58 protein-coding genes, 1 tRNA gene and 1 riboswitch are annotated in these 57,671 nt (G+C 38.0%); of the genes, 38 read left to right on the top strand and 21 right to left on the bottom strand.

The window, feature by feature from the left end; genetic code table 11:
• Nucleotides 1-103 precede the first annotated feature (103 nt).
• The 5 genes from tenA to HNQ98_RS03895 all read right to left on the bottom strand — a co-directional run bounded on the left by tenA (nucleotide 104) and on the right by HNQ98_RS03895 (nucleotide 3,884).
• The gene (gene tenA / locus HNQ98_RS03915) at nucleotides 104-769 is read right to left on the bottom strand and encodes a thiaminase II (protein ID WP_014973873.1); all 666 of its coding nucleotides are present in this window, start codon (nucleotides 767-769) and stop codon (nucleotides 104-106) included.
• A gap of 11 nt (nucleotides 770-780) precedes the next feature.
• Complete coding sequence (locus HNQ98_RS03910; protein ID WP_014973874.1) at nucleotides 781-1,443, bottom strand: energy-coupling factor transporter transmembrane component T family protein; 663 nt, start codon at nucleotides 1,441-1,443, stop codon at nucleotides 781-783.
• Nucleotides 1,440-2,849, bottom strand: a complete 1,410-nt coding sequence (locus tag HNQ98_RS03905; protein ID WP_014973875.1) for an ABC transporter ATP-binding protein — start codon at nucleotides 2,847-2,849, stop codon at nucleotides 1,440-1,442. The genes HNQ98_RS03910 and HNQ98_RS03905 overlap by 4 nt, the downstream gene beginning before the upstream one ends.
• Nucleotides 2,842-3,423 (bottom strand): ECF transporter S component, encoded by a 582-nt coding sequence (locus HNQ98_RS03900; protein ID WP_184284953.1) that lies wholly within the window; start codon nucleotides 3,421-3,423, stop codon nucleotides 2,842-2,844. The genes HNQ98_RS03905 and HNQ98_RS03900 overlap by 8 nt, the downstream gene beginning before the upstream one ends.
• Nucleotides 3,424-3,563: 140 nt before the next feature.
• Nucleotides 3,564-3,653, bottom strand: a riboswitch (TPP riboswitch).
• A gap of 159 nt (nucleotides 3,654-3,812) precedes the next feature.
• Nucleotides 3,813-3,884, bottom strand: a tRNA-Gln gene (locus HNQ98_RS03895).
• A gap of 111 nt (nucleotides 3,885-3,995) precedes the next feature.
• On the opposite strand from HNQ98_RS03895, the gene HNQ98_RS03890 reads away from it, so the two are divergent.
• The 3 genes from HNQ98_RS03890 (at nucleotide 3,996) to HNQ98_RS03880 (ending at nucleotide 6,500) form a co-directional block, all read left to right on the top strand.
• Nucleotides 3,996-4,514: a phosphatidylglycerophosphatase A family protein gene (locus tag HNQ98_RS03890; protein ID WP_014973877.1), complete on the top strand. Its 519-nt coding sequence runs from the start codon at nucleotides 3,996-3,998 to the stop codon at nucleotides 4,512-4,514.
• Between the two features lie 130 nt (nucleotides 4,515-4,644).
• Nucleotides 4,645-5,790 (top strand): N-acetylglucosamine-6-phosphate deacetylase, encoded by a 1,146-nt coding sequence (gene nagA / locus HNQ98_RS03885; protein WP_014973878.1) that lies wholly within the window; start codon nucleotides 4,645-4,647, stop codon nucleotides 5,788-5,790.
• Complete coding sequence (locus tag HNQ98_RS03880; protein ID WP_014973879.1) at nucleotides 5,790-6,500, top strand: GntR family transcriptional regulator; 711 nt, start codon at nucleotides 5,790-5,792, stop codon at nucleotides 6,498-6,500. The genes nagA and HNQ98_RS03880 overlap by 1 nt, the downstream gene beginning before the upstream one ends.
• Nucleotides 6,501-6,554: 54 nt before the next feature.
• Here HNQ98_RS03880 and HNQ98_RS03875 read toward each other — a convergent pair whose 3' ends face one another.
• The 6 genes from HNQ98_RS03875 to HNQ98_RS03850 form a co-directional block, all read right to left on the bottom strand.
• Nucleotides 6,555-7,250: a methionine ABC transporter permease gene (locus HNQ98_RS03875; protein WP_014973880.1), complete on the bottom strand. Its 696-nt coding sequence runs from the start codon at nucleotides 7,248-7,250 to the stop codon at nucleotides 6,555-6,557.
• Nucleotides 7,251-7,252: 2 nt separating this feature from the next.
• Complete coding sequence (locus HNQ98_RS03870) at nucleotides 7,253-8,332, bottom strand: methionine ABC transporter ATP-binding protein (protein ID WP_014973881.1); 1,080 nt, start codon at nucleotides 8,330-8,332, stop codon at nucleotides 7,253-7,255.
• Nucleotides 8,329-9,660 (bottom strand): M20/M25/M40 family metallo-hydrolase, encoded by a 1,332-nt coding sequence (locus tag HNQ98_RS03865; RefSeq protein WP_014973882.1) that lies wholly within the window; start codon nucleotides 9,658-9,660, stop codon nucleotides 8,329-8,331. The genes HNQ98_RS03870 and HNQ98_RS03865 overlap by 4 nt, the downstream gene beginning before the upstream one ends.
• Nucleotides 9,661-9,746: 86 nt before the next feature.
• Nucleotides 9,747-10,589, bottom strand: a complete 843-nt coding sequence (locus HNQ98_RS03860; protein ID WP_014973883.1) for a MetQ/NlpA family ABC transporter substrate-binding protein — start codon at nucleotides 10,587-10,589, stop codon at nucleotides 9,747-9,749.
• Between the two features lie 42 nt (nucleotides 10,590-10,631).
• Nucleotides 10,632-11,480: a MetQ/NlpA family ABC transporter substrate-binding protein gene (locus tag HNQ98_RS03855; protein WP_014973884.1), complete on the bottom strand. Its 849-nt coding sequence runs from the start codon at nucleotides 11,478-11,480 to the stop codon at nucleotides 10,632-10,634.
• Nucleotides 11,481-11,927: 447 nt separating this feature from the next.
• The gene (locus HNQ98_RS03850) at nucleotides 11,928-12,596 is read right to left on the bottom strand and encodes a YoaK family protein (RefSeq protein WP_019040237.1); all 669 of its coding nucleotides are present in this window, start codon (nucleotides 12,594-12,596) and stop codon (nucleotides 11,928-11,930) included.
• 445 nt (nucleotides 12,597-13,041) lie between these two features.
• Here HNQ98_RS03850 and HNQ98_RS03845 point away from each other — a divergent pair, with 445 nt between their 5' ends.
• Together HNQ98_RS03845 and HNQ98_RS03840 are read left to right on the top strand one after the other, a co-directional pair.
• Nucleotides 13,042-15,732 carry a calcium-translocating P-type ATPase, PMCA-type gene (locus HNQ98_RS03845; RefSeq protein ID WP_135198033.1) on the top strand — a complete coding sequence of 897 codons (2,691 nt, stop codon included), beginning with the start codon at nucleotides 13,042-13,044 and terminating at the stop codon, nucleotides 15,730-15,732.
• Entirely contained in the window at nucleotides 15,719-16,162 is a 444-nt protein-coding gene (locus HNQ98_RS03840; protein WP_014973887.1) for a hypothetical protein, read from the top strand. Before HNQ98_RS03845 ends, HNQ98_RS03840 begins: the two co-directional genes overlap by 14 nt.
• A gap of 54 nt (nucleotides 16,163-16,216) precedes the next feature.
• Here the strand turns inward: HNQ98_RS03840 and HNQ98_RS03835 are convergent, their stop codons facing one another.
• Nucleotides 16,217-16,624 (bottom strand): Fur family transcriptional regulator, encoded by a 408-nt coding sequence (locus HNQ98_RS03835; protein ID WP_014973888.1) that lies wholly within the window; start codon nucleotides 16,622-16,624, stop codon nucleotides 16,217-16,219.
• Nucleotides 16,625-16,741: 117 nt separating this feature from the next.
• On the opposite strand from HNQ98_RS03835, the gene HNQ98_RS03830 reads away from it, so the two are divergent.
• Genes HNQ98_RS03830 through HNQ98_RS03815 form a run of 4 tightly spaced genes read left to right on the top strand, consistent with a single transcriptional unit; the run spans nucleotide 16,742 to nucleotide 19,687 of the window.
• Nucleotides 16,742-17,416 (top strand): VIT1/CCC1 transporter family protein, encoded by a 675-nt coding sequence (locus HNQ98_RS03830; protein WP_014973889.1) that lies wholly within the window; start codon nucleotides 16,742-16,744, stop codon nucleotides 17,414-17,416.
• A 38-nt stretch (nucleotides 17,417-17,454) separates the two neighbouring features.
• A complete protein-coding gene (locus HNQ98_RS03825) occupies nucleotides 17,455-18,162 on the top strand; it encodes a VIT1/CCC1 transporter family protein (RefSeq protein ID WP_014973890.1) in 708 nt (235 codons plus the stop codon).
• A gap of 45 nt (nucleotides 18,163-18,207) precedes the next feature.
• On the top strand, nucleotides 18,208-19,080 hold the full coding sequence (locus HNQ98_RS03820; protein ID WP_014973891.1) for a YihY/virulence factor BrkB family protein: 873 nt from the start codon (nucleotides 18,208-18,210) through the stop codon (nucleotides 19,078-19,080).
• 13 nt (nucleotides 19,081-19,093) lie between these two features.
• Complete coding sequence (locus HNQ98_RS03815) at nucleotides 19,094-19,687, top strand: DUF1054 family protein (RefSeq protein WP_014973892.1); 594 nt, start codon at nucleotides 19,094-19,096, stop codon at nucleotides 19,685-19,687.
• Nucleotides 19,688-19,723: 36 nt separating this feature from the next.
• Here the strand turns inward: HNQ98_RS03815 and HNQ98_RS03810 are convergent, their stop codons facing one another.
• Nucleotides 19,724-20,545, bottom strand: coding sequence for a hypothetical protein (locus tag HNQ98_RS03810; RefSeq protein ID WP_014973893.1), 822 nt, complete (start codon nucleotides 20,543-20,545; stop codon nucleotides 19,724-19,726).
• A gap of 348 nt (nucleotides 20,546-20,893) precedes the next feature.
• On the opposite strand from HNQ98_RS03810, the gene metK reads away from it, so the two are divergent.
• Nucleotides 20,894-22,051, top strand: coding sequence for a methionine adenosyltransferase (gene metK / locus HNQ98_RS03805; protein WP_014973894.1), 1,158 nt, complete (start codon nucleotides 20,894-20,896; stop codon nucleotides 22,049-22,051).
• Between the two features lie 32 nt (nucleotides 22,052-22,083).
• The gene (locus HNQ98_RS03800; protein WP_014973895.1) at nucleotides 22,084-23,022 is read left to right on the top strand and encodes an ADP-ribosylglycohydrolase family protein; all 939 of its coding nucleotides are present in this window, start codon (nucleotides 22,084-22,086) and stop codon (nucleotides 23,020-23,022) included.
• Between the two features lie 49 nt (nucleotides 23,023-23,071).
• Here the strand turns inward: HNQ98_RS03800 and HNQ98_RS03795 are convergent, their stop codons facing one another.
• From HNQ98_RS03795 to rpoY, 4 genes are all read right to left on the bottom strand, one after another.
• Nucleotides 23,072-24,001 (bottom strand): diacylglycerol/lipid kinase family protein, encoded by a 930-nt coding sequence (locus tag HNQ98_RS03795; protein WP_014973896.1) that lies wholly within the window; start codon nucleotides 23,999-24,001, stop codon nucleotides 23,072-23,074.
• A 75-nt stretch (nucleotides 24,002-24,076) separates the two neighbouring features.
• Nucleotides 24,077-25,594, bottom strand: coding sequence for a phosphoenolpyruvate carboxylase (gene ppcA / locus HNQ98_RS03790; protein WP_014973897.1), 1,518 nt, complete (start codon nucleotides 25,592-25,594; stop codon nucleotides 24,077-24,079).
• Between the two features lie 201 nt (nucleotides 25,595-25,795).
• A complete protein-coding gene (rnjA, locus tag HNQ98_RS03785; protein WP_014973898.1) occupies nucleotides 25,796-27,478 on the bottom strand; it encodes a ribonuclease J1 in 1,683 nt (560 codons plus the stop codon).
• 2 nt (nucleotides 27,479-27,480) lie between these two features.
• The gene (rpoY, locus tag HNQ98_RS03780) at nucleotides 27,481-27,693 is read right to left on the bottom strand and encodes a DNA-directed RNA polymerase subunit epsilon (RefSeq protein ID WP_014973899.1); all 213 of its coding nucleotides are present in this window, start codon (nucleotides 27,691-27,693) and stop codon (nucleotides 27,481-27,483) included.
• Between the two features lie 149 nt (nucleotides 27,694-27,842).
• On the opposite strand from rpoY, the gene HNQ98_RS03775 reads away from it, so the two are divergent.
• The 15 genes from HNQ98_RS03775 to HNQ98_RS03705 all read left to right on the top strand — a co-directional run bounded on the left by HNQ98_RS03775 (nucleotide 27,843) and on the right by HNQ98_RS03705 (nucleotide 38,715).
• Nucleotides 27,843-28,388: an LOG family protein gene (locus tag HNQ98_RS03775; protein ID WP_014973900.1), complete on the top strand. Its 546-nt coding sequence runs from the start codon at nucleotides 27,843-27,845 to the stop codon at nucleotides 28,386-28,388.
• Nucleotides 28,389-28,446: 58 nt separating this feature from the next.
• Nucleotides 28,447-28,905 carry a MarR family winged helix-turn-helix transcriptional regulator gene (locus HNQ98_RS03770; RefSeq protein WP_014973901.1) on the top strand — a complete coding sequence of 153 codons (459 nt, stop codon included), beginning with the start codon at nucleotides 28,447-28,449 and terminating at the stop codon, nucleotides 28,903-28,905.
• 104 nt (nucleotides 28,906-29,009) lie between these two features.
• Nucleotides 29,010-29,570 (top strand): elongation factor P, encoded by a 561-nt coding sequence (gene efp, locus HNQ98_RS03765; protein WP_014973902.1) that lies wholly within the window; start codon nucleotides 29,010-29,012, stop codon nucleotides 29,568-29,570.
• A 164-nt stretch (nucleotides 29,571-29,734) separates the two neighbouring features.
• Nucleotides 29,735-30,196: an Asp23/Gls24 family envelope stress response protein gene (locus tag HNQ98_RS03760; RefSeq protein ID WP_014973903.1), complete on the top strand. Its 462-nt coding sequence runs from the start codon at nucleotides 29,735-29,737 to the stop codon at nucleotides 30,194-30,196.
• Complete coding sequence (gene nusB, locus HNQ98_RS03755) at nucleotides 30,196-30,612, top strand: transcription antitermination factor NusB (RefSeq protein ID WP_014973904.1); 417 nt, start codon at nucleotides 30,196-30,198, stop codon at nucleotides 30,610-30,612. The genes HNQ98_RS03760 and nusB overlap by 1 nt, the downstream gene beginning before the upstream one ends.
• Nucleotides 30,613-30,806: 194 nt before the next feature.
• Complete coding sequence (locus HNQ98_RS03750) at nucleotides 30,807-31,604, top strand: TatD family hydrolase (protein WP_014973905.1); 798 nt, start codon at nucleotides 30,807-30,809, stop codon at nucleotides 31,602-31,604.
• Nucleotides 31,597-32,163: a ribonuclease M5 gene (gene rnmV / locus HNQ98_RS03745; RefSeq protein WP_014973906.1), complete on the top strand. Its 567-nt coding sequence runs from the start codon at nucleotides 31,597-31,599 to the stop codon at nucleotides 32,161-32,163. The genes HNQ98_RS03750 and rnmV overlap by 8 nt, the downstream gene beginning before the upstream one ends.
• Complete coding sequence (gene rsmA, locus HNQ98_RS03740) at nucleotides 32,164-33,051, top strand: 16S rRNA (adenine(1518)-N(6)/adenine(1519)-N(6))-dimethyltransferase RsmA (protein ID WP_014973907.1); 888 nt, start codon at nucleotides 32,164-32,166, stop codon at nucleotides 33,049-33,051.
• Nucleotides 33,052-33,154: 103 nt separating this feature from the next.
• Nucleotides 33,155-33,388 carry a Veg family protein gene (locus HNQ98_RS03735; RefSeq protein ID WP_014973908.1) on the top strand — a complete coding sequence of 78 codons (234 nt, stop codon included), beginning with the start codon at nucleotides 33,155-33,157 and terminating at the stop codon, nucleotides 33,386-33,388.
• 49 nt (nucleotides 33,389-33,437) lie between these two features.
• Nucleotides 33,438-34,292: a metal ABC transporter solute-binding protein, Zn/Mn family gene (locus tag HNQ98_RS03730; RefSeq protein WP_014973909.1), complete on the top strand. Its 855-nt coding sequence runs from the start codon at nucleotides 33,438-33,440 to the stop codon at nucleotides 34,290-34,292.
• Nucleotides 34,289-34,990, top strand: a complete 702-nt coding sequence (locus HNQ98_RS03725; RefSeq protein ID WP_014973910.1) for an ATP-binding cassette domain-containing protein — start codon at nucleotides 34,289-34,291, stop codon at nucleotides 34,988-34,990. The genes HNQ98_RS03730 and HNQ98_RS03725 overlap by 4 nt, the downstream gene beginning before the upstream one ends.
• Nucleotides 34,983-35,774 carry a metal ABC transporter permease gene (locus HNQ98_RS03720; RefSeq protein ID WP_014973911.1) on the top strand — a complete coding sequence of 264 codons (792 nt, stop codon included), beginning with the start codon at nucleotides 34,983-34,985 and terminating at the stop codon, nucleotides 35,772-35,774. Before HNQ98_RS03725 ends, HNQ98_RS03720 begins: the two co-directional genes overlap by 8 nt.
• A 101-nt stretch (nucleotides 35,775-35,875) precedes the next feature.
• The gene (gene purR / locus HNQ98_RS03715) at nucleotides 35,876-36,709 is read left to right on the top strand and encodes a pur operon repressor (RefSeq protein ID WP_014973912.1); all 834 of its coding nucleotides are present in this window, start codon (nucleotides 35,876-35,878) and stop codon (nucleotides 36,707-36,709) included.
• 6 nt (nucleotides 36,710-36,715) lie between these two features.
• Complete coding sequence (gene glmU / locus HNQ98_RS03710; RefSeq protein ID WP_014973913.1) at nucleotides 36,716-38,092, top strand: bifunctional UDP-N-acetylglucosamine diphosphorylase/glucosamine-1-phosphate N-acetyltransferase GlmU; 1,377 nt, start codon at nucleotides 36,716-36,718, stop codon at nucleotides 38,090-38,092.
• Between the two features lie 131 nt (nucleotides 38,093-38,223).
• Nucleotides 38,224-38,715, top strand: coding sequence for a hypothetical protein (locus HNQ98_RS03705; RefSeq protein WP_014973914.1), 492 nt, complete (start codon nucleotides 38,224-38,226; stop codon nucleotides 38,713-38,715).
• Between the two features lie 9 nt (nucleotides 38,716-38,724).
• On the opposite strand, the gene HNQ98_RS03700 is transcribed toward HNQ98_RS03705, so the two are convergent.
• Nucleotides 38,725-38,982: a hypothetical protein gene (locus HNQ98_RS03700; RefSeq protein ID WP_014973915.1), complete on the bottom strand. Its 258-nt coding sequence runs from the start codon at nucleotides 38,980-38,982 to the stop codon at nucleotides 38,725-38,727.
• A 387-nt stretch (nucleotides 38,983-39,369) separates the two neighbouring features.
• Here HNQ98_RS03700 and HNQ98_RS03695 point away from each other — a divergent pair, with 387 nt between their 5' ends.
• From HNQ98_RS03695 to holA, 3 genes are read left to right on the top strand one after another with little or no spacing between them, the layout of a single operon-like run.
• Entirely contained in the window at nucleotides 39,370-40,005 is a 636-nt protein-coding gene (locus HNQ98_RS03695; RefSeq protein WP_014973916.1) for a helix-hairpin-helix domain-containing protein, read from the top strand.
• Nucleotides 40,005-42,290: a DNA internalization-related competence protein ComEC/Rec2 gene (locus tag HNQ98_RS03690; protein ID WP_014973917.1), complete on the top strand. Its 2,286-nt coding sequence runs from the start codon at nucleotides 40,005-40,007 to the stop codon at nucleotides 42,288-42,290. Before HNQ98_RS03695 ends, HNQ98_RS03690 begins: the two co-directional genes overlap by 1 nt.
• Nucleotides 42,259-43,260, top strand: coding sequence for a DNA polymerase III subunit delta (gene holA, locus HNQ98_RS03685; RefSeq protein WP_014973918.1), 1,002 nt, complete (start codon nucleotides 42,259-42,261; stop codon nucleotides 43,258-43,260). Before HNQ98_RS03690 ends, holA begins: the two co-directional genes overlap by 32 nt.
• 119 nt (nucleotides 43,261-43,379) lie before the next feature.
• On the opposite strand, the gene rpsT is transcribed toward holA, so the two are convergent.
• Nucleotides 43,380-43,631, bottom strand: a complete 252-nt coding sequence (gene rpsT / locus HNQ98_RS03680; RefSeq protein ID WP_014973919.1) for a 30S ribosomal protein S20 — start codon at nucleotides 43,629-43,631, stop codon at nucleotides 43,380-43,382.
• Nucleotides 43,632-43,680: 49 nt separating this feature from the next.
• Nucleotides 43,681-43,950, bottom strand: a complete 270-nt coding sequence (gene rpsO / locus HNQ98_RS03675; RefSeq protein WP_013103687.1) for a 30S ribosomal protein S15 — start codon at nucleotides 43,948-43,950, stop codon at nucleotides 43,681-43,683.
• A gap of 230 nt (nucleotides 43,951-44,180) precedes the next feature.
• Between rpsO and gatC the strand changes: the two genes are divergently transcribed.
• The 9 genes from gatC to alsS all read left to right on the top strand — a co-directional run bounded on the left by gatC (nucleotide 44,181) and on the right by alsS (nucleotide 57,253).
• Nucleotides 44,181-44,489, top strand: a complete 309-nt coding sequence (gene gatC / locus HNQ98_RS03670) for an Asp-tRNA(Asn)/Glu-tRNA(Gln) amidotransferase subunit GatC (RefSeq protein ID WP_014973920.1) — start codon at nucleotides 44,181-44,183, stop codon at nucleotides 44,487-44,489.
• Nucleotides 44,490-44,491: 2 nt separating this feature from the next.
• On the top strand, nucleotides 44,492-45,958 hold the full coding sequence (gene gatA, locus HNQ98_RS03665) for an Asp-tRNA(Asn)/Glu-tRNA(Gln) amidotransferase subunit GatA (RefSeq protein ID WP_014973921.1): 1,467 nt from the start codon (nucleotides 44,492-44,494) through the stop codon (nucleotides 45,956-45,958).
• A 17-nt stretch (nucleotides 45,959-45,975) separates the two neighbouring features.
• On the top strand, nucleotides 45,976-47,415 hold the full coding sequence (gene gatB / locus HNQ98_RS03660; RefSeq protein ID WP_014973922.1) for an Asp-tRNA(Asn)/Glu-tRNA(Gln) amidotransferase subunit GatB: 1,440 nt from the start codon (nucleotides 45,976-45,978) through the stop codon (nucleotides 47,413-47,415).
• Between the two features lie 173 nt (nucleotides 47,416-47,588).
• Nucleotides 47,589-48,578: a diacylglycerol kinase family lipid kinase gene (locus tag HNQ98_RS03655; protein ID WP_014973923.1), complete on the top strand. Its 990-nt coding sequence runs from the start codon at nucleotides 47,589-47,591 to the stop codon at nucleotides 48,576-48,578.
• 77 nt (nucleotides 48,579-48,655) lie between these two features.
• Nucleotides 48,656-50,050: a 23S rRNA (uracil(1939)-C(5))-methyltransferase RlmD gene (gene rlmD / locus HNQ98_RS03650; RefSeq protein WP_014973924.1), complete on the top strand. Its 1,395-nt coding sequence runs from the start codon at nucleotides 48,656-48,658 to the stop codon at nucleotides 50,048-50,050.
• A 195-nt stretch (nucleotides 50,051-50,245) separates the two neighbouring features.
• A complete protein-coding gene (gene pyrG / locus HNQ98_RS03645) occupies nucleotides 50,246-51,865 on the top strand; it encodes a CTP synthase (RefSeq protein ID WP_014973925.1) in 1,620 nt (539 codons plus the stop codon).
• A gap of 109 nt (nucleotides 51,866-51,974) precedes the next feature.
• Nucleotides 51,975-53,786 (top strand): excinuclease ABC subunit UvrC, encoded by a 1,812-nt coding sequence (uvrC, locus tag HNQ98_RS03640; RefSeq protein WP_014973926.1) that lies wholly within the window; start codon nucleotides 51,975-51,977, stop codon nucleotides 53,784-53,786.
• Between the two features lie 188 nt (nucleotides 53,787-53,974).
• Nucleotides 53,975-55,294, top strand: a complete 1,320-nt coding sequence (gene obgE, locus HNQ98_RS03635; protein WP_014973927.1) for a GTPase ObgE — start codon at nucleotides 53,975-53,977, stop codon at nucleotides 55,292-55,294.
• 273 nt (nucleotides 55,295-55,567) lie between these two features.
• A complete protein-coding gene (alsS, locus tag HNQ98_RS03630; protein WP_014973928.1) occupies nucleotides 55,568-57,253 on the top strand; it encodes an acetolactate synthase AlsS in 1,686 nt (561 codons plus the stop codon).
• 186 nt (nucleotides 57,254-57,439) lie between these two features.
• Here alsS and HNQ98_RS09185 read toward each other — a convergent pair.
• Nucleotides 57,440-57,671, bottom strand: a 232-nt coding sequence (locus tag HNQ98_RS09185) for a hypothetical protein (protein WP_221429580.1), incomplete at its 5' end; no start/stop codon positions are given.

Here is a 57,671-nt window from a genome sequence, read left to right as displayed (position 1 = left end):
GTACACCAGAATGACTTCTTTATCAAGAATGATTCTAATTTAAATACAAGCACAACAAAAAAACCGTTACTAATATTTATTTAGTAACAGTTTTTTTGTTTAATTAAATGTTAAATTGCCATTTTTCTTGGACCCAAGCAGCTTCCCAGAAGCGCCATTCCATTTCCAAGCTTAACAAGAATGTTTGTGCAACATGTTCTTGTTGTTGTGGGGTTAGTTTAGCAACTTCGCGATCTAATGCTTCAAAGCGCCAAATAGTATAACTTTTACTATCATCATTTGGGGCATAGAGTTCAATCCATTCTTTTAGTGGATTTTGCTCATTGTTAGCACCAGCTGCGACCAATTCACGACCCATTACTTCATAACTCCAAGCGCAAGGTAACAATGCAGCTAATGTATCAGCGTAGGTACCTCGATAAGCAGATTCATACATATGATTCACATAAAGAAGTGTTTCAGGACCACGACGCCAATTTTCGACTTGGTGTCCAGTAATGCCTAACATCACCTCATGTGCCTTTGATTCATTACCAATAAATTGGGCAACATCAAGTAGTTTTGCAATATCTTCATGATTATCAGTTTGTGTGACTGCTAAGGCAGTAATCGTGAGATAATCTTTTAAATAATGTTCGTCTTGTTCGACATAATAATTTAACACATCATCAGGCACATTACCTTCAGCAATAGCTTTCAGAAAAGGATGTACCATAATGGCGTCCATTGTAGGTTGCGCGCGTGTTAGTAGGTCTTGTGAAAATGACATTAAAGTTCTCCTTAGTACCAGTTCGGGATTAAAAGTAGTTGAAAAGCAATCAAGATGATAATTAATATTAACCAATCGCGTTTGGCAATTGAGACAACTTGTAGATGCGTGCGCGGTGCACCTTCAGTGAAACCGTGACTAACCATACCTTCAGCTAGATTTTGTGACCAGCGAATTGCTGATAAAATCGCTTTAAAATACAATTGTGCTTGCCAAATGTGCAAAGTTTGACCACGCATTTGCGAAGCAACACGGATAGTTTTAATTTGTTGGTTAACTGCTGGCATAAAGTTAAGGACACCAACTAGCGCATAGACAAATGTGGCGCTTAACTTAGCTTTTTGTTCGAGCGTTGCTAAGAAGACATCACGTTCCTCAGTTAACTTGAGGGTAAATAGACCACCTAACCAAAGATAAGCAAACACACGTGTTAGCATAACCCAAGCCATATGTACATGGTCACCAGTACCAAAGTACATCAGTGAGAACCATGAACCAAAACCAGGTAGCAAAGGTAAGATGAATAACCATAGCCATTGTTTCCAGCTTAATTTCAAGAACAGATAAAGAAATGCACTCACACCAATGATAATCAGATTGATGGTGACACTTTTGATAAAAGTTAGCTCCAAGGCAATCACCATGACGATGGCGAATTTCATTAATGGATTCATACTTCACCTCCAACATAACTTAATTGTTCATTTTCAAAATGCAAATGAAAATCAAACCAATCTGTGACAGCTTGTAATTGGTGACTAATCACTAATACAGTTTGATGTTGACGGGTGGTAAAGTCGGCAATGATGTTTAACAAACATTGCTGTGAGTCATTATCTAATCCTGCCAATGGTTCGTCAAATAATAGGGTAGGTGTACCAACAATGAGCATCAATAAGACTTGCAGTTTCTTCTGTTGTCCACCAGATAGTTGATAGACAACATGTTGACGTAGGTCAACTAAATTGAGCTGTGTTAATATCTCTGTTATTGTTTCATCTGTCCAAATCTCAGGATGATTACTAAATTGTTGTGCCTGAATTAATTCTTCAGCCATTGTCATAGCAACAAATTGTTGTTCTGCATTTTGAAAAACTAAGGCAATATCACGGACATGTTGTGCAATTTTCCGCTTAGCAATATCTTGTTGATTGTAGGTAATTAAACCACTATATGGATATAGCTTAACTAAAGTGGAAAAAAGTGTCGATTTACCAACACCATTTGGGCCAGTAATTAAAATACGTTTTTCTTTTGGAATAGCCAACGATGTGTTGCGTAACAATTGACGGGTACCATTTTTTAAGGCAACTTTTTTGAGTTCAATGATGTGTTCCTGTTCATTCGGTAATGCAGTTTTAATTTGAGTTTGAATTGGTACTTCATGTAATATTTTGGTCCGCTCAGCCTCGTCTGCTTGATGGAGATGACCATGGTTCATGACGAAGACATCATCAATCATGTCAGTGTAACCACTCCAATCATGATCAGTTATTAGAATTGTTTTCCCTTGTTGTTGATAATGCTTAATGGCTTGAATGAGTTGTAAACGGGCAACAGGGTCAACATTGGCAAACGGTTCATCTAAAAGCAAATACTCACTGTCCATTGCCAAAGCAGCGGCTAGGGCAATTTTTTGTTTTTCACCACCAGATAATGTTGACAAGTCATGATGCGTGAAATCAGTCATACCAACGGTTTCTAATACTTTTTCAATGCGATCTGTCATGTCTGTTGGCGTGACTTGTAAATTTTCTAAACTAAAGCGTAATTCTTCAAATGGTGTTTGCATCACAAATTGACGGGTAGGATTTTGAAATAAATAGCCAAGACGTGCGACACGTTGAAAAGGAACAATATCATTGATATCATAGCCATCAAGAGTCAGTTTACCATCTAAAGTACCTCCACTAAAGGTCGGATAAAGACCAGAAAGAAGTTTTAACAAGGTCGATTTACCACTACCACTAGGACCAACTAATAGATTAAAACTGTTAGGTTTTAATTTGAGGGAGACGTGAGAAAGCACCTTACCAGTAGGATAAGAAAAGTGAACGTCTTCAACAATTAAATTAGTCACGACGTAGGACACCAGCTTTCTCAATCAATTTTTGAATAGCAACAACAAGGACACCACCAAAGAAAAGAAGAGAAATAAAGCGTGTGATGAATAGTGCAACGAGTAGACCAAAGCTATATGATGTGTAACCATCTCTAAATAGTGACCAGACAAAAGTCACGATAGTTCCTGTTACAGCTGAAGCGAAAATCGCTTGCCAGCGCCAATTCTTGTAGCCTAAAATGGCAAATCCTGCTTCACTACCAACACCTTGTACTAATCCTGAGAGTAGTGTTGCCACACCCCATTGACCGCCAAGTAACATTTCAACTGCTGCAGCAAAAACTTCGCCAAGCACACCAGCACCGGCTTGTTTGATTAAGATACTGGCTAATGGTGCGGCCATCATCCAACCACCCAGCAAAAGGTTATTTGCAAAAGGTTCTAGGCCCATAGGGGTAAGGGCCGCTGAAAGGATATTATAAACTGGACCAAGGACCCAGAAAATAAAACCGATAAATACGGCAACGAACGCTAGTAACAAGACATCGCGTAATGCCCAGCGTGTTGATTTTGACTTTAAAATAGTTTGCATAATTAATATGCCTCCAGAATTTTTTTGTAGCTTTTATCACGTTTCTGGTCCAAATAGAATTGAGTCACAGTTTTTGCTTATGAATTAGTGGAAACAAAAAACTCTCGAGTCATTAATGAGCCGAGAGTTTGCTTATCTTTCTACTAAAAAAGCAATTCTCCCTTCGCTGGTGCTAGCCAGATCAGGTTCAATGGGTATCTCTCAGCCAAAGGGCACCCCAGATTGTTGAATATTAAACTACATACTAAATTTAACATAATTGTGTGCTTTACGCAAACAAAATCGAGAATAACTAACATGAGAATATTAAACGAATATTTAAAAAATAACAGGTGATTATTTGATAAAAATTAGCTACAAAAAAAGCGATCAATCAGATCGCTAAGTTATTGCCCCTGCTGGATTCGAACCAGCGCGTAGTGGCACCAGAAGCCACCGCCTTACCGCTTGGCCAAGGGGCAATTACTCTAACTATTTTACATACTTTTACTTTGTATTGCAAGTACAATTTTTATCTTTGTCAGAAAATGTTTTTTCGTTTATACTATTAAAAAAGCCTAAGGGGGAACACCATGCAGTACGCAACATACGAGAATACCGTTGAAAAACTCAAAAAACATGACATTACCTTACATGATATTGCGGTCATCGCCTATGATAGTGAAGCTTCTTATGTACCTAATCTGACAATAGTCCAAGTTGAAGAGGCACTTGTTAGCATATTGCATAAGCGGGTTGTTCAGCATCAAATATGGGTTGCTTTAGAATTAGATCGTCTAGCTGAAGCACACTTATTGGAATCACCTTTGCAAGATTTAATCGATAACGATGATGCTTTGTTTGGGGTTGATGAAACACTTGGTACAGCTATTGCTATGTCGTTTGACACGATTGGCGTCACTAATTATGGTTACATTGATAAAATAAAAGTCGGATTGGTTGGCGAACTAGACCGTAAAGGGAAGACAACATCTGCTGTGACAACCTTTGCTGATGACATTGTTGGCGCTTTAGCGGCTGCAGCTGCTTCTAAGGTGGCGCATAAATATGCGACCAATATTGTGGCTTCTGATAAACACTTGGCGAAATAATATTTCGCTTTTTTTATTTTAAATATATTTATTTGCAAAATCGGTCTATACCAATTATAATAAAGTTAATAAATCAGGAGGAATGTGTCGTGGATGCGTATCATTTGTAGCCATTGGCATACGTGAAATAATGGCAAAATTACTCAAAAATATTAATCTTTATACGGGTTACAAGCATATGCCGGATGCATTTATGCGGTTTACAGATAGTATTCAAGAAGTTGGTTATATGGTCGACTTTGTGGCACAAAATGATGATGAAATCGTCAAAGAGGGAACCGGTAAGTTAATTGTGCCAGGTTTTATTGACGTTCATAAGCATGGTGGCTATGGGTTAGATACAATGGATGGTGATGCTGATGCGCTCGATGAAATGGTCAATAAAATGGTCACAGAAGGTATTACATCACTATTTCCAACGACTATGACACAATCACCGCAACGTATTGAACGTGCCTTATCAACTATTAATCAAGTAGCAAAAACAAATCCAGTTATTCAGGGGATTCATCTTGAAGGTCCATTTATTAATAAAACATTTATGGGTGCGCAACCTGAAGCATACATTATCAATCCAGACACCGCACTATTAAAAAAGTGGTACGAATTATCAGGTGAACGTATTCGTTTGGTTACTTATGCCCCTGAAAATGGTGGATTACCTGATTTTGAAACATTCATGTTGGCACACCAAATTGTGCCTTCGATTGGTCATTCTAATGCCACACGTGACCAATTACGCCATTCACGCGCCACGCACATGACACATTTGTATAATGCGCAACGCCCGCTACACCATCGAGAACCAGGTGTGACGGGGCATGGTATGATTGAAGAATCAATTACTGGTGAACTAATTGCGGATGGTTTCCATGTCGTACCAGAAATGTTAGAAATTGCCTTTAGATTAAAGGGTGCGCACAGATTAGATTTAGTGACAGATTCAATGCGTGCTGAAGGACTGGGAAACGGTATTTCTGAATTGGGTGGACAAAAAGTTACGGTTAAAGATAAGCAGGCGCGCTTGGATAATGGTCATTTAGCCGGATCAGTTTTGTCATACGATGATGCCTTTAGTAATATTCAGAAATTTACATCTGCAAGTATTCAAGATGCAGTACAAATGAGTTCAGTTAATCAGGCACAGGAATTTGGTTTAACTCAGAAAGGCCATCTGGCAGCTGGGAAAGATGCTGATTTTAATATTTTTGACGAGGAAAGGATGCACTTAGTGGCAACATATTCATATGGTCGCCGCTTTGCACGAGAAAGTTAATGGGAAAACCAATAATACCACGCTATATTCAAATTCATAATCAAATCAAGTCGCGTGTTGAGGCGGGTGAATGGCGAGCACAGGAGCGTTTACCAGCTGAGCGTGAGTTAGCAGATGAGTTTGATGTATCACGTATGACCTTACGTCAAGCTATTCAAACATTGGTTGATGAGGGTCTGTTAGAACGAAAAATAGGGTCTGGTACCTACGTGGCTGAACAAAAAGTATCCGAGCGTGTGCTGGGTATCACAAGTTTTACTGAGTTAATGGCAAGCACAGGGCGTGTGGCCAAGACAAAGACGGTAAGCTACAAAATTACGTCACCATCAGCATCAGAAATGATGCATCTGAAACTCTTTGAAAATGATGAAGTTTTAGTGATGGAACGGTTGCGAATGGGCGATGATGAACCAATTTTGTTAGAGCGAACGACATTACCAGTTAAATTAATTGAAGATTTTTCAAAAAATGAATTGACTGAATCGCTCTATGCGACGCTTGAAGGAGCAAACATTGTTCCAGGTCGGGCAACACAAACAATTTCTGCTGGTTTAGCTAACGAACGTTTATCTGAACTTTTGCAAATTAAACGCGGGGATGCCATTTTGACTGTCCGTCAAGTGTCATTTGCCGAAAATACTGAGTTACCGTTTGAATATGTGCGTTCGTACTATGTTGGCGAACGTTTTGAATTTACGTTGACACGATAAAATAGATGACAAAAAACGATGGTGTGATTAACCATCGTTTTTTGTCATCTATGATTATTTGTGACTGAACTTTTTGGCTAGGATGTCACCAACAACTTGTACAATTAATACAAATACCAAAACAAGTAGCGTTGCTAACCAAGTGGTATCATTCGCATATCGTTGGTAACCATAAGATAAGGCCATAGTACCAAGACCACCAGCACCAATGGCACCTGCCATGGCTGTTAAACCAATCAAACTAATCAGAGTAACAGTTGACACACGGATAATTTCAGAACGGCCTTCACGCAAATAGACACCGAAGACAATGTCCCAAAAGGATGAACCAATGGCTTGAGCAGCCTCGACAATACCACTATCAACTTCTGCCAAAGCCACTTGGATTTGACGAGCATAGAATGGGAAGACACCTAATGATAACGGTACGAGGGCTGCAGTGCTACCAATTTGTGTACCAACAATTAGTTTTGTTAGAGGGGCAATGGCGGCTAGTAAAATAATAAAAGGGACCGCACGGAACGTAGAAACAACTTTATCAAGAATCCAAAAAACTGTTCGATTCGGAGAAATACCGTTAGATGATGTAATAATCAGACCCATACCAAAAATTAGTCCCAATATACCACCAAAAAGTGCTGATCCAAAAGTCATATAAAATGTTTGGCCGATGGCAGTTAGCCAACCAGTATCACCAGTCCAGCCTTGGTAAACAACATTTGGAAATGTATCTGCAAACCATTTACTCATAATTATTTGCCTCCTTTAATAACTTCAATGACAACATGATGGTCGGCCAACGTTGCGATGGCTGACTTAACTTGCTCAGCAGTACCAGCTAGAATGATTAATAATGAGCCTACAGGTGTGTCCTGTAAAATTTCAATATTACCGTACAAAATGTTAGCTGTTACTTGGAAATCTCGGAATAAACCAGTAATTAAAGGCTCATCGGTTGTGTCACCGACATAAGATAATCGTACAAACAATTCATTGGGCTTCAAATTTGTGACCAATGGTTGTGCACTAATCGTTGCGATGGCTTTATCAATATTTGTGGCAGTTTCAATAAATTCTTTGGTTAGTTGTTCATTAGGTTGTGCGAAAATATCAAGCAATGAGCCGCGTTCAATAATCTCACCATCTTGCATGACGGCAACTTTATTGGCGATTTCTTTAACAGCTTGCATTTCGTGTGTAATCAAAACAATTGTTAATCCAAATTCTTTATTCAATTTTTTAAGCAAGGCTAAAATTTGATTAGTTGTTTTTGGATCTAAAGCAGATGTTGCTTCATCGGAAATTAAAATTTCAGGGTCATTTGCTAAAGCACGTGCAATAGCAACACGCTGCTTTTGTCCACCAGAAAGTTGTGAAGGATATTGTTCGGCACGATCTGATAAATCAACAAGTGCTAGTAAATCACGGACTTTTTCAGCTTTTTCTTTTGCTGGTAATTCACTGTTTTGTAGTGCAAAAGCGACGTTTTCTGTGACAGTACGTTCATTGAGCAAATTAAAATGCTGGAAAATCATGCCAATTTTACGACGACGATTACGTAAGTCGTTATTGGTAATGCGTGTTTTTTTAGCACCTTCACTATCAGCTTGGAAAAAAGTTTCATCATTGACAATAACAGAACCACTGGTTGGTTCTTGTAAGAGGTTAATGACACGAACAAGGGTTGATTTACCAGCACCTGAATAGCCCACAATACCGTAAACATCACCACGTTCGACGTGTACTGAGACATTTTTAACGGCTTCAATGGTGCGTTTCTTTTGATGGAAAGTCACATTAATATTATCAAGTGCAATAATGGGATTACTCATAATTCATAACTCCTAATCAGTTCTTTAATCACGTCTATATGTTGATTATAGTCAGTTAGACGAATATTTTCATTTGGGGCATGGTCTAAGGCATGGCTATAGCCAATACCTAAACTAGCGATAGGGGCTTGTAGGGCCTCATGGATATAAAACATAGGACCAGTTCCGGGAGAAGTTGGTATCACTATTGGTTGGGCTTTGTAATAATGGGCAGTGATATCAATAACACGTAAAATTTCAGAATCAGACATGTCACTACGATAACCAGGTTGCCCCAGCGTCTTGGTTACTACTATATCTGACAAACCTTGTTCTTGCAAATGATCTTTGATTCGCTGTAAAGTAACATCTGGATCCATATTAGGCACCAGACGAGCTTCGGCTTTAGCCGTGGCTGTAGCTGGTAAAACAGTTTTAACGCCAGCACTATTATAACCCGACTGAATACCTTCAATGTTGATTGTTGGTTTGAAATAAAGGGTTTCTTTTAAATCATCACCGTTACGATCAGTGTATAGTGGGACTTTAATACCATGTTGCGTAATTAGTGAGTCGCGTGTTAGTGGTAACGCTGCAACGAGTTGTTTCTCTCTCGCGTTTGGTATGGCAATGTCATCATAGAAGTGAGGAACAGCGATGTTACCATGATGATCAAATAAGGACGCAATAGCTTGTGATAAACGCAGTGATGCTGAATCAACAATAGCAGATAACGACGAATGTAAATCATTATTTGCTGTTTTAGCGGTCATGTCAAAGGTAACAATGCCTTTATTACCGCCGAAAATCTCAATTTCCTCATTCACATTTTTACCGCCTGACTCCCAAATAACCAAGTCAGCACTTAAATGATGATGATGTTTAGCCAGGTAGTCGTCTAGATGGCGTGATGAAGTTTCTTCAGATCCTTCGACAATAAAGGTAATGTTTATCGGTAATTGATTATTATGTTCAGTTAAATATTCCGCAATAGCTGACAACCTTGCCGTTAAATTACCTTTATCATCATCAACACCCCGGCCATACAACTTACCATTTTTTTCTGTTAGGGTCCAAGCATCTGTTGCCCACAAATCTAGTGGTTCAGCAGGTTGTACATCATAATGATTATAAATCACAAGCTGCTTAGCATTTGGTACCTTGCTCTGGAAAGTTGCTAGGACGAATGGTGCAAAATAAGTATCGTCATAGATGACATCAGCACCTAATCCACGAAAAGCATCGGCTATGAGATGTGCTGCTTCGGGTAAATAGGCTTCTTTCGCAGAGACACTTGGTATAGCAATCAATTCACGTAATAATTCAATATACTGTTTTCGTATTTCCATGGCTGACTTCCTTTTTAAAAATAATAATTGTTGCAGTATGTACATGACAGATTATACTATCATGTGTTGATATAAAAATTAGAAACTTACTTTTTATAGTCCCATACAGTAATTTGTGATGAACCATAAAGTTTTTTAACAAGATCTTTTGTTTCTTTTGTCTGGAAAGCTTTTACAACATCTTTATAAATGGCTTTATCTTTGTCTTTCTTATTGGCGGCAATAAAGTTGAAGTACTTTTCCGTGTCTTTATTCAGGCCTTCAATATAAATGGCTGAATCAAGGTCTAACTTAGCAGATTTAGCAAAGTTTGTATTGATAACTGCCGCACCGACTTTGGGATCCTTTAGTGATGAAGGTGTTTGTGAAGCGTCTACTGGTGTGACTTTTAAGTTTTTAGGATTAGAGGTGATATCTTTTGGTGTAGCTGTGTTGGTATCTTTAATTTTAAGTAAGCCTGCATCAGCTAAAAGATGAATGCCACGATCTTCGTTGGTAGTATCATTGGCAACTGTAATTTGATCACCGGATTTAATTTCTGATATCTTTTTATGCTGGTTTGAATAAATACGTAATGGGGTAGTCCAAGTATCACCAATTGATACAATATCTGTTTTGTATTGTTTGTTCCAGTTTTCTAAGAATGGGTAGTTTTGGAAAGCGTTTAAATCAATATCGCCATCTGCTAGTGCCTTGTTAGGTTGCAAATAATCTGTGAATTTTTTCGTTTTTAGTGTAATGCCATACTTATCTTTAGCTGTTTTAGTAACAGAATCCCAGATTTCATCTTCGCTTTTACTACCAGACATCACACCAACTGTAACAGTTTTATTATCTGCTGACTTTGATGTACCAAAACTCACATAAGCAACAGCGGCGACCACAACGACTGCAACACCAGCAATAATCCAATTTGTTCTTTTACTCATAAATTTTCTCCTTTTTTACATATAAATATGTCATTTAGTAACTTACTTACTAAAATCAGTATCCCAAGCAGCTAACTCAACACCCTTGTATTCTTTTTGGATGGTATCTTTAGTTGCTTTTGTTTGATAGGCTTTGACGACATTTTTCAATATAGCTTTATCTTTATCTTTTTTGTTAGCAGCAATGATATTGACCCATTGATGTGAATCTTTGTTAATTGGTTCGACATAGATGGCTTTCTTATAGTCTAAGCCAGCTGTATCAGCGTATGTACCATTAACAACAGCACCTTCTACATCTGATAATGAGCGTGCTGTTTGGTCAGCAGCTAGTTCTTTAATTTTCAGTTGCTTAGGGTTTTTAGTAATATCTTTGGCGGTAGCTGTCTGTAAGCCAGACTTTAAATCAATTAATCCTGCTGCCTTTAAGACATACAATGAACGACTTTCGTTTGAAGTGTCATTCGGTACTGCAATTGTGTCACCTTTTTTGTATTCTGACAATTTTTTGTGGGTATTTGAATACAAACGAATGGGTGAGATAACTGTGTCACCGATAGCAACAATGTCGTCACCAGTGGATTTGTTTGATGCATTTAAGAAAGAGTAATGTTGAAAAGCGTTCAAATCAATATCACCATCAGCTAGTGCTTTGTTTGGTTGAGTATAATCTGAAAATTCCTTGAACTTCAAGGTGATACCATACTTATCTTTGGCTGTATTAGCAACAGTTTTCCAAATTTCGGCATCTTGTTTTGAACCTGACATAATGCCTACTTTAACAACTTTATCATCTGATTTGGATGAATTGCGACCTAAAGTAGCATATGCAATGCCACCAATGACGATAACAGCAATACCGCCGATAAGCCATTTACTTGTTTTACTCATTACTATAATCTCCTATACATGTGTCTGTTGTTTAGATTTTAGAAATACGATTAAACAGTAACCAATGCTTTGGTGAGGGACGTGTCATAATTAATAGAAAACAAAAAAACCGCCCTGTATTTAACATACAGAAGCGGCTAAAAAGCGCGTTACCATTCTGAGTTTTAGCCTGTTATTACTAACGAGCTGCTCACTAACCATCGGGTGTCGGGATATGATCCTAACCGAATGGTGTGCCCAGTAACGAGGGCCAAACCGTTGTCAGCTAAATGGTAAACCAATTCGCTAACACCAATCACAGGTCATTTTCGCAGTTGCACGCACACTAATTTTCATCGACCATTAGTTTTCTAAGCTTTGTTTAACTACTACTTTTCTGTTCAACTTGTTTATTTCTAAAATCGTTATCTTTAATCATACTAATCAGCACGTTATTTGTCAACACTTTTATTTTGAATGATCATGGATAATAAAGAAGATAGTAATCAGAACTACACTAGAAACCACCAAGGTTAGTTCTTTAAAGTAGTTTGTTAGAAAAGCGGATATCAGTGCGCCAAATAAAAAAGCGAGGATAATTAATGAAAATAAGCCAGCATTTTGGCGTGCTTTGGGTTCTCTAGTATAGAAAAAAGTAACCAAATTAGCACCAACACTACGTAAATTACCAGTTGACATCACGCTAGTGAATGGGAGACCTTGAACTTTTGGAAAGGCGTCTAATTGAATAGCTAAGAAAAAAGATAATAATGTAATAAAAGCAGTTCCAGATAGGTGGCTACTTAATAATACCACAATAATAATGCCTATTGATTCGACCAGCAGGCTATGTTGTTGTGTGGATAACAGTCCAGGTTTAAAGTTGTGTTTCAAAACACTGTTAAAAGCCGCACCTAATAGAAAGAATACAATCGGTATGATAAAATCCAAAGCATCGAGAAATTGTCCTCTAGCTAAAAAAATGCCAGCTTGAATAATATTACCGGTCTGCAAGCTAGCGAAACGGTCGGCGTGGTATTGAAAGGTATAAGCATCGACAAATCCTGCATTAGTAGCTAGTAATAAAGCTATAGGTAGTCGCTCGTGAATGGGGTGTACAGTACAAATTTCTGACATATTAAAGCACGTAAGCACTTAGTATATGACAATGGTATTAGTCATGAATAGTGCGGTTCCTTCCAAAATTTTTTTACTTTTTTATTTTACGCTAATTCGAGTCTATTTTGGTAATTATAATTAACGATAGCCATTTTGGGGTTTGGTACTCGTATTTTTTATGTAAAAAATCATCTATATTACTGCTTGCGCGGGTGCAAGTGCTTTGGTACAATGAAGTTATGATAATTCCTGAGGGAGTAACTGGCGGTTTTTTCCGCGATAATACCGTCAAAGCAAGTAAGGCTAAAGGCCTTACTTATATCGAACGACAGTTCCGGTACTATCTTAAATAGTGAGACTCATGTAAATGGCTGGTGCGTAATCGTTTCAGCCCATTTATGTGAGCTTTTTTATTTGAAGTGAGACACAGGAGTAAAGCCGCAACAGGCGTAGGAGGAATTTTATGGCAGACAAGCCATTATACAATCAAGATAATGCGACAGTATTGTCAGATTTACAGACAGAGGCACAGTCTGGATTAACAAGTTCGGAAGCAGCAAATCGTTTAGAAAAGAATGGGCCTAACCAACTAAACGAAGCAAAATCAACTTCATTGTTTGAAAAATTTATCAATCAATTTAAAGATTTTATGATTATTATTTTATTGGTTGCTGCTTTAGTAGCGGCATTTACCGGTGAATTAGTTGATGCTGTTTTTATTTTAGCTATTGTTATTATTAATGCCGTATTTGGTGTTTTTCAAGAAGCTAAGGCTGAAAATGCTATTAATGCGCTGAAGGAAATGTCAACACCAAATGCTAACGTTGTTCGTGATGGCAAAGACATGTCGGTAAAGTCAACAGAGTTAGTTGCTGGTGACATTGTAAGCTTGGAGGCTGGAGATATTGTTCCAGCTGACCTACGTTTTATTAAAACAGTTTCCTTACAAATTGAAGAAGCTTCCTTAACTGGTGAATCCGTTCCGGTAGATAAGGTATCTGACGTGTTGTCCGATACAGATTTACCATTAGGTGATCGGACTAATCTTGGTTTCATGAATACAAACGTGACTTATGGTCGTGGTATTGGTGTGGTAACAGGCACTGGTATGCACACAGAAATTGGTCATATCGCTGGTATGCTTGAAAAAGCCGATGATACAAAGACACCACTACAAGAAGATTTGATGAAATTAGGTCGTGTCCTTACTTATTTGATCTTAGGTATTGCCGCTGTGACATTTGTTGTCGGTATTCTTCGTGGTAAAGAGACAATTATTGATATGTTGTTAACATCAATATCTCTTGCTGTTGCCGCTATTCCTGAAGGTTTGCCAGCTATTGTGACAATCACATTGGCACTTGGTACAACACGCATGGCTGCCCGTAATGCGTTAATTCGTAAGTTGCCAGCTGTTGAGACACTTGGTTCAACTGAAATTATTGGTTCAGATAAGACAGGTACATTGACACAGAATAAGATGACTGTGGAAAAACTTGTTGTTAATGCTGAAGTATCTGATGCGGCTACAACCGAAGAGTTAACAGGGACGTATGCCCGGTTGGCTGATATACTAGCTTTAAATAATGACACTAAACGTACAGATAATGGTTATGTTGGTGATCCAACAGAAACTGCTCTAATTGCGTTTAATGAAAACCATAAACGTGATATTGATAAGTTATTTACTGATATGCCACGTTTATCAGAAATTCCCTTTGATTCAGAGCGTAAACTAATGTCAACAGTGCACCCTGCACCAGAAGGCTATATCATTACGGTTAAAGGTGCGCCAGATGAATTATTGAAGCGTGCAACGCAAATTGAAATGAATGGTGAAGTTGTCACATTGTCAGAAGATATTCGAGCTAAATTGTTGTCAATTAACTCGGATTTAGCAACGCAGGCTTTACGTGTGTTGGGATTTGCTTATAAGCTAAGTGATAAAGTACCTATTCCTGATGACATGACATCTGAACTTGTTGAAAATAACTTGATTTTTACTGGTTTCGTTGGCATGATTGACCCAGAACGTCCAGAAGTGGCACAAGCTGTCGCTGAAGCTAAGGCAGCCGGTATTCGTCCGATGATGATTACAGGAGATCACCGTGACACAGCCGCAGCAATTGCAATGCGTTTAGGTATTTTGGATGAAGCAGACAAAGAGACAGCTGTTATATCTGGTTCTGATTTAGACAACATGACAGACGAAGAGTTTGCTGCAAATGTGCACAAGTATAATGTTTATGCACGTGTTGCACCAGAACACAAAGTTAAGATTGTTAATGCTTGGAAAAACAAAGGCAAGGTTGTGGCGATGACTGGTGATGGTGTGAATGATGCGCCTGCACTAAAAGCAGCTGATATTGGTATTGCTATGGGAATCACTGGAACCGAAGTGTCTAAGGGTGCTTCTGATATGGTGCTAGCAGATGATAACTTTGCTACCATTGTTCACGCTGTTGAAGAAGGACGTAAGGTTTTTGCTAACATCCAAAAAGCGTTGCAATACTTGCTAGCATCTAACTTGGCTGAAGTCATTTCTATCTTTGTTATGACATTATTAGGCTGGAACATTTTAGCACCAATCATGATTTTGTGGATTAATTTGGTGACTGATACTTTGCCAGCTATTGCATTAGGTATTGAGCCAGCTGAAAAAGATGTTATGTCCCACCAACCACGTGGTCGTACTGCTAGTTTCTTATCTGGTGGTGTTGGGCCTGCAATTATGTGGCAAGGTGTATTGCAAGCGGTTATCGTTTTGTCAGTTTACGGTTTTGCTTTGGCCTATCCCGTACACGCGGGTGATCATTTGGCGCACCAAGATGCGTTGACAATGTCATTTATGACACTTGGTTTGATGCAAATGTTTAATGCCATTAACGTTAAATCAGTTTATGGCTCAATGCTTGGTCCGCAAGCATTTAAAAATAAGAGTTTCAACTGGGCGTTGTTGGGATCATTGTTAGTGATGTCTGCGGTTGTGGTCATTCCTGCGTTGAACCCGCTCTTTCACGTATCTCATTTGGATACCTACCAATGGGCAATTGTATTATTTGCAGGTATTAGTATCATTTTGATTGTTGAATTGGTAAAATTGATACAACGTACAATTTTCAAAAAAGGACATAAGAATATTGCCAAAATTTAATCCAAAACAAGCACAAGCTTACATGAAAACTTTGCAGGTTGTGTTAACAAATACAGAAGAAACAGCCACACATGTGGAACCATTTTTTACAAAATTGGATGATGCTAAAACAGCAGATAAGATTTCAGAAATACCTGCTGCTGAATTTGCAGAAATCAAAGCAGAATTTGAAGATGCAGTAGAAAATTATCGTCACAATGCTGAGCAGTTAAACCAAGCTGTCGCGCCTGTTCGGTTATTGGGAACGCACAAATCACTGGCTGCTGCTTACACATACTACGCTGATGCAACAGAATTAATGGCAGATGCTGTTATTGTATCTGAACAAAAGATTGATGATGCCAAGTATGAAAAATCTGAAGAAGAACAAGGTCTATACCTTGGGAAAATTCAAACAGCAGTGTCAAAAATAATGAATTCACACATGTGAACACGAAAATAAGCTATAAATAAAAGAGCAACTAGATTTAATCTGGTTGCTCTTTTATTTTGCATCTTCTGGGTTAACACCATAAACTTCTATATGAAAGCCTGTAATATTTAGCCCACTAACTTCACGGGCTGCTTTAAAAAGCGGCTCAACATCAAAATTATCAGCATCAATAATTTCTTTAGTCACATTATTAATAATGTGATAATGTGGTTCACCATAGAAATCATAATGCCTTTTTTCATCTTGATGTGTATCAATCACAATGACGATACCATCATCGACAAATTTATCAAGGGTATTATAAATCGTGGCTAAACTAATATCCGTTAAATCAGCATGAATCATCTCTGCTGTTGGATGCGTTTTGTGTGTCATTAAATATTTTAAAATTGATAAACGCTGGAAAGTGATTTTAAAACCGTGACTTTGCAGTATTTCGCGAGCATTTTTATCATCCATGGCACACCTCCTAATGTTTAATATTATACCATGTAATCTAGAATATTTCTAATTAACTTGATTTATGACTTAAAGTTTGGTATAAATAAGACTAGAATAATTCTAAAGGGGGAGAAGATGGACAAGCAAAGTTTAATGCAACGAAACAATATTATTCGTGCAGCGGTTATGGGGGCTAATGATGGTATTTTGTCTGTTTCTGGTATTGTTTTAGGTGTAGCGGGTGCCACAAGTCATACTGATACAATTTTGTTAGCAGGTTTTGCAGGTATGTTGGCTGGTACGGTTTCAATGGCGATGGGTGAGTATGTTTCTGTCAGTTCGCAACATGATGCGCAAGAACGTGTACGTCGAGAACAAATGGCTGCGCTGGCAAATGATTATGATAGTGAATTTACTTTTGTGAAAGAAAAATATGAAACGGCGGGTATCTCAACGCATTTAGCGCAACAAGCCACACAAGAAATGATGGCACAAGATCCATTAGTTACGACTGTACGAGAGCGTTATAATTTTACGTTGGATCATGAATTAAGTGCCAAGGGTGCAGCATTTGCTTCGTTAGTGAGTTTTCCAGTGGGATCTATTTTACCAATGGTCGCCATCTCTATGACACCCACCAGTTTGCGTGAAATTACTACTTTCTTAGCGGTTATTGTTGCTTTAACGTTGACAGGTTATGCATCTGCTGTATTAAATGGTGCGAACAAAACGCGGGCGTCAGTTCGTAATGTCATTGCGGGTGTCTTTACAATGGCTATCACATTTGCGATAGGATCGTTGTTTAGATAAAGAGGGGGAATGAGTGTTGAACTCATTGTTAACAAAGAATGGATATAAAAATTAGACAAAATAATAAATCAAAAAAAGAACACATGACAATGGATGAAAAGCTAAATGCTGTTCGTGCCGGTGTGTTAGGTTCAAATGATGGTATTTTAACAGTTGTCGGTGTGTTGTTTTCTGTTGCTGCAGCTACAACAAATAGTTTTGCAATTTTTATTGCTGGCTTAGCTGATTTATTAGCCTGTGCCTTATCAATGGCCTCTGGTGAATATGCATCAGTTAGTTCACAATCAGATAGTGAGAAAGTTGTTGTTGAACAAGAACGAGAGCTATTGAAAACAGACTTTGCCAGTGAACATAAAACAGTTGAAAATTTTTACGTTGATCGTGGTGTGACGCGTCATACAGCAGTACTTATTGCAGATGAACTACTATCAAAAAGTCCATTAGAAACAATGCTTAGCGTTAAATACGATATTACGTTAGGACATTATTTGAATCCTTGGTCTGCTGCTTGGGCATCATTATTTAGTGCGGCGCTCGGTGGTATATTTCCGTTAGCTGCGTTGATTTTGTCACCAGTGCGTTATCAATTCATAGCCACAATTGGCGCTACGGTTGTAGCAGTAGCTTTAACAGGCTTTTTAAGTGCTTCAATGTCAAATGGTTTAGTAAAACGAGCAATGCTACGCAATGTTATCATTGGTTTGGTAACAATTATGATCCACTATGGCGTTGGAAAAATATTTTAAACACAATTCCAACAATATTTAGTCAATATTTGGCATAATAGAGGTATGATTAATCAAGTAAAACAATATTGGCGGGTACTAGATACGCGTTTTAAACTGTCAACATTAGGTGAAATGTTCTCACGATCCCAAGTCGGATATGTGGGACCTACTTTTGCTTATTATGTGATTTTGACGGTTTTCCCAATTGTGATATCTGCAGGTATTATTATTTCAATTACTAATGTCAGCCAAACGAGCTTAATTACGGCAGTAGAAAATGTATTGCCAAGTAACATTGAAACGGTATTATTGCCAATTTTAAAATCAGTTTTGTCATCACAGAGCACATCGTTACTGTCGTTGTCTGTTTTGTTTACATTGTGGACCGTTTCGCGTGTGATTGCTGTTTTTAGAAAATCTTTTAATATGATTTCAGATGTTGATGAACGGATTAGTGATCTATTAACTCGGCTCTGGTCTTTTATTTGGTTATTGGTTATCATTGCCGTATTTGTTGCGTTAATGATTGGTAGTAATATTTTGACACTTGTTATTCAAGTTTTGCCAAATAACGATTTGACCCATTTTTTGCAACATCAATCACGATGGTTTATCTGGATTGGTATGTGGGTTGCGTTGGTGATGTTGAATTATTTTTTACCAACAAAGGCAGGGAGAGCACCAGTTCGCTTTGTTTTGGTTGGTAGCATAATTGAGCTGATCATGTTAAATTTACTGAATATTGGATTTACATGGTACGCCAAAATTGGTATTAGACAATACGATTTTTACCAATCAATGAGCTCAATTATCGTATTATTGATTTGGTTAAATCTTATTGCGACGATTTTAGTAGCAGGCTTCGTTTTGATTAAGTGGATAACACTTCTTCAACTTGATGATGAGACACGTTTGAGAATACCTAAAAAAAGTTGAGAGAGTAATTTAAATGTTTGAAGCGAGTGATTTTGAGATTTTTGATGAACAAACGTTAGCCGGACGCATGGCATTAATTCGCGATGTGATTGATCCAAAATTTGAGCAATTTGCTGAAATTGCTTTGCCTATTTTGAATCAGGATGGGCAAAGTTGGTTTGCTCATATTGCTAAGCATCTTCGTCGTACAACTTATGCTCCGGATAATACGTGGGTAGCTTTTGCACCAAATAAACGCGGCTATAAAATGATGCCGCATTTTGAATTAGGTATATGGGCAGATCATATATATTTATACTTAGCTGTTGAAGAGAACATGAAACCCAAGCAAACAGCGCCAATAGTTAGTAAATTAACAGCTGTTAGCCCAATGATTGCTAATTTACCAGAGCAATTTGTGATTAGTCAAGACCACATGGTGAATCAGAACGTGCCTTTATCGGCTTATGAAGCGACTGTATCGCGTTTTGAAAATGTGAAACACAGTGAGGTTTTAATTGGGATCAAAATTATGCGTGGTGATGCATACTTAGGGACATCAGCTGTTACAGAAAAGTTGATTTCAGCATTAAAAACCTTGCTGCCAATTTATGAAAAATTAAAATAAAAACAGTCATTGCTGGTACTCAAGCAATGACTGTTTTTACTTGTAGATAAGCAACATCGACAAGGCAAGTAGTAAAACATAGCCCATGTGTTGCCAATTACCAATTTTAGCTTTTACAAATTGTAAAACAAAGGCTAGCAGGCTAAATAGGATGATAAAGATAGTACTCAAGGCAACAGTGTGGCTAAATAAGGCTACCCAGAACAAACCTAATGTCAAAATACTGAGTTTACGACCATCAGGATTAGGCATCAAAATAGGTGTGAAATAGAAACCAAAACCTAAAAACATAGGTACGAGTTGCCATAAAAAGCGCTGTGTCAGAAAGCTGTTTTGTATGTAAAAGATGGCGACAGGAATAGTAAATGTTGCGAGTACACTAAGCAATAATAAGCCCATCCAGTTTTGTAAACCAAGCCATGACTGCTGAATGGCAATCAAGAAAATACTCAAAATGAGTAACAAAAAGAATATTTCTTGGCGTGTTTGAATCAGTGAACTAAAGGTAAATAAAATACTTAAACCAAAGAATAAGTAGCTAAGTAAACTACGAAAATTCTGAGTGAGCATTAATGTTACACCAATGGCTATGGTTAACGTATAGCCGAATAAGGGTAAGACTTGTGATGTAATTGAAGAGCCAAGTAAGGCCTTGGTGTGCAGTAAAGGTTGACGCCACCAAATGATATTTAAGCTAATGACGATAACAATGAGTGGTACCCATCGTCGCCAATCAAATAAACCAGCAGGCGTAAAACTTTCATAGCTACGTTTTGCTTGTGGATTTGATGTCAGACGGTGTGGCATTGGGCGACCGTCAGGTAATTGATATGATTTTTGTTGATAATTACTTTCCATAAGTAATATTGTACCTCATAAATAAATGAATGTTGCATTTTTTCTTTAGCTCTGCTATTCTTAAAGTACAATTTAAAAACAGCTATCAAGAGCAGGCGAGTGATACAGCACGATGACCCTGCACCAACCGGTTTTAAAGTGACCGACAAAGTGTTTATAAGAAGATAATAGCCATTAATGATTATGGCGTGTTTTATTCTGATAAGCCTCTGTTACACTTTAACCAAGGTGGTCCATCTGTATAGATAGTCGTCACGTTAGCGCGTACCGACTATTTGTTGGTTCGCGCTTTTAATTTGCGACAATCTAGCTTTTTTATTTTGAAATTTTAGGAGGATCATGTCAATCATGACAAAATTTTTTACTTCAGAATCAGTTTCAGCTGGGCATCCTGATAAGATAGCGGATCAAATAGCTGATGCTATTTTGGATGCTGTTTTAGAACAAGATCCACATGCGCGTTCAGCAGTAGAGGTGACTACTTCTACTGGCGATGTGTCAATATTTGGTGAATTATCAACAACAGCTTACGTTAATATTCGTCAAATCGCTACTAATACTATCCGTGAAATTGGTTATAATCAAGCTGATTTAGGTTTTATGGCGGATTCAGTTAACGTTTCAAATAGAATTGTTGAACAGTCAGGTGATATTGCTCAAGCTGTTGATAATGCTGATGATGACCCAGACCAGCTAGGCGCTGGTGATCAGGGAATGGTATTTGGTTATGCGACGAATGAGACGGATTCTTATATTCCGTTAACTTTGGCATTGTCACATCGTTTAATGCGTAAAATTCGTGATGTTCGTGAAGATGGCACATTAGCTTATTTGCGTCCTGATGCTAAGGGTGAAGTCAGTGTGGAACTTGATGATAACAACAAAGTTAAGCGTATTGCTGCTGTTGTTTTGTCAACACAACATGATGAAGAAGTAACCTTAGAGCAATTACGTGCTGATGTCCGTGAGTTTGTAATTGATAAAGTATTGCCACAAGACCTAGTTGACGAAAATACTATCTATTATATTAACCCTTCTGGTCGTTTTGTCTTAGGTGGTCCGCAAGCCGATTCTGGATTGACAGGTCGTAAAATTATTGTTGATACTTACGGTGGTGCAGCGCATCATGGTGGTGGTGCTTTTTCTGGTAAAGATGCAACTAAAGTTGATCGTTCAGCTGCTTATTTTGCACGTTATGTGGCAAAGAATTTAGTTGCTGCTGGTGTAGCTGATAAACTGGAATTACAGGTTGCCTATGCTATTGGGGTTGCTCAACCAGTTTCATTAAATGTTGATACTTTTGGTACAAGTAAAATAGATGAAAATAAAATCAACGATATTGTTGCTGAATTGTTTGATTTTCGTCCATTGGCCATTATTAATCAGTTAAACTTGCGTCGTCCAATTTATAAGCAAACAGCTGCCTTTGGGCACTTTGGTCGTACAGATATTGATTTACCTTGGGAAGCGTTAGATCAGGTAGATAAAATCAAAGCACTGTTTTAATTTTTGATTCGTGCAATATGTTAAAATAAGATATGGCTAAAAAGCAATCCACAATACAATTTTTACTTTTAGGTATGGCAATTGGTGAAAGTATGACACAACTTTCTAATAGCCAACAGACCATTTTACTCAATGATTCTAAGTCATTTCAGAGTGAATTGCATTGGGGCACGCAGACTAGTTTATCTTTAACAACTGTTGCCAGTTTAGCACGCGGGTATCAGTTAGTTGATGTGATGAATCATTTTCAAAATTGGTACAAGAAGAGACAATTCGCACCAGAAAAAACATTACAACGAATCGATGCCATTACAAAACGTGCGATTGATAATTATATCAAAAATCATGATGCACTCTCATCTGGTATTTTAGAAGATACGGCTGATAGTGAAAATATTTTAGCTAGAATGTTACCAGTTGCGCTCTACTTACACCATGAATATGGGGTATCGTTTATTAATGATGAAGTGGCCATGCTTACCTTGCACCGTATTGCCGGGTTAACACACAATGACGAGGGTGCGCTGGTAAGTGTTGGTATGTTGAGTCTGATTGTGAGTCAGATATTAGATGGACAAGAGTTACAAGATGCTGTGGAAAATGGATTGGCGTTTGGTTTCGAATATTATTCAAGACATAAAGTATTTGAATCAGAGCTCAAAGCATTTGAAAAGTTAAATTTACCAGATTTTGCTAATATTGAATTTGGCAGTGTAGGCCTTGATGGGCGTAGTTCAAGTGCACTAGAAGCAATTATCTGGGCTTTACTTAATAGTCATAATTATAAGCAGGCCATTCAGAATGCATTTTTTCATGGGCATGCTAACAATGTTGTGCCTGCGGTTGTAAGTGCAATTGCGGCTATTGTTTATCGTGATGAGTGGTTTATCGATACGAGTCAACATTTAACATCGCGCAAATTAATTATGAGTGTCATTAATCAAGCAGAAAGATTAGGCAGATTTAATTAGAGAATATAAAAACACCGTATGGTAGTGATTACACTGCCATACGGTGTTTTTATAGCCAGAAAGGGTATTCTTGATGATTAACTGTGAACTCATAGGTACCAATACCTAAATTTTCACCATCAATTTGACTGGGTTGAATATTGCGCACATGTATTTGTGCATTGGGTAATAATTTGATGTGATGAACAGTATGAAATTTAAGATGGCTACCATCTTTTTTGAGTGCAGCAAACATGCGCAAAAATTTAAAGAATGACATTTTTGCGGCAATAACAATATCCAATTGTGTTTCGTGTAAGTCTGCACCGGGCAAAATAGCAATGCCACCACCAAAGTACGGCTGATTAGTCAACGCGACCAAGAATGCGCTGGGTATCTGAATATATTGATCACCATTGATAATGGTCATTTGGAAAGCCTCTTGATGTGTAAAAGCTGATAGGATTGCCGGTAAATAACTCATACTACCTAAGCCAATAGCATTGAGATAATGTTTTAATTTACTGTTATTTGTAAGAGACACAACAGCAGCATCTAAGCCAATACCGAGACTATTGATAAAATACTTTGTTGTTTGTCGCGGAATATCACCATCAATCCGACCAATTGTCAAAATTTGAGATTGATGGACAGATTTTAAATGGTGTAAAGCTTCAGAGGCTGAACCGATGTGGGCACCACGAGCAAAATCATTGCCAGAACCAGTTGGAATATAGGCGAGAGGAATCGCCACTGCACGAGAGGCTTGTAGTAAGCCATTTAGCGTCTCATGTAAAGAACCGTCACCACCAATTACTAGAATGACTGCTTTATTGTCCTGAAGGGTCTTCGCAAAGTGCTTCGCCAATTGTACGGCATGTCCACGATACTTTGTATCATGCCAAGCAACAATATTTGGCATTTTTTTGACATCATTTATAATATTTGATTGTTCCCCGCCACCTGCACAAGGATTGTTAATCACGTAAAAGTTAGGCATATTCTGCTATTTCTTTCAATAAAAATTAGTTTCATTGTAACAAAAAAGCCCGTTAAGGGCTATCATAAATATTATTTAACCTAAGAAATGACGAAGTTGTGCCATACGGTTAATCAAAGCAGTAATAGCAATTGAAGAACCTTCTTTGATTTGAACAACTTGAAGTGCAATTTCTGCGTGTTGTTGTTGTTCGCGTGTTTTAGGACCGATTTCAAGATTGAAAATATCTTTCATGATCATAATATCGCGTGCCACATCTGCCCAAGCTGAGCTGTGTGTTTTTAAAATTTCTAAAGCGTCAAGGTTAACATAGTTGGCGAGTTCACGGAAGTCGTCTGCCATACTTGGATAATGTCGGACAAATGTCTCTAAGTGACTTGGTTTTAAGTTTTTCAATGCACGACCAAAACCAATAAATTCGGGTGGGACACCAATTGAATAAAAAGCACCAGTAAAGTTAATCGCACGTGGTAACTCAATACCATCTACTGAACGTGAATAGCCAAGAACACCAACGTGTTGACGGCGGTCACGTCGTTTAGGAAATGCTTTGAAAATTGGCTGCATGTCTGGCACGAGTTGATCAAGCGTGTGTGCATAAAACTCTGCAGATTCTTCAGCAACTTCTGTCAAGATTTTTTGATCAGCTGCTGAAATTTTTAATGGTTCAACCACAGGCAATTGTGCTTTTAATTCAGTAATGGCTGCTGTAACTTCTTCAAGCGGGAAATCATAACGGAAGGCTGATTGCACAGTAGCTGTACGAACGCCGGGGAATTCTTTAAGGTAGCGTTGAATACGCTTTGGCGACAAACCACCACGGAAAATAGCAGATCCAGTACCCGAAATAGGGTATATCTCAATGTTTTCTTCTTGGGCAAATTCATGCAAACGTGCAATAGCAAGTTTATTACCGGTAATTGAACTCATGAAACCAGCTGTTAGAGCTGAATCAGAACCAGCCAAGAAGACACGTAGATATTTTGGTCGGAAGCCAAAATGTTCTTCATGTAACTTCAAGTAAGTTTTTAGAATTTCAGGGGCGTGTAATTGTGTATTGAAGTCTTCGAACAAAGGAATCATTTCGATGTAAGGATTATTTTTATCTGACTTCGTAAACTCTACTGACTTGAATTTAGCTAATTTTTCGAACAAAATTTGCATTTCAATGAGTTGGTCAGCGCGCTGAGTCATTGGTAAGATAGTTTCAAATAATGGTCGTTGATCAAACCCTAAGTCATGTGAAAAATCTTCTGAACTTAGAATTGCTGTCATGGCTTGCATCAAATTGTAGCCTTTTTCTTCCCAAATATTTGGGAAACGGAAAGTAAGAAACTTATCTCTTCCGATTTGATGTGATTTAAAATAGTCATATTCTGTGCTAAATAAACGATCTATAACGGCAGCATCTGCGTGCTTACCTTCCCAATCCCACATATATTCGTCAACATCAAGCTCACTGAAATTCTCGAAGGCCTCGTTCATTTCGCGATAGGCGCTAATAAAGGGTTGTTGTGAAGAATCCCAGAACGGTGCATTAGCGTTATCTGGATGCTGGGTACCCATAATTGAAGGTATTTTTCGTTGTGCCATGATAGCTCCTTAATCTTGTACTTATACTATTCTAACATAAGCGTTAAAAATAAAAAAAGTAGATTCTAGGTTTTAACCGAATATTATGTTCGATTTTCCATTAACGTTCGTTAATTTAACATATCACGCTATGATAAATTTTAAAAATAAAAAACCACTGACCAACGCTATAATTAATTTAGCGGGAAAGTGGTTTTTTATTTATATCATAATGAGCATTGGTAAAATCATTGGTTTACGAGCGGTTTCCTTGAAAAGGAAACGCGAAAGGTCATCAATGACTGCTTGACGAATATCAGCTTCGCTAGCATTAGCATTATTCATCACGCGGCGCATTGTACTAAATATGATACGGCGTCCTTCGTTAATGAGGTCACCTGACTCACGCATGTAGACAAAACCACGTGATAAGATATCAGGTCCAGATAAAATTTCTTTTTTCTTGAGGTTAATTGTCGCCGTGACAACAACTAAACCATCTTGTGATAGCTTTTGACGATCATGTAAGACAACCGATCCAATGTCGCCAATACCTGAACCATCAATATAAGTATCATCACCAGGAAAATGACCAGCAACACGAGCATTTTCACCATCTAGTGCTAAGACATCACCATTACCTAAAATAAAAGTATGATCTTCTGGAATATCTAATTCATGAGCCAGTGACGCATGAACTTTTAACATACGATATTCACCGTGAACTGGCATGAAATATTTTGGTTTCATTAAAGCAAGCATCAACTTTTCTTCTTCTTGGCCACCATGACCAGAAGTATGAATGTTGTTAACTTTACCGTAGATGACGTTAGCACCGCCTTCTTCAAGTTTGTTAATCACAGCATTGACTGAAGCTGTGTTACCAGGAATTGGAGAAGAGGAGAAGATGACATTATCTTTTGGCTTCAGGCGAATTTGTTTATGGGTACCTTCGGCAATTCTTGCAAGGGCAGCCATCGGTTCACCTTGAGAACCAGTTGATAAGATCAAAAGTTCGTCATCTGGAATATGTTTGATTTCAGATTGTTCAACAAGCATATCATCTGGTATTTCCAAGTAGCCAAGGGCACGGCCATTTGTTACAGCTGATTCCATTGAACGGCCAAATACAGCGATTTTACGTCCGTGTGAAATTGCTGCATCTGTTGCCATACGCACACGGTTCATATTTGACGCAAATGTTGCAAATATGATACGACCATGTTCGATTTTATCAAAAATACGATTAACAGATTTCGCAACCCACGCCTCTGATTTAGTCCATTCTGGTCGTTCAGCGTTGGTTGAATCACTCATCATAAGTAATACACCATTTTCACCGATACGTGCCATTGACCAAAGGTTAGGTGGCTGCTTTGTTGTTGGTGTCAGGTCAAATTTAAAGTCACCAGTTTCCACAATTGTACCAACTGGTGTATGAACTGCAACACCAAAAACATCAGGTATTGAATGGGTTGTGCGGAAGAATTCGACAGATAGTTTGTCAAATTCTAAGACAGTCCCATCTGTAATTTCGTGTAGTTCAACACGATTAAGCATCTGCTTTTCTTCAAGTTTATTCTTGATTAAAGCCATGGCTAATGGGCCAGCATACACTGGAACATTAACTGCTTGTAAAAAGTAGGCGATTGCACCGATATGGTCTTCGTGTCCGTGGGTGATAACCAGTGCCTTCACGCGATCAATATTATCGACTAAATAAGTATAGTCAGGAATGACGTAGTCGATACCAAGTAAGTCGTCTTCCGGGAACTTAATACCCGCGTCGACAACGATAATTTCATCTTGATATTCAATACCGTACGTATTCTTACCGATCTCGCCTAAACCGCCTAGCGCATAGACTGCGACTTCGTTAGATTTAATATCTACAGAATATGTCATAGTTAGAATGTTGTAATTTCGAAGCTAGGGTTGGCTTTTTCGTAAGTTAAAGCCTTGTCACTTAATTCTTCGATGAACTCCACATTATAAGTTGTGTTGCTTTCAATAATTTCCCGTGCTTGTGGCATACTTTCTGCGGACAAGTAAAGTGAAACAGTTGTTTCACGCTTGGGGTTACGTTCAGGGTGTGCTTGATAATAAACTTTGTAAATCATATTGCCTCCAATAGTAGTAATTTTAATTTGTCACGGACGAAAACCTATATAATAGTGTACCACATAGCGCATTAAAACGGGAGAAATGTCTGATTATGGACTTGAAAAAGGCATAAAATATTGTTAAATTGATATCAAAGGATATGTATATGACAGTTAAATCAATAACGGTGTTCATGGGAGCACAGTGTGGAAATAATGTAAAATATGGTGACATCGCTGAAGAAGTTGGTCAAATGATTGCTGAAAAGCATCTGCGTTTGGTTTATGGTGGTGGTCGAGCAGGATTAATGGGACTGACTGCACGTAGTGCGATGACATATGATGGTGAAGTTTTAGGTATTTCACCAAGAAATTTGGCTGAAGATTCGATTGAAGCTGATGAAATTACTACGCTTATTAAGGTGGATACGATGTCTGAGCGTAAGCAACTACTAATGGATAATGCCGATGCTTTTATTGTATTACCTGGTGGATTTGGTACGCTAGAAGAGCTAGCTCAAGTTATTAGTTGGAACCGCATTGGATTGCACGCCAAGCCATTAATTTTGTTAAATATTGATGGTTTTTATGATGGTTTATGGCAGTGGATAATAGATAGTGTCCATCATGGATTTGTAGATGACCATGATTTGGAATATATTCAAATATTTACCACAACAAAAGCGGCATTAGATTACATTGATCAATTTTAGATGTTATCTTTTGCTTAGCAATCATAAGGTATATTGAGAATAGAAAGGGCGTTAACTGATGGCTCATTTGGAGCTGATGGCAGAATTTATTAATATTTATATGTCAGCATTGAAAAATCTAGAAAAATTAATTTCACAGCCAACAAGTGAGTTCGGCGTGTCATTTGAACAATGGCTGATTATGTCTTCGGTAGCGGCAAGTTCAGTACCTTTAACAATGACTGAAATTGCGACAGAACGTGGTGTGACTAAAGGTGCGATTGCACGCCAATTAAAGCCGCTTTTTGAACGAGACTATCTCAAACAGTCGCATGATGACCAGGATCGCCGTCGTGTCTTATTATCTTTAACAGTGGAAGGGCAACGAGTCGAAAAAATTGTGACGCAACGTGTGGGTGCGCGATTTGATAAGTGGTTAGATATATATGGGCTGGATGAAGGGCGTGATTTATTAAAGACATTTCACCGTTTAAATCAATTGATTATCCAACCAGAACTTAATAAAGGAAAAGATTGAGGGATATCAGCTTTTGTGGTATGATTTAAAATAGTCTGAAAACGGTAATTAGTGCCGTTTTCTGTTATAATAAACTATATTATTAATAAAAGAGGATACTAATCATGGCAATTGGCATGAACAACTTGAAGAATGGTTTGACTATTGAATATTCAAACTCAATTTGGCGTGTTTTGGACTTTCAACACGTTAAACCTGGAAAAGGTGGGGCTTTCGTTCGTTCGAAGTTAAAGAACTTGCGCACTGGCGCAGTTAACGAAGTGACGTTCCGTCCTGGTGACAAGTTTGAACAAGCTGATATTACAACACGTCCTATGTCATATTTATTTGCCGAAAATGATGGTCGTGTTTTCATGGATGTTGAAACATACGAACAAGTTAATTTACCAGACGATAAGATTACTTCAGCATTGAAGTTCTTATTGGAAGGTATGGAAGTTAAGATTACTATGTATGGTAATGAAATTTTAGGTGCTGAATTACCATCAACAGTGACTTTGAAAGTGACTGAAACACAACCAGGTATTAAGGGCGCAACAGCTACTGGTTCAGGAAAGCCTGCAACTGTTGAAACTGGAGCAACAATTACTGTGCCTGACTTCATTAATGAAGGCGAAACAATTATTGTTAACACAGAAGATGGTTCATACAAAGGTCGCGCCTAATAATTATTCCCTAGCCTAAAGTGTGAGCATGCCATTTTTTAATAACAATTATCAAAAAAATAAAATGTCAACATGTCGCATGATTCTGTGGCAGGGGAGCATAGGTGGAAAGTTCCCCAGTGGAACTTTTTATTTTACTAAAGAATACTTTCGAGGATGGAATAATGGCCAGAGAAATCAAGCATAACAAGCAAAATACAAAAAATATTATTTTGGCAACAGAAAGTCAGGTTGTGGGAACGACACAAGTCACGCCAGAAGTGATTGAAGTGATCGCACAAATTGCTACACAAGAAGTGCCGGGTGTTTATTCAATGCGTGGTAAACTATCTGATCGTTTCACTAGTGCTTTTGGTTCAAATGCTCGAGGTAAAGGGGTTGAATTGACGCAAACCGAAGATGGTTTGATGATTGATGCTTATGTCTTTTTACAATACGGTGTAGCCGTTCCTAAAGTTGCGCTTGCGATTCAAAATGCGATCCGATCACAAATTGCATCGACAGCAGATCTTAGTATTACGCAAACTAATGTGCACGTCAGCGGCATTATTCCTGAAAAAGTACCCAGTGAAATTGACCCTAATAACTTATTTGGTAAAACAGAAACGACTGAGGTGGTCGATTAATGGCTAATTTAACACGGCATGAGGCACGCCAAGCAGCGTTCCAAATTTTATTTGCTCTTGAAAAAGACCCACAAAACAATAACATTGATGATTTATATGATATTGTTTTAGAAGGGAAAGATTTTGATGACTATTTACCACGATTAATTAATGGTGTGTTGGGTACAAAATCTGAATTGGATGAACAAATTACAGCGCATTTAGCTGATGGATGGGCAATTAACCGTATTAACAAAGCAGATTTGGTTATTTTACGTTTAGCGATTTATGAATTAACGAATCAATTGGTACCTTATAAAGTGGCGATTGATGAAGCCTTGATTTTAGCTAAAACTTTTGCTGACGAAGACGATCGTAAGTTTGTTAACGGTATGTTGAAAAACTTTGTTTTAGTTGATGGATCAACAACTGAATGATATATTAAAAGCCGCCAAGCGGCTTTTTTCTTATGTTATACTTAAAAGTGTTGTCATTATATTACTAAGCAACAGTATTTATTGAATAATCTAAATAACAAAAAATGAAACCGAAGAAAACGGAGGAATGCGTAAAGCTACGGATGTATTAATACATAGAAATACTAATATCTAGCATTACGTGTAAACATAACATGGCAATTTATGATTTAACAAAAACACCAGCTGATAGCTACGATTCACATACGCATTTGAATGATGATAAACTTTTTCATGATGTGCCCGCCTATATTGGCCGTGCAAATGAATTTCGTGTGATGGAGATGAATATTGTTGGGTATGATGCATTGGCTAACGAGCGTGCCTTAACCATTGCACAGGCACATGACAATATTTATGCTGTACTTGGTTTTCAACCAGAAGATACAATGGCATTTGATAGCGCAGCGGCTGAAAAATTAGAAATGCAGTTACAACAAGAAAAGGTTGTAGGTGTTGGTGAAACTGGGTTGGATTATTATTGGGAGACAGTAGCTCACGATGTGCAAAAAGAAGCTTTTAAAAAGCATCTGGCCTTAGCAAAAAAATATGATTTGCCAGTAATTATTCATAATCGTGACGCATTTTCTGATGTATATGACATGCTGAAAGCAAGTGGTGTACATAAAGGTGTTATGCACAGCTTTTCAGGTACACCGGAGCAAGCTTTGGCATTTGTAGCGTTAGGCATGCACATCTCATTTAGCGGGGTTGTTACTTTTAAAAAAGCTGATGATGTCCGCCAAGCAGCTCAAGCAGTTCCTTTGGAACGTCTTTTGGTCGAAACGGATGCGCCATATCTAACACCAACACCATTCCGTGGTAAAGATAATGAACCTGCATTTGTTAAATATGTTGTTGATTCTTTAGCTGAAACGTTGAATTTATCGCCTAAAGAGATGTCAGATATTACACGCACCAATGCGCATCGCTTATTTTTAAATCATGACTAAACTATTACCAGAAATCAATGAAGTGGTCATCGTTGAAGGTCATTCAGACACACAAAATTTAGCTCGAGCAGTTGTTGCAGATACTATTGAAACTGGTGGTAGTGCGGTTAATGCATCAGCATTAGAGCGAATTAAATTGGCTGAAAAAACGCGTGGCGTAATTATTTTAACTGATCCTGATTTTAACGGGCAACGTATTCGTGAACTTGTAACCAAAGTGGTACCAACTGCAAAACAAGCATTTATTACGCAAAATCAAGGTCGGGCAGCGAAGGATAATCCACATCAGACATTGGGTGTGGAACATGCTTCACCAGCAGATTTGCAAGCAGCGTTAGCGCAGCTAGTTACCCCTAAAAAAAGTGCAATGAGCGATATTGATAAGGCTTTTTTGTTGCAGCAAGGGCTGTTGGCTGGTGCTAATGCTCGGCAACGTCGTCAATTGGTTGGCGATGCTTTACATATTGGTTACGCCAATGGCAAGCAATTTTTGCGGCGAACACAACAATTTGGTATTACTAAATTACAAATTTTGACCGTACTGAAAGGAAATGATTAGATGGCAGATGTAATCGATATCGCTAATCCAATAAGGACACAAGCAATTTTAAATGAATACGGGTTGCATGCAAAAAAGAAATTAGGTCAGAATTTTTTGACTGATTTGAACATACTTCATGGTATTGTTGATACAGCTGAAATTACTAATGATGATTTTGTGCTTGAAATCGGACCGGGTATTGGATCATTGACAGAACAGTTAGCACGTGCAGCCAAAAAAGTTGTTGCACTTGAGATTGATTCACAAATGGTAGCGGTATTATCAGATACTTTACAACCATATGATAATGTCAAAGTAATTGAAAACGACGTGTTAAAAGTTGACTTGAATGAGTTGATTGCTGCTGAATTTGGACAAAATGCCACTGTTAAAGTAGTAGCTAATTTGCCGTATTATATTACGACACCCATTCTGATGCAGCTTTTACGAGCTAATATTTCTTGGGATAATATTGTCGTCATGATGCAACGTGAAGTGGCTGATCGCCTCAATGCAATGCCTGGAACGAAAGAATATGGCGTATTAACGCTGACATTACAATATTTTGCTCAAGCACAGTTAGCAATGAAAGTCGCCGCAGCATCATTTAATCCTGCACCAAATGTTGATTCGGCTGTTGTCAAGTTGACGCCATTAACACCTGAAATTGTCGTGGATCAACCAGAACGTTTATTTGGTGTGATTAAGGGTAGTTTCTCTCATCGCCGTAAGAGCTTGTGGAATAATATGTTACAGACATATGGTAAGGATGCTGCGACTAAAGAAAAAATCACAACGGCACTCGAATCAGCAGGTATTTCACCGGCAATTCGCGCGGAACGTTTGGAATTGGCAGAATTTACAACGCTATACTTAGCTTTGAGGGCACAAGGGTTAACCAAATAACCGTATAATTTTGCATTTTTTTATTTAAATATACACTATACCTTGATTTTAAGGCTTATTTATGTTATAATTAAATAAGTTTTTCACGAAAGGTGGTATAAAAATGCCAAGTAGTTTACAAGACATTAAGACCAAGCTTGATGCTCATGTTGGAGAAGAAGTCACTGTCGTGGCACAAGCGGGTCGCAAGAAAATAACGGAACGTAGCGGTGTACTTCGTTCCACATTTCCTTCACTATTCGTAGTGGAATTAGATGAAGACGCCAATTTTGAACGTGCTTCGTATAGCTATACTGATGTATTGACAAATAATATTGATATTACCTTTGCTGATTAAGTAAGATTGCCCTATTGGGCTTTTTTTGTGACTATGAGATAATCTATTTATGAATAAACAAACTCTTTATGCTATTTTGACAATTGCACTAGTGCCGATCGGTATTTTACTCATTTTTATGAGAATGACAGTTGAAATGCCACAACCAGCACACACACCAGTTAAAATTGTAACCGATAATACTGCTTATCAACAAATAGCTGAATCGCTTACTTATAAGAATGGACATGTTGTCGTCGTCAATGGGGCGCTGATGACAACAACTGATAAACAGAATTTCAAAGCAGCTGAAGTAGTAATCACTGACAGTCATCAAAGTCAGTTACTCACACAGCGGCGTAAAATGAAATTACATTCTAAACTTTTGATTGCTAGTGATGTTTTAGATAATCAAAACTACACAAATTACTGGCTCAGCCCAGATGTCATTTTACAAACAATCACGCGCTTAACTAATTTATTAAGTGATATGGATCCACAATATCGTAATAGTTATGTTAAAAATAGCGAAAAAATGAGTCAAGAGACACAACTTTTAGCTGATAAAATTGAAGTATTAAAAACCAAAAAGAATGTTAATTATGTAGCAACGAATCAGGCACAACAAGTTTTCATGTCTCAACTTGGCTATAAATCAGTGGTACCTAATTTAGAATCGCTATCTGATGATGATTTTAATCACCTTGAAAAGGAACTCAAGTCTGGCAAAATACAGTTCATTTTAAGAGCCAGTCAAGATCAAACCGAGCATGATAGGCGATTGGTAAAATTAGCAGATAATGCTAAAATACCAGTAATTACTTTTAATCAAGTATTACCGCATGATCAGAAGGTCTGGCAGTGGCAATTGCAGCTGGTTAAACAATTAGAAAATGCTGTTACAATAGGAAGTGGTAGAGTATGAGTATTATCAAAACAAAAGATTTTGGCATACGCTACGGCGAAAAAATTGTGTTGTCGCACGCCAATATTGACGTGCCCATAGGACGTTTTTTTGCTGTTTTGGGTGAAAATGGTGCAGGGAAAACGAGCTTCGTCAAGGCACTAATTGGTCAAAATCAACAAATTAGTGGTGACTTACAAGTTAATGCACAACGAATTGGTTTTGTACCGCAGTTTAGAGAAATTACGCGAGATTATCCACTCACTGTTTCAGAATTTGTTGGGCTTAACTATAATCAGGGTTGGCATTTGTGGACCAATAGTTCCGAAAAAGAAGCCATTCAAGATGCCTTAAAGCGAATGGATTTATTAGACATACAGAATAAACGCTTAGGCCTAGCTTCTGGTGGCCAAAAGCAGCGTGCCTTTGTTGCGCAAGCACTTGTTCAAAATCCAGATCTTTTAATCTTAGATGAATCAACAGCAAGTCTTGATCATGAGCATAAAGTACAGTTATTACGTATTGTGAAACAATTACAAGAAACAGAAAATTTGACCATCTTATTTATTACTCATGAACTTAAATTGGTTTCGGAATTTGCCGATGGTTATTTATTGTTTGAAAATGGGGAAGCTACGCAAGGCGAAGCTAGTCAGTTACAATCTTTGACAACACGTTTGACATATAGTCATTTTGAAGACGAGGTACATCATGTTTAGTTATAGTTTTATGCAGAACGCGTTTATAGCTGGTACGATTGTTAGCATTGTTGCAGGTATCGTTGGCACTTTCGTTGTGGCCCGAAATTACGCCTTTTTAACGCACAGTTTGAGTGAAATTGGTTTTGCCGGCGCAGCATTTGGATTATTTGCTGGTTGGCCAGCACTGCTTGGTATGATGATAGCCACTAGTGGTGCTTCTATCGCTATTGGGGCATTGGAGTCAGGTTATACAAAACGTGATAATGTGACGAGTGCTATTTCAGCATTAGCCATTGGTCTGGGTATTTTATTTTTAGCATTAGGGCATACAAGTACGACCGCTGCAACTGGTATTTTGTTTGGTTCAGTGTTGGGCATTAGTCGTGACGATTTGTGGCTATTGGTGGCGTTAGCCATACTTGTTGTGGCTGTTTTATTGGTTAACTATCGATCATTACGGCAGTTAGCTTTTGATGAAACGGGTATTTTCTTGCAAAATTGGCGTCAAAAATCAGTACGTTATATCTTTTTGGTGATGATTGCACTATCAGTTAGTATTTCATCACAATTAGTTGGTTCACTGTTAATTTTTGTTTTAGTTACGCTACCAGCTGCAAGTGCAAGGTACTATACGACGACGGTTATCAAATTAATGGGGTTAGCTATTGTTTTAGCTTTGTTTGGTACATGGGCTGGATTGACTTTAGCCTATCTAACGAATTTACCAACGAGTTTCTTTATTGCTATTATTGAAGTTATTATTTATTTAATATCTGTGTGGCAATTTCAAAAAAACGCTTAAATACCGAACATTTAGGTTCGAATACTGTTATAATTAAATTTAAATATGACTACTTATAAAGGAGAATACGTGCTAAATATGTTTTTGGCATGTTATATAATATGAAAACACGTCGTTCTGATCGTCTTGTTGATATGGCGCGCTATATGCTTGAGCGCCCACGTACACTAATATCTTTGTCTTACTTCGCTAAGCGTTATGATTCAGCGAAATCTTCTATTTCTGAGGATTTATCTATTTTAAAACGTACATTTCATGAACGTGGCACTGGTTTATTAGAAACAGTACCAGGTGCAGCAGGTGGTACGCGTTTTACGCCATATATGACAGAAGAAGAAGCTAAAGAATTTATTGAAGGAATTCGTCAGGAAGTTAATGACGAAACACGTGTGTTGCCTGGTGGATATGTTTATTTATCTGATTTATTGGGCCGTCCGGATGTCTTGCGCCAAGCTGGACGTTTAATTGCAACACAATATTTACATGATAATATTGATGCCGTGATGACTGCTGCCACAAAAGGGGTCCCATTAGCTCAAGCAGTTGCTGAACAGCTAAATGTGCCATTTGTCATTGTCCGCGATGATGCCAAAGTAACGGAAGGACCAACTGTATCGGTCAATTATCTAACGGGTTCATCGAAACGTGTTGAAAAAATGGAATTGTCAAGACGCTCATTACGTACCGGTTCTCGTGTTTTAATTGTGGATGATTTTATGAAAGCTGGCGGCACAATACAAGGCATGCAAACGTTGGTCAGTGAATTTGATGGCACTGTGGTTGGAACAGCTGTTTTTGCCGAAGGACGTTCTACAACAAGGTTACTTGATCGGTTTACATCACTATTGCACGTTGATACTAATTTGAAAAATGGTGAACCAATTTTAGTGACTGCAGGAAACTATCTAGAAGAAATTTATAAACATGAGGCATAATTTTTCATGATTGATGAAGTAAATGTTTTAGTATTGGCAGCGGGACATGGTTCTCGTATGAAATCAGTGACACCTAAAGTGTTACATCAGGTAGCTGGTAAAACAATGATCGATTGGGTATTAGATGCAGTCGAACCATTATCCACACGCAGACCGATTACTGTAATTGGTGTGGGTGCAGAAAGTGTTCAAAATCACGTAGGCAAACGCAGTGATTTTGTGCTTCAGTCAGAACAGTTGGGAACTGGTCATGCTGTTCAACAGGCAGAAGAACAATTAGTTGATAGTGAAGGTGTTACCTTGATTATGTCTGGTGATACACCTATGTTTCGTACTGAAACACTAGCAGAATTTATTGCTGAACACAAAAAGTCAAATAATACAGTGACTGTACTAACAGCGATTGCTGATGATCCAACTGGGTATGGTCGAATTGTTCGTTCAGATGATGATACAGTATTAAAAATTGTAGAACAAAAAGATGCCAGTGTAACTGAACGAAGAATTCGTGAAATCAACACTGGGGTTTATATATTTGATAATAAGTTGTTATTTAAGGCTTTAGCAGAAGTTAAAAATGATAATGCGCAGGGTGAGTACTATTTACCAGACACATTGAATATTTTGCGCCAGGCAAATCAGCAAATTGGTGCCCACACATTACAAGATTTTACAGAATCCTTGGGAGTTAATGACCGTGTAGCATTGGCAACAGCTAATCATGTGATGCGGGAAAGAATCAATCATAAGTTAATGCTTGCTGGTGTTGAATTATTGGATCCATTACATACTTATATTGATGCTAATGTTGTGATCGGACAAGATACAGTTGTTGAAGGTGGCGTGACTATTTTGGGACACACTAAAATTGGTGAGAATAGTGTGATTACACAAGGATCAAGAATTTCAGATAGTCTTATAGGTAACATGACAACGATCACATCATCACATATGGAAGCTGCCGTAGTAGCCGATCATGTGACTATTGGACCTTTTGCGCATTTACGTCCAGATGCTGAGTTAGGTAATTACGTTCATGTTGGTAATTTTGTTGAGGTTAAGCAGGCTAAATTAGCGGCTAATACAAAGGCTGGTCATTTGACATATATTGGCAATGCTACGATTGGCGAAGATGTCAATATCGGTGCTGGTACCATATTTGTTAATTATGACGGTGTAAATAAATCAAATACAACGGTTGGCGATCGTGCATTTATTGGTTCTAATACAAAACTGGTAGCACCTGTTCATATTGCGCCTGAGTCCATTACGGCTGCAGGTTCGACGATTACTAATGATGTGCCAGAACATGCAATGGGCATTGCAAGGACACGCCAAACGAATAAAGATGATTTTTGGAAACGTATGCCACATAAAAAATGATGTCAATCTTGACTAATAACAGCACGTTGCTACCAGTTAATTGGTAGCAACGTGCTGTTATAGTTTTTGTATTTTGATGCCAGGTAATATATAGTAAATCATACTTAGAATTCACTGATAAGGACAATTTTATGCAAATTACAGGCGAAAAGGCGCTAACAAATATCTCAGAAAATGGTTACTATAGTGCGATTTATGTTCTTGAGGATGGGACAGAAATTGCATTAGATGAGTTATTTGACGGCTTAGATGAACATATACAAGCTGATACTTTTATGCACCTTGAAGTACAAATTAATGGCGGTATAGAAGAAGATGGGACAACGTTAAGTTTAGAAACTAATGTTATTAATTTGCCATTACGTTATACGAACCAATTAAAAAAGCTTATCTTGACCGAAAAAGAAGACAATGACGTTTATTTATACATGATTGTAGAAAATCCAAATGTCAGTCAGTCGCGATTGAAAATTAGTTTAGCTAGTTCAGTGGCTGCTTATCTTGATGAATCAGATAGCGTCAAAAGTAAAATTTCAAATTGGTTTGATGAACAGCTAGCACATATTGTGACGGTACAACAAGAATTAGAAAAAGAAGAAACCGCAACGGAAACAAAAGAATAAACATTGGGTTTAGTCAATATATTCAATTTTTCCAGTGGTACGTGTTATTTGATTGCCGCTGATGGCGGTAAAATCTAAAACATGCCGTGTGGTTGAGTTTTTTACGCTATTTAATACACCTAGGTCATAGGTATCAATAACATATTCGGCAATGGCTTGTCGAGTATCACCATGAAAGTTAGGTATGTAAAGATCTGCCATAACGGTATGTGTTGGATTGGCTGTACGTCGAATACTATGTTTTTCAAGTTTTGTTAGTTTAATCATATAGTTATTATATCAGCTTTGTGTTAGTGATAGCATCATGTTGATCAATCAAATGATATATATTTGAATAGTTTTTTTCTTAATTATATGCTATACTTGTTTTATGCGATGAGTCGAAGCGCTTGAAAAATTAGCGCCGAAGGCGGCCTGCCGTGTTTAATCACAAATCTCGTATAGATGCAGGTGTTAATGGTGGTTGTGGAACCGCCGTTTTCTCACCATGACTAACAGTGCTTGCACTGCGGTGACGCGACTTTGTTGTTGGCGTGACAACCAATAACCGCCCGTAGAAGCGTATTCTACATGCCGAACTAGCACCTAACTTTTGTTAGGTGCTTTTTAGTGCTGACAAACAAATTATCGTATCATATCATAGAGGTAAATACTATGATGGATACATTTGATGTCATAAAAAATAAATTAGCTGATTATAAGATATTAATAGCTATAGTTTTCGTGATTTTAGTTAGCGGGATTTTTCTTTTAGTGCACACTAGAACAGAAAATACCCCAGTAGCAGCTTATAGTGCCAAGGCTGTGAGTAGTGTTAGCGATACGGTTAGCAGCACGTCATCTACTGTTAAATCAACTACTGCGATTATGGTTGATATTAAAGGTGCTGTTAAGACGCCTGGTGTTTATGATATTATTGATAACCCACGCGTGCAAACTTTGATTGCTAGATCAGGTGGCGTGACTGCACAAGCAGACATAAACCAAGTCAACTTAGCGCAAAAATTGACTGATGGTCAAATGATTTACATACCGGTGAAAGGTGAGCGTTTACCAAATCATTCAACAGCCAATACACCAAATACTAATAGTAATCAGACTCAGGTTAATTTAAACACGGCCACAATTGAGGAATTACAAACTTTAGAGGGTGTTGGCGCAAAAAAAGCTGAACAAATTATTGCTTACCGTGACGAACATGGTGGTTTTAAATCGATTGAAGAAATTAAACAAGTTGCTGGGGTTGGTGATAAACGTTTCGAAGCCATCCAAGATAAAATAACAGTCTAATGCCAGGACGTCATTTATTACTAGTTAGTTTGACGATTGCTGCTATTGGGGCAGTTATTTATCGTATCAATGCCATAACGATAACATTGATGTTGATTTGTGTACTCTTATTAATGATTAATTTTAATCGTTACTTGTTCATTTTGTTATTGAGCTTGGCTGTGCCATTCACGCTATATTTTATATATGATGCGCATGATTTAAAACAACAAATCAGTCAAGTACATCCAGATAAACAACAAATTAATGGCATTATTTTCCCAGATAGCGTCAATATAGATGGGGATAAATTAAAAACAGATGCGCATCTTGAAAACGGTCAAGTTGTCCGATTATATTACACGTTAACTTCTGAAACAGAAAAAAATAATTGGCTATGTGAAACGCACGTTATACGGTTTAGTGCCAGTGCCAAAGTTTCTCGAATAAAACCAGCAACGAATTTCAATCAATTTGATGCTCAAAAATATTATGAAACTAAGCATATAACACATCAAGCGAATGTTGAATTTTTGCATTGTGATAGCGGACAAGCAAAAAATTGGTACCAAAAAATCCGATATCAACTGCATATATGGCATGCGATGAGTTTGCAAAATGCTGAAAAATTACCGCAACCTTTAAGTGACTATGCCCAGGCATTAATTTTGGGAAAAACGCCACAAACGCTGTATGAAAATAATCCTGGTGTCCAGGTATTGGGGCTTATACATTTATTTAGTGTTTCTGGCTTTCATGTTTCATACTTATTGATGCTATTAATGGCTGGTTTTAAACGATTGTATATACCAAAAGAAATTGCTTCAGGTATTGGGGCACTGGCATTAATTATGTATTTCATTTTTGCCGGTGAGCCAGCAGTATTGGTTAGAGCACTAATTGCTGGATTACTACTCATGTTTCAGCAAGCGAGCCATTGTAAAATAAAATCATTCAATATTTGGGCACTGAGTTTATTAGGTAGTTTAATCTATGCACCGGGTATTTTATTAACTTTAGGCGGACAATTATCATTTGCTCTGACTTTTTGTTTATTATTTACACAAAAACTTAATTTTTGGCAGGTCAATTTATTATTGAGTGTTGTCAGCTTTCCCTTAATTGTTGTGCAACAATATCATTGGCATCTCTTACAAACATGCGCTAACTTTGCGGCAATACCGGTGTTTGGTACATTGATTGTACCATGTGTGATGATCGGTTACTTTGGTCAATCAGTTACTGGGGTGGTTTATTGGATGAATGCAACGATTGCTAGCTTTGCCAAAACACTAGATTGGTTGGCAACTTGGCCGGGAGATCTAATTGTAGGTAAAATACCTTGGTTATTTGTTTTGTTATTACTCATAGCAGGCTTGTTGTGTTTTGTAAGAGAAAAGAAAGTCGCCCTTTATTCACGAGTATTATGGCCTACTATATTTGCAATAACTTTGATTTGGACACATTTTCCAGTACATGGTGAACTGACGACATTTGATATTGGGCAGGGGGATGCTGCATTGATTCGAACACCATTTAATCGTACGGTAACACTTATTGACACAGGTGGAAAGGTGACTTTTGGTCAGCAAAAAAATTGGCAGAAGCAACGTTTTACACAAACAAATGGTGAAGCTGTGATAGTTAATTATTTACATAGCTGTGGTATTTCGCGAGTGGACCACTTGGTTTTAACTCATCAGGATTTTGACCATATCGGTGACGCTAAAATTATTTTACAGAAAATGTCAGTTAAATATGTGATTCTGCCTGCAGGTATGATGAAAAAAGAGGCGTATATGCGAGAAATACAACCCTATTTGAAAAAAGCGCAAGTTATTGAAGCAATCGCTGGAACAAAGGTACCCAAATTACCATTACAGATTTTACATCCATTTGTTGCTGGTGAAGCTGATAATGAAAACTCTATTGCTTTGTTTGGTAAGATAGGTGGCAAGCAACTATTTACTGCTGGCGATTTAGATCAAGATGGTGAGGTTGCAATAGCCAATCGTTATCCAAATCTGGTTGTTGATTTAATTAAATTTGGGCACCACGGCTCTAAAACATCGACTAATCCAGAAATTATGAAACGTTGGCACCCACAGATTGGAATTGTATCGGCTGGCCGGCATAATCGTTACAATCACCCCAGTGAGGAAACATTAAAGACTGCTCAAGATAATCAGATTCTTGTCTATAATACACAGGCGCATGGTATGATAAAATATAGTTATTTCAGAGAAAAGGGTCATTTTAAGGTCAAATTAACTGATGAATTTACAACAACTACAGCAGAACATTGATAATAATGCTTTGGCAAATTTTTATGTTGTCATTGGTGATGAAGAAGCATTGATTCAACGCGCACAATCTGCTTTTAAACAGCTTATTTCGGTTGCTGATCAAGATATGAATTATTCACAATTCAATCTTACCAATCAGTCATTAGATGATGTGATAAGCGATGCAATGTCAATGCCTTTTTTTGGTGATCGGCGGGTCATCATTGTTCAAAATCCTGAGTTTTTAACACCAAAGGGGAAATTAACTGAGCATACTCAAGCACAATTTTTGCAGTTACTAGAACGTCCTGTTGCTGAAAATGTTGTGGTATTGTTCATTAATGATTTGAAAGTTGACAAACGTAAAAAAATTACGAAACAGTTACTTAAAGTGGCAGAACATATTGAATTACCTGCCTTAACTGAAAAACAAGCGCAACAAGCAATTATGCAACAATTGAATCAACGTGCCTATAAAATTGATCAAGATGCATTGCAGGAATTAACGTTAAGGACCAACGCTCATTTTACAACTATGCAAAATGAATTACCAAAGTTAATTGCCTATACGGTGGCGAGTAAAAGAATTAATTTAGCAGCTGTAACTGGTTTAGTGCCAAAAACATTGACTTCTAATGTTTTTGATTTAGTAGATGCGGTGATGACCAGAAAAATTAAGTCAGCACTCATGATTTATCGTGATTTATTACAAAATGGGGAAGTGGCTTTACGTATTAATGCAGTTTTGACTGGACAATTTCGTTTGTTGATTCAAGTAGCGGGTCTTTCGGGTACTGAACAAGAAATTGGTAGGCAACTCGGAGTGCACCCATATCGAGTCAAATTAGCAAAGCAAGCATTAAAAAAATATACAGCGAAAGCTTTACGTTCCGGGTATTTAGGCATGGTTGACATTGAAGTTCAGTTGAAATCAACGGCACAAGACCCAGAATTACTTTTTGAACGTTTTATATTAAATGATACGATGTAGTGATAGTGACTATGATAAAAAGCATCTGTGAAGTGAAGAACTTCTCAGGTGCTTTTTTTATCATTCGAGTATAAATAAAAACACGTAGATTATTTAAAAATCTACGTGTTTTTTATTGATTACTTAACGTACTTAGCTAGGCGTGACTTTTCACGTGAAGCCTTGTTCTTCTTAATCAAACCTTTTGAGTAGGCGTGATCAATAGCTGAAGAAGCAGTCTTGTACAATTCTGCCAAGTTGTCTTCACCAGCAGCTGCAGCTTTTTCAAAACGCTTAACAGCTGTACGGTAGGCACTGGCTTGAGGTTCATTACGGTCGTGTTGCTTCTTAGCAAGACGAACACGTTGAATAGCTGATTCAATAACAGGCATATGTCTTTTCTCCTTAAATTTGATACGAGGTTTTCATGTAATCCGAGGATTAACGACGCAAACCTAAGCGTTGGATCAATTCACGATAACGTTGAATATCAGTGTTGCGGAGGTAACGTAACAAGTTACGACGGCTACCAATCTTCTTCATCAATCCACGTTGTGAGTGGAAATCATGCTTGTGAGCTGCCATGTGTGTGTTCAGTTCGTTAATATCAGCAGTTAAAACTGCGATTTGTACTTCAGCTGAACCAGTATCGCCTTCGTGGCGAGCATATTCCGTGATGATTTCGTTCTTACGTTCTTGTGTAAGGGCCATAATCATATCCACCTTTCTAAAATGTCGCCGAGAACTGTGTAAAGCGACGGTGAGACGCTAAACAAAGTGGTCGGTCGCGTTGTTTCTACAACAGGATTAATTATACGCGATTATCATTAAAATGCAAGAGGAGAGATGTAGGGAGTTATGGTAAAATGATTAAGTATAACAAAAAGTTTTAGTTGCAGTAGTAAATAAGAGAACTGAAACACATTTAAAGGAGTAAGTAAATGTCTGAAACAACCATTTCCAAAGAAGAAGTTGCTCATGTTGCTAGTTTAGCTAAGTTAGCATTTAATGACGCTGAACTTGAGCAATTTACAACGCAATTGAGCGATATCTTAAATATCTTTAATACACTTAGTGAAGTGGATACTGACAATGTCGAACCAACTTATTCAGTGACAGAAAATATTAATCATTTACGTGATGATATTGCCGATAATTGGCACCAAAAAGAGGCATTACTGAGCAATGCATCATCATCAGCTGCCGACTTAATTAAGGTACCAGCAATTTTGGATGGTGAGGGAAAGTAATCATGACAATTAATTTTTTTGATAATGATTTGAATTCACTGCACGATAAATTAGTGAATAAAGAAATAACAGTTACTGAGTTAACACAAGCTACATTAGATAATATTGAAAAGACAGATGATCAGCTGAATGCATTTATCACGACAAATGCACAAGAAGCTATGAAAAAGGCCAGTGAGATTGACGAAAAAGGTGAGTTTACGCATGTTTTGTCTGGTTTACCGGTAGCTTTAAAAGATAATTTGTCAACCAAAGGCATCCCAACGACTGGTGCATCACATATTTTGGAAGGTTTCAAGCCAGTTTATGATGCAACAGTTGTTGATAAGCTACAAAATGCGGGTGCGATTTCTGTGGGTAAGGCTAACATGGATGAATTTGCTATGGGTGGTTCTACAGAGACGTCTTATTACAAGCAAACGACTAATGCCTGGGATCACACTAAGGTGCCTGGTGGTTCATCTGGTGGTTCAGCGGCAGCTGTCGCTGGAGGACTAGTTCCATTTGCATTAGGATCAGATACTGGTGGTTCAATCCGACAACCTGCAGCATTTAATGGTATTGTTGGTTTAAAACCAACATATGGTCGCGTTTCCCGTTGGGGGCTCTTTGCTATGGCTTCTTCATTAGATCAAATCGGACCATTTACACGGACTGTAAAAGACAATGCTTTGGTATTAAATACGATTGCTGGTTTTGATGCCAAAGATTCAACGTCATCTAATCGTGATGTACCAGATTTCACTTCTAAGTTATCGGGAGATGTTAAAGGCCTTAAAATTGCCGTACCGAAAGAATATTTTGGCGAAGGTATTGATCCTAAAGTTGCCGCAACGGTGAAAGCTGCTATCGCACAATTAGAGGCGTTAGGTGCCATAGTTGATGAAGTGACTTTACCACATACAAAATATGGTGTGGCTGCTTACTATATTATTATGTCATCCGAAGCCTCATCGAACTTACAACGTTATGACGGTGTGCGTTATGGTTTCCGTGCTGATAATGTTAAAACGCTGGAAGATTTGTACGTTAAAACACGATCAGAAGGTTTTGGAGACGAAGTTAAGCGTCGTATTATGTTAGGAACTTTCTCACTTTCAGCAGGTGCATATGATGCTTTCTTTAAGAAAGCAGCTAAAATCCGTACCTTACTCATTGAGGACTTCAATAAAGTCTTTGAAGATTATGACGTCATTGTGGGACCAACTGCACCAACAGTGGCATATGGATTGGGTGAAGAAATTGATGATCCAACAGCGATGTATTTGGCAGACGTATTGACGATACCGGTGAACTTAGCTGGATTGCCAGGCTTATCAGTCAATGCTGGATTTGTCGATGGCTTGCCAGTTGGCTTGCAAATTATTGGTAAGCCATTTGATGAACAAACAGTTTATCAAACTGGTTTTGCTTACGAACAAGCGAGTCGTCTTTTTGAAAAAAAGCCAGATATTGCTAAAGCATATTAAAAAGGAGGGACACATTAATGGGAACTGGAAATTTTGAAACAACAATTGGGCTTGAAGTCCATGTTGAGATGCAAACAAACTCAAAACTGTTGTCACCTTCACCGGTACATTATGGTGATGAGCCGAATGAAAACACGAACGTCATCGATTTTGGTTATCCTGGTGTTTTGCCAGTAGCCAACAAAGGGGCGTTGGAATATGGTATGCGGGTGGCATTAGCTTTGAATGCGACAGTATCACCTTTTATTCGTTGGGATCGTAAAAATTATTTTTATCCTGATAATCCGAAATCATATCAAACAACACAATCACAAACACCAATTGGAACCAATGGGCACTTGGATGTGACATTGACCGATGGCACAATCAAACGTGTACGGATTAAAGAAATGCACGTGGAAGAAGATGCGGGTAAAAATACCCATGGTGATGATGGCTATTCATATGTTGATTTGAATCGTCAAGGGACTCCCTTGATTGAAATTGTATCAGAACCAGATATTGCTTCACCTGATGAGGCGTATGCTTACTTAGAACAATTACGCCAAGCTATTTTGTTTACAGGTGTGTCTGAAGCTAAGATGCAAGAAGGACAAATGCGTGCTGATGTCAATATTTCAATTCGTCCTTATGGTTCTAACGAATATGGTACGAAGGTAGAAATGAAGAATATTAATTCATTTACCTATGTCCGTAATGCTTTAATTTTTGAAGAGCAACGTCAAGCAGAAGTATTACGTTCAGGTGGCGTTATTCAACAAGAGACGCGTCGTTACAACGAACCAACAAAGTCAACAATGTTGATGCGTGTGAAAGAGGGGGCTGATGACTATCGTTATTTCCCCGAACCTGATTTAGCACCCGTTGTGATTGACCAACAATGGATTTCTGAAGTGGCAGCCGAGTTGCCAAAATCAGCTAGTCAACGTCAAAAAGATTATGTTGATACGCTTGGGATTGCGCCATATGATGCCGAAGTCTTAACACAGACTTTGGCAATGGCTGATTTTTATGATGCCACAGTGGCTGATGGTGCTGATGCTAAGCGCGCAGCCAATTACCTCATTGGGGATGTTAATGCCTACATGAACAAGCATCAAGTCGAACTACAAGAGACAAAATTAACACCAGAACATCTATCAGGAATGATTAAATTAATTGAATCTGGCACAATTTCAACGAAGCAAGCTAAGCAAGTCTTTGAAGCAATCATGACGGGTGAAGAACCTGAAGCTTTTGCTAAGAAAAATGGCTTAGTACAGATTAGTGATCCAACAGTTTTGCTTGGCTGGATCACAGAAGTCTTGGATAATAATCCACAGTCAATTGAAGACTTTAAGGGCGGTAAAGACCGTGCAACTGGTTATTTGATCGGGCAATTGATGAAAATGTCTAAAGGTCAAGCCAACCCTGGTGTTATGAATAAGCTGCTGTTAGAAGAACTCGCAAAACGATAATAATTTTTAATCAGGCTTTGGCCTGTGTACATAGTATGATGAAAGGATAGTGTGCACGGAAACGTGTTGGACAGTGTAATGATTTTAGTGAACAAATAGTTTTTCTAATTGATAATTAGAAAAACTATTTGTTCACTAGTATCTTGCAGACAGCTGTCAGGTCACACTTTAAAATGAAAGCACGAATTATTTATAATCCAACGTCAGGGCGCGAAACGATCAAACGTGAAATGTTAGATATATTACAAGTATACGAACAAGCAGGTTATGAGACGTCCGCTTTTGCTACTACACCAGAACCAATGTCTGCAGCAAAAGAAGCAGCGCGAGCAGCAAAGGTAGGGTTTGATTTGATTGTAGCCGCAGGTGGTGATGGTACAATCAATGAAGTTGTTAATGGATTAGCCCCATTAACTAAAAGACCCATGATGGCTGTTATTCCAGCCGGTACAACCAATGATTATGCCCGTGCTTTAAAATTGCCACGAGATGAACCGTTAGAAGCTGCAAAGGTCATTTTTCAACATGAGACGATCAAGATGGATATTGGTCAAGTGAGCAATCATGATGAAACAAAATATTTTATGAATATTGCAGCGTTGGGAACGATTAGTGAAGTAACTTACACTGTACCTTCTTTAATGAAATCTTTGTATGGTTACGTTGCATATCTAGTGAAGGGTGCAGAATTAATTACGCGTATTAAGCCAGTTAATGCCAAGGTAACGTACGATGATGGCGAATATTCTGGTAAAATATCAATGATTTTTTTGGCGCTAACGAACTCAGTGGGCGGTTTTGAGTCAATCGTTCCTGATGCTAAATTAGATGATGGTAAATTTACACTGTTAATCATTAAAGAGTCGAACTTGGCGCAAATTTTACAAATGATTGCTCAAATGTTAAATGGTGGCAAGCATATTGATAATTCACAAATGATTTACAAAAAAACCAGTAAAGTAGAAATCACACCACTTGATGATGATCAATTGAAAGTCAACTTAGATGGTGAGTATGGTGGCGATGCGCCAATGGTATTTAATGATCTTCAGCAGCATATTGAATTTGTTGCTAATCGATCAGGGATGCCTGAAGCAGCTACTATTTCTACTCAGAAAGCACAACAGTTTGTAAAAGATGTTGAAAAGCTAAATACGAACTAATATTTTAAGTGGGTGTCGAAAAACCCTGAAAGGAAAGTAGTATCACATTAAGTTATTATTGTGATACGCAAAAAATTATGGCAAAAGCTAATCGTGTATACAAAGAGAAGGCACCAGTAGTCAAAAATCAAGAGGTTGAAGCTACTGTCGTGGATATAACCTATCAAGGCATGGGGGTTATCAAAATTGATAACTTTCCTATTTTTGTGGTAGATGCAATTCCTGGTGAAATAGTTAGAGTTGGTATTACAAAAGTATTGAAGAGTTACGCTTTTGGACGTGTATCAAAGCGCATACAATCATCACCTAATCGTGCCGAAAATGTGAATCAAGATGCTATTGCAACTGGTATTGCACCACTAGCTAACTTGAAATACGACGCACAATTAATTTTTAAACAGGAACAGGTTGTGCAATTATTTAAGAAAGTTAATATCGATGTTGATGTAAATGCAACAATTGGTATGGAAAATCCATATAGGTATCGAAATAAGGCACAAGTACCAGTAAAAATGATAAATGGTCGTTTGGAAACTGGTTTTTACCGTCGCGGATCACATAAACTGGTACCAATTGAAGATTTTTATATTCAAGATGAAAAAGTTGATGAAGCAGTGACTGTGACACGAGATATTTTACGTGATTTAGGCATTTCAGCTTATGATGAGACGACTAAAAAAGGTGTTATCCGTCATATTATGGCACGCCGTGGATACTATTCATATGAATTAATGGTAGTTATTGTGACACATAGTAAAAAGTTACCAGAAGCAGAGGCAATTGCTACACAGTTACAGGCAAAACTCCCTGAATTAAAGAGCTTTATCCACAACATTAATCATGAAGACAATAACGTGATTATGGGTGAACAAAATGAGACTATTTGGGGTGCTAATGAAATTCATGACCAATTAATGAGCAAAGATTTTGTTATCGGACCTAATTCGTTTTATCAAGTTAATCCACAAACCATGGCGGTATTGTATTCATTAGCAGCCGAAAAAGCTAATTTGAAGCCAACTGATATTGTGGTGGATGCTTATTCTGGTATTGGAACAATTACTTTATCAATCGCTGACCAGGTGAAGAAAGTTTATGGTGTTGAGGTTGTGGCAGATGCTGTAGCTGATGCCAAAAAGAATGCTAAGAATAATCATGTTGATAATGTTGAATTTGTCACAGCAGATGCACCCGAACAAATGGAAAAATGGGCAACAGAAGGTCTAAAACCAAATGTTGTTTTTGTTGATCCACCACGAAAGGGATTGACAGCAGAACTGATTTCAGCAGTGAGTGCGATGAAACCTGAGACTTTTGTTTATATTAGTTGTAATCCAGCGACATTAGCACGTGATGCGGTTCAAATTTTGGACGAAGGGTTTGAAATTGATGGTCCTGTACAACCTATTGACCAATTCCCTCAAACAACGCATGTTGAAGCTATTACAGTATTTAAGCGTGTTAACAAGTAGTCATGTTTTGGGACTTATTGTGTAACAACTTAAATAAATATTTGACAAATATAGGTTAACTCTGTATTATATATTAGGGCTCCCATTTATTGGGACAGACGTTAAAAGCTCCCAAGGTAATCTTGGGGGCTTTTCTATTTTATTTTTACCCCTGAAACGTTGTGCGCGCATCGCGCTGAATCATGAGGAGGCATCATGACAGATAAACAAGTCAAATACATTTTCGTTACCGGTGGCGTTGTGTCATCTCTTGGCAAAGGGATTGTAGCAGCATCACTTGGTCGTTTGCTTAAGAATCGTGGCTTAAAGCTCGCAATTCAAAAGTTGGATCCTTATATTAATATTGATCCAGGTACGATGTCACCTTACCAACACGGTGAAACCTTTGTGACAGGTGATGGCCTGGAAACAGATTTGGATATGGGACATTACGAGCGGTTCATGGATATCAATACTAACATGTATTCCAATGTGACTACTGGTCGTATTTATTCTGAGGTTCTAGCAAAAGAACGTCGTGGTGATTATAATGGTGGTACAGTTCAAGTCATTCCGCATATCACTGATGCTATCAAAGATAAGATGAAAAAAGCTGCGGAATCAACAGATGCTGATGTGGTTATTGTTGAAGTTGGTGGTACTGTTGGTGATATTGAAAGTTTGCCATTTATTGAAGCATTACGCCAAATGAAATCAGATTTAGGCAGTGAAAATGTTTTTTACATTCATACGAGTTTGATTGTTTACTTAACAGCTGCTGGTGAAGCTAAAACAAAGCCAACACAACATTCGGTGGCGCAGTTACGATCATTAGGTATTCAACCTGATATGATTGTTCTACGGACATCAGAACCACTTGAAGACAGTTTGAAAAAGAAGATCTCAACATTTACAGATGTTAAGGCAGATGCCGTAGTCGAATCTCGTGATGTCGAAACATTATATGAAATTCCTTTGAATTTACAGGCGCAGGGAATGGATGATGTTGTTCTAAATAAACTACAAGTTGATGCACCAAAAGCTGATATGGATAATTGGGCTAAGATGGTTGAAAATATCAAACACCCTCAGCAATCAGTTAATATCGCGATAGTTGGTAAATATACTGACTTGCCAGACGCTTATATTTCGGTAAATGAAGCTTTGAAACATGCTGGTTATGCGAAGAAAGCTGATGTTCATATTAAGCACATTAAGTCCGAAACTGTAACATCAGAAAATGTTGAAGAGTTGTTGGCGGACGTTGATGGTATTATGATTCCTGGTGGCTTTGGTCCCCGCGGTACGGAAGGTAAAATTGCAGCTATCCGCTATGCTCGTGAGTCAAATATTCCATTCCTAGGTGTTTGCTTGGGCATGCAGTTAGCATCAGTTGAATTTGCACGTCATGTTTTGGGTTATCAAGATGCAAACTCAACTGAATTAGATCCAAAAACAACTGCACCCATTATTGATTTGATGAAAGATCAAGAAAATATTGAAAACTTGGGTGGCACATTACGTCTTGGCTTGTATCCTGCTAAGTTGGTGCCAAACACATTGACGGCTAAGGCTTATGATGATGTTGATGAGATTCAACAACGTCATCGTCATCGCTACGAATTCAATACACGTTATCGTGCGGAATTTGAACAAGCAGGTATGGTATTTGCAGCGACATCACCAGATGATCGTTTGATGGAAGTGATTGAATATTCGAAAAATGATTTCTTTGTAGCAGCACAGTACCATCCAGAATTCTTATCACGCCCTGAACGACCAGAAGGTTTGTATCGTGATTTTGTAGCAGCAGCACTGCAACAAAGCAAAGGTTAATACATGACTAAATGTTTAAATCATTCATTTAGTAGAATGATAAGTAGGAACACGCGAACGCGTGTTTTTATTTTGCCAAAAAGTATACAAGGCTTGGTATAATAAAACTATGTTAGCAAATCCCTCGAAACACATCGAACAAAAACTCACGTTACTGCCAGCAGAACCTGGGTCATATCAAATGAAGGATAAAAACGATAAAATTATTTATGTTGGTAAAGCTAAAAATCTAAAGAATCGTGTACGTTCTTACTTCAAGCAAGATCATGATGGCAAGACAGCCGAGCTAGTCCAAAATATTGTTGATTTTGATTTTATTGTTACTAATTCTGATAAAGAAGCTTTTTTGTTAGAAAATGAGTTGATTAAAAAGTATAAACCATATTACAATATTCGACTAAAATATGGTACAGGCTATCCTTATATTAAAATTAGCAAAGAACGTGATCCAAAAATGTCGCTAGTCAATGAAGTGAAAAAAGATGGCGGCTTTTATTTTGGTCCGTATCCAAACGTTTACGCTGCACAAGAAACCTTGCGTTTTTTAGAAAAAAATTATCCTTTACGTCGTTGTAATGGTTATCAAGGACGCCCTTGTTTATATTACAATATGGGTCAGTGTTTAGGACCATGTTGGCACGAAGTGTCGGCCAGTGAGTATCAAACACAAATTGAGCGGATTAAGCGCTTTTTAGACGGGGATACTGCCACTGTTAAACGTTCAATAAATGAAAAAATGAAAATTGCTGCAGATACATTAGAATTTGAACGTGCTGCTGATTTGAGAGATCAATTGAAATATATTGATGAAACTGTTGAAAGTCAACGTGTGTTGTCTAAAGATACAACGCCACGTGATTTATTCAATTATTATTTGGATAAAGGGTGGATGACTGTTGAAGTATTCTTCTTACGTCAAGCTCGATTAATTCGCCAATTCAAGCGTACTTTTTCTGTTGTTGGCGAAGCTGAAGAAGAAGTCCTCAGCTTTATCCAACAATTTTATTTACAGCGTAATATTCAAAAACCACGTGAGGTTCTCGTACCTAAAGGCATTGATACCATAGCATTATCTGAGGTGTTATCAGTACCTGTACGGACACCGATTAGAGGAGAAAAACGTGATTTATTAGATTTAGCAGGTAAGAATGCTAGAATTGCATTGGAAGAAAAATTTCGATTAATGCAATTAAACGAGAAAAAAACAACCGGCGCAATGGCTGAAATTACAAATGCATTAAATCTACCATTGGGGCATCGCATTGAAGCATTTGATCATTCGCATACACAAGGCGTTGAGATTGTTAGCGCAATGGTCGTTTTCGATGATGGTGTACCGAATAAGGATTTATATCGAAAATATAAAATTAAGTCAGTTGATCATGCCGATGAATGGTCAGAAACACAAGAAGTTATCCGTCGACGTTATGGTCGCCTGCTTAAAGAGGGTGGCACGATGCCTGATTTGATTCTGATGGATGGTGGTGAGATACAATTACATGCTGCCAAAGAAGTACTAGAAGATGAATTAGGTATGACAAATGTGCCAATCGCAGCGATGGTTAAAAATGACAAACACAAGACGGCTGATTTAATTGATGGTAAAACTGAGCAAATTGTAACGTTAGATAAGCAATCAGAAGGTTTCTTTTTAGTTCAGCGTGTGCAAGAAGAAGTGCACCGATTTGCGATTAATTTTCATCGGCAATTACGTAGTAAGAATTCACTGGCTTCACGTTTAGATACAATTGACGGTGTTGGACCAAAAACACGACAAAAGTTATTACGTGAATTTGGGTCATTACCAAAAATTGCAGCAGCGAGTGTTAAAGAATTAGAAGCCATTGGGATTAATGAAAAACTAGCACGTGTGATCCATATGAGTTTACAAACTGGATCAGGACTCAAGGCTGAAATATAGCAGTTATTCGCACTAAAGTTTGTTTTATGTTAAACTAGAGTGTTAATTATCGCAAGCTCATGAATTATAGGCAGACAAGGAGAAAAGGCACGAGTTGGGAAAAATCAATGTTCCGTATTGAATAGTTTAATGACTATTTACTGAGATTAGGAACCTCTTAATGACTTTTCTTGCGTGCTCTAAACAATATGGCATTTGTAGATCAAGCAGAAATTGAAGTAAAAGCTGGAAAAGGTGGCGACGGCATCGTTTCGTTTCGTCACGAAAAATTCGAACCAATGGGTGGTCCCTTTGGCGGTGATGGTGGTCACGGTGGATCCATTATTTTTAAAGTTGATGAAGGATTACGTACCTTGATGGACTTTCGTTATAATCGCCATTTTAAAGCACAACCAGGTGGTAATGGTGGCACAAAAGGGATGACTGGTGCCTCGTCTGACGACCGTTATATTAAAGTGCCACAAGGCACGACAGTAAGTAACATTGATACGGGTGAAGTTTTAGGTGATTTATTAGAGAATGGGCAAGAACTCGTTGTAGCTCGTGGCGGTCGTGGCGGTCGTGGTAATATTCATTTTGCGACGTCGGCTAACCCTGCGCCTGAACTTTCTGAAAACGGAGAACCAGGTGAGCTACGTAATTTGAAATTAGAACTGAAAGTACTGGCTGATGTTGGATTAGTTGGATTTCCATCAGCTGGAAAGTCTACTTTATTGTCAGTTGTTTCAAATGCAAAACCAAAGATAGCAGCTTATCATTTTACAACTTTAGCACCAAATATTGGGATGGTACGTTTAGATGATGGGCGAGACTTCGTCATGGCTGACTTACCCGGATTAATCGAAGGGGCTTCTGAAGGGATTGGCTTAGGTTTCCGATTTTTACGACATGTGGAACGAACAAAGGTTATTTTACATTTAGTTGATATGTCAGGTATTGAAGGAACAGATCCTTATACACAATATCGTAAAATCTTAACAGAATTACAACAATATGATGAAACCATTCTTAATCGTCCACAAATTGTGGTACCAACAAAAATGGATATGCCAGATTCAGCTGAGAATTTGATTGAGTTTAGAGAAAAAGTAGCAGCTGATTCAGGCTTATTAGAGACACCAACTATTCTGCCGATTTCTGCACTAACACGTGATCATGTGAAAGAATTAATGACTTTAACAGCGGAAATGCTTGAAAAAGCTCCATCTCCTGAAAGTTATCGTCCAGCAATTGAAGTTGATGAGACAGAAAAGACTTATGACTTTAAGCCAGAAAAGCATGATTTCACAATTAATTGGTCAGCAGAGGATGAACAGTGGGTCGTTGGCGGTGATGAAGTTGAGAAGCTATTCTTGATGACTAATATTCAGCGGGATGCTACAATTATGCGTTTTGGACGTCAATTACGTCATATGGGCGTTGATGATGCCTTACGTAAGGCTGGCGCTAAAGATGGTGATGATGTTCGTATTAATGATTCTGACTTTGTTTTTGAGTTCAGTGACTAATTAAAAAATTAATAGATGATAGATAACCAGTTATTTATGAGCTGGTTTTTTTGTGCAAAAATAACATTGTGAATCTACAAACGTTGATATAAAGATAAACTTCACAATCTTTCACTCACAATTTATTATATAAAAGTGCTATGATATGGTTATTAACAAATGATGGAGGAAACGAGTGTCACCACGCTGGTTATCTTGTGATATTTAACTATTGGTATATTTTGTTGGATCACATCGTAAATTTTAACGGCGCAGCGCTCACTCTCAAGTAATATGTCAGAACAAAAATATGGTTCAGATCTCGTTGTCGATAGTCTAACAAATCAAGGCGTTAATTTACTTTTTGGTATTCCAGGTGCTAAAATTGATCGTTTATTTGAAACATTAGAACATCCATCTACAGGTCAGAAGGTACCAAAATTAATTGTGACGCGTCATGAACAAAATGCAGCCTTCATGGCGCAAGCATTTGCTAGAATCACTGGAAAAACTGGTGTAGTGGTCGTTACTTCTGGCCCTGGTGTTGGTAATTTGGTTACAGGATTAATGACAGCTAATGCTGAAAGTGATCCTGTGGTTGCCATTGGTGGTCAAGTACAGCGTAAAGATTTATATCGCTTGACTCACCAATCAACAAATTCAGTAGCACTATTTAATTCAATTACTAAGTACAGTTCAGAAATTCAAGATCCTAATAATATATCTGAAATTATAGCTAATGCATTCGCTGCCGCTAATGGCGCTAAAAAAGGCGCTGCTTTTGTGTCATTACCACAAGATGTTGACGACGCGCCAGTATCAATTAATGCGTTACCAAAAGTACATCAAGCCAAGTCAGGTCCTGCTGCACTAGCGGATTTATCATGGTTAGCAGAGCAAATACGTCAGGCTAAACTACCAGTGTTGCTTGTTGGGTCGCGTGGATCCGATGATGCCACTGTAGCGGCATTACATCAGTTACTTGAACAAACAACCTTACCTGTTGTGGAAACGTTCCAGGGCGCTGGCGTGATTTCACGTGAGTTGGAAGCTGACACTTTCTTTGGTCGGATTGGTCTATTTCGAAATCAAGTTGGTGATCGATTATTGCAACAATCTGACCTAGTAATTACAATCGGTTATGATGCTATCGAATATGAACCACGTAACTGGAATAAAGAAAATGTTCTTAATATTGTTGCTTTAGATACAACTCATGTACAAATTGATAATAATTTTGTACCGCAACGCCAATTGATTGGTGATTTAGCGCAGAGTTTGTCTATTCTGACAGACAACATCAAAGGATATGTTTTGCCAGATGACAGTCAAGCAACTCTGAAATTATTGAAAGCTGATTTGCGTGCTTCTGATGAGCCAACTTATACGCCTGCAGAAGGGAATTTGAATCATCCATTGGATGTTATTCAATCAATCCAAAATCATGTTACTGATGATATGACAGTTTCCACAGATATTGGCTCACACTATATTTGGATGGCACGTCATTTTAAATCTTACGTTCCTCGCCATTTCTTAATTTCTAATGGTATGCAAACATTGGGCGTTGGGTTACCATGGGCGATGACTGCTGCGATGGTACGGCCAAATGTTAAATCTGTTTCGGTTTCTGGTGATGGTGGTTTCTTCTTTTCAGCTATGGAACTGGAAACGGCAGTACGTTTGAATTTAAATACAGTGCATATTGTTTGGAATGATAATGCCCATTATGACATGGTCAAATTCCAAGAAGAGATGAAGTATGACGGTCAATCCGCCGGTGTTGATTTTGGCAATATCGATATTGTTAAATATGCGGATAGTTTTGGTGCTAAAGGGTTACGCGTGACGAGACCAGATGAACTAGATGCCGTATTGGATGAAGCTTTTGCCACGCAAGGTCCAGTAGTTGTTGATATTCCGGTTGACTATTCTCATAACTATGAATTAGGTTCACAATTAATTCAACCTGAAGGATAAACGTTGATATATCAGTGTTTATAAGTATTTATAATATATTTTAAAAATTGTCTATTTTCTCACTTGGGGACATTTGGGGACTTGACGTTTAAAAAATTAAGAGCAAGCTCTCGTTGAGACTGCTCTTTTTCTTTTAGCAGATGCGCATACACATCTAAAGTAACACGGGTATTTTTGTGCCCGCTTTTACCCTGAAAAATGTGTAATAATAATATTATTGAAATAATCAAGCCAACGCGCTTGGTTATTTTTTTGCAGAAAAATAGCTGCATAAAACTGTTGTGCTTGTATAGCAAGCAATTTAATATAATTTGGAGGACTATGTAAAACTACTACAAGGTGAAACGTTGGAAGAAATGGCAAAGCTGCCTGATAAGAGTGTGGACATGATATTATGTGATCTACCTTATGGCACGAC

Origin of the sequence: Leuconostoc carnosum, assembly GCF_014207505.1 — a bacterium.
In the GTDB taxonomy this organism is placed as follows: Bacteria; Bacillota; Bacilli; order Lactobacillales; family Lactobacillaceae; genus Leuconostoc; species Leuconostoc carnosum.
Note: the sequence above shows the minus strand (reverse complement) of the source record. Positions and strands in the feature narration are given on the sequence as shown.

Excerpts from the sequence above, each read along its gene's own strand:
- tenA (WP_014973873.1), bottom strand. The coding sequence starts at position 769 with ATGTCATTTTCACAAGACCTACTAACACGCGCGCAACCTACAATGGAC.
- HNQ98_RS03910 (WP_014973874.1), bottom strand. The coding sequence starts at position 1,443 with ATGAATCCATTAATGAAATTCGCCATCGTCATGGTGATTGCCTTGGAG.
- HNQ98_RS03900 (WP_184284953.1), bottom strand. The coding sequence starts at position 3,423 with ATGCAAACTATTTTAAAGTCAAAATCAACACGCTGGGCATTACGCGAT.
- HNQ98_RS03890 (WP_014973877.1), top strand. The coding sequence starts at position 3,996 with ATGCAGTACGCAACATACGAGAATACCGTTGAAAAACTCAAAAAACAT.
- nagA (WP_014973878.1), top strand. The coding sequence starts at position 4,645 with ATGGCAAAATTACTCAAAAATATTAATCTTTATACGGGTTACAAGCAT.
- HNQ98_RS03880 (WP_014973879.1), top strand. The coding sequence starts at position 5,790 with ATGGGAAAACCAATAATACCACGCTATATTCAAATTCATAATCAAATC.
- HNQ98_RS03875 (WP_014973880.1), bottom strand. The coding sequence starts at position 7,250 with ATGAGTAAATGGTTTGCAGATACATTTCCAAATGTTGTTTACCAAGGC.
- HNQ98_RS03870 (WP_014973881.1), bottom strand. The coding sequence starts at position 8,332 with ATGAGTAATCCCATTATTGCACTTGATAATATTAATGTGACTTTCCAT.
- HNQ98_RS03865 (WP_014973882.1), bottom strand. The coding sequence starts at position 9,660 with ATGGAAATACGAAAACAGTATATTGAATTATTACGTGAATTGATTGCT.
- HNQ98_RS03860 (WP_014973883.1), bottom strand. The coding sequence starts at position 10,589 with ATGAGTAAAAGAACAAATTGGATTATTGCTGGTGTTGCAGTCGTTGTG.
- HNQ98_RS03855 (WP_014973884.1), bottom strand. The coding sequence starts at position 11,480 with ATGAGTAAAACAAGTAAATGGCTTATCGGCGGTATTGCTGTTATCGTC.
- HNQ98_RS03850 (WP_019040237.1), bottom strand. The coding sequence starts at position 12,596 with ATGTCAGAAATTTGTACTGTACACCCCATTCACGAGCGACTACCTATA.
- HNQ98_RS03845 (WP_135198033.1), top strand. The coding sequence starts at position 13,042 with ATGGCAGACAAGCCATTATACAATCAAGATAATGCGACAGTATTGTCA.
- HNQ98_RS03835 (WP_014973888.1), bottom strand. The coding sequence starts at position 16,624 with ATGGATGATAAAAATGCTCGCGAAATACTGCAAAGTCACGGTTTTAAA.
- HNQ98_RS03830 (WP_014973889.1), top strand. The coding sequence starts at position 16,742 with ATGGACAAGCAAAGTTTAATGCAACGAAACAATATTATTCGTGCAGCG.
- HNQ98_RS03825 (WP_014973890.1), top strand. The coding sequence starts at position 17,455 with ATGGATATAAAAATTAGACAAAATAATAAATCAAAAAAAGAACACATG.
- HNQ98_RS03820 (WP_014973891.1), top strand. The coding sequence starts at position 18,208 with ATGATTAATCAAGTAAAACAATATTGGCGGGTACTAGATACGCGTTTT.
- HNQ98_RS03815 (WP_014973892.1), top strand. The coding sequence starts at position 19,094 with ATGTTTGAAGCGAGTGATTTTGAGATTTTTGATGAACAAACGTTAGCC.
- HNQ98_RS03810 (WP_014973893.1), bottom strand. The coding sequence starts at position 20,545 with ATGGAAAGTAATTATCAACAAAAATCATATCAATTACCTGACGGTCGC.
- metK (WP_014973894.1), top strand. The coding sequence starts at position 20,894 with ATGACAAAATTTTTTACTTCAGAATCAGTTTCAGCTGGGCATCCTGAT.
- HNQ98_RS03800 (WP_014973895.1), top strand. The coding sequence starts at position 22,084 with ATGGCTAAAAAGCAATCCACAATACAATTTTTACTTTTAGGTATGGCA.
- HNQ98_RS03795 (WP_014973896.1), bottom strand. The coding sequence starts at position 24,001 with ATGCCTAACTTTTACGTGATTAACAATCCTTGTGCAGGTGGCGGGGAA.
- ppcA (WP_014973897.1), bottom strand. The coding sequence starts at position 25,594 with ATGGCACAACGAAAAATACCTTCAATTATGGGTACCCAGCATCCAGAT.
- rnjA (WP_014973898.1), bottom strand. The coding sequence starts at position 27,478 with ATGACATATTCTGTAGATATTAAATCTAACGAAGTCGCAGTCTATGCG.
- rpoY (WP_014973899.1), bottom strand. The coding sequence starts at position 27,693 with ATGATTTACAAAGTTTATTATCAAGCACACCCTGAACGTAACCCCAAG.
- HNQ98_RS03775 (WP_014973900.1), top strand. The coding sequence starts at position 27,843 with ATGACAGTTAAATCAATAACGGTGTTCATGGGAGCACAGTGTGGAAAT.
- HNQ98_RS03770 (WP_014973901.1), top strand. The coding sequence starts at position 28,447 with ATGGCTCATTTGGAGCTGATGGCAGAATTTATTAATATTTATATGTCA.
- efp (WP_014973902.1), top strand. The coding sequence starts at position 29,010 with ATGGCAATTGGCATGAACAACTTGAAGAATGGTTTGACTATTGAATAT.
- HNQ98_RS03760 (WP_014973903.1), top strand. The coding sequence starts at position 29,735 with ATGGCCAGAGAAATCAAGCATAACAAGCAAAATACAAAAAATATTATT.
- nusB (WP_014973904.1), top strand. The coding sequence starts at position 30,196 with ATGGCTAATTTAACACGGCATGAGGCACGCCAAGCAGCGTTCCAAATT.
- HNQ98_RS03750 (WP_014973905.1), top strand. The coding sequence starts at position 30,807 with ATGGCAATTTATGATTTAACAAAAACACCAGCTGATAGCTACGATTCA.
- rnmV (WP_014973906.1), top strand. The coding sequence starts at position 31,597 with ATGACTAAACTATTACCAGAAATCAATGAAGTGGTCATCGTTGAAGGT.
- rsmA (WP_014973907.1), top strand. The coding sequence starts at position 32,164 with ATGGCAGATGTAATCGATATCGCTAATCCAATAAGGACACAAGCAATT.
- HNQ98_RS03735 (WP_014973908.1), top strand. The coding sequence starts at position 33,155 with ATGCCAAGTAGTTTACAAGACATTAAGACCAAGCTTGATGCTCATGTT.
- HNQ98_RS03730 (WP_014973909.1), top strand. The coding sequence starts at position 33,438 with ATGAATAAACAAACTCTTTATGCTATTTTGACAATTGCACTAGTGCCG.
- HNQ98_RS03725 (WP_014973910.1), top strand. The coding sequence starts at position 34,289 with ATGAGTATTATCAAAACAAAAGATTTTGGCATACGCTACGGCGAAAAA.
- HNQ98_RS03720 (WP_014973911.1), top strand. The coding sequence starts at position 34,983 with ATGTTTAGTTATAGTTTTATGCAGAACGCGTTTATAGCTGGTACGATT.
- purR (WP_014973912.1), top strand. The coding sequence starts at position 35,876 with ATGAAAACACGTCGTTCTGATCGTCTTGTTGATATGGCGCGCTATATG.
- glmU (WP_014973913.1), top strand. The coding sequence starts at position 36,716 with ATGATTGATGAAGTAAATGTTTTAGTATTGGCAGCGGGACATGGTTCT.
- HNQ98_RS03705 (WP_014973914.1), top strand. The coding sequence starts at position 38,224 with ATGCAAATTACAGGCGAAAAGGCGCTAACAAATATCTCAGAAAATGGT.
- HNQ98_RS03700 (WP_014973915.1), bottom strand. The coding sequence starts at position 38,982 with ATGATTAAACTAACAAAACTTGAAAAACATAGTATTCGACGTACAGCC.
- HNQ98_RS03695 (WP_014973916.1), top strand. The coding sequence starts at position 39,370 with ATGATGGATACATTTGATGTCATAAAAAATAAATTAGCTGATTATAAG.
- HNQ98_RS03690 (WP_014973917.1), top strand. The coding sequence starts at position 40,005 with ATGCCAGGACGTCATTTATTACTAGTTAGTTTGACGATTGCTGCTATT.
- holA (WP_014973918.1), top strand. The coding sequence starts at position 42,259 with ATGAATTTACAACAACTACAGCAGAACATTGATAATAATGCTTTGGCA.
- rpsT (WP_014973919.1), bottom strand. The coding sequence starts at position 43,631 with ATGCCTGTTATTGAATCAGCTATTCAACGTGTTCGTCTTGCTAAGAAG.
- rpsO (WP_013103687.1), bottom strand. The coding sequence starts at position 43,950 with ATGGCCCTTACACAAGAACGTAAGAACGAAATCATCACGGAATATGCT.
- gatC (WP_014973920.1), top strand. The coding sequence starts at position 44,181 with ATGTCTGAAACAACCATTTCCAAAGAAGAAGTTGCTCATGTTGCTAGT.
- gatA (WP_014973921.1), top strand. The coding sequence starts at position 44,492 with ATGACAATTAATTTTTTTGATAATGATTTGAATTCACTGCACGATAAA.
- gatB (WP_014973922.1), top strand. The coding sequence starts at position 45,976 with ATGGGAACTGGAAATTTTGAAACAACAATTGGGCTTGAAGTCCATGTT.
- HNQ98_RS03655 (WP_014973923.1), top strand. The coding sequence starts at position 47,589 with ATGAAAGCACGAATTATTTATAATCCAACGTCAGGGCGCGAAACGATC.
- rlmD (WP_014973924.1), top strand. The coding sequence starts at position 48,656 with ATGGCAAAAGCTAATCGTGTATACAAAGAGAAGGCACCAGTAGTCAAA.
- pyrG (WP_014973925.1), top strand. The coding sequence starts at position 50,246 with ATGACAGATAAACAAGTCAAATACATTTTCGTTACCGGTGGCGTTGTG.
- uvrC (WP_014973926.1), top strand. The coding sequence starts at position 51,975 with ATGTTAGCAAATCCCTCGAAACACATCGAACAAAAACTCACGTTACTG.
- obgE (WP_014973927.1), top strand. The coding sequence starts at position 53,975 with ATGGCATTTGTAGATCAAGCAGAAATTGAAGTAAAAGCTGGAAAAGGT.
- alsS (WP_014973928.1), top strand. The coding sequence starts at position 55,568 with ATGTCAGAACAAAAATATGGTTCAGATCTCGTTGTCGATAGTCTAACA.